Origin of the sequence: Micromonospora sp. DT46 (genome assembly GCF_049841735.1) — a bacterium.
Taxonomy (GTDB): domain Bacteria; phylum Actinomycetota; class Actinomycetes; order Mycobacteriales; family Micromonosporaceae; genus Micromonospora; species Micromonospora reichwaldensis.
Genome location: NZ_JBNCKW010000001.1, coordinates 579,843 through 635,183, shown reverse-complemented (window position 1 = coordinate 635,183; position 55,341 = coordinate 579,843). Strand labels below are relative to the sequence as shown.

Here is a 55,341-nt window from a genome sequence, read left to right as displayed (position 1 = left end):
GGCCGCAGCGGGTCGATGTCGTTGACCACGATGCCGCCGAGCAGGTCGGCCGGCGGTTCGCGGAGCAGCCGCTGGAAGTGCACCATGCCGAGGTAACGGCCGGTCGGCGTGGTCATCGGCGCCCGGGACACGAAGACCTGCGCGGCGATCGCGGGGGAGAGCTGCGGTTCCCGGATCCGGGCCAGGGCCTCGGCGACGGTGGCGTCCGGCGGCAGGATGACCGGCTCGGAGGTCATCACGCTGCCCGCCGTTCCCGGCGTGTACTTGAGCAGCTGACGCACCGGGTCGGCCTCGCCCGGCTGCATCAGGTCGAGCAGCACGTCCTGCTCGGGCGGCGGCAGCTCACTGAGCAGGTCGGCGGCGTCGTCCGGGTCCATCTCCTCCAGCACGTCGGCGGCCCGCTCGCGGTCCAGCGCGGCCAGGATCTCCACCTGGTCGCGCTCCGGCAGCTCGCTCAGCACGTCGGCCAGGCGCTCGTCGTCCAGCGCGGCGGCGACCTCGTTGCGCCGGGTGTCGGGGAGATCCTGGAGGGCGTTGGCGAGGTCGGCGGGGCGCATGTCCTCCAGCACCGAGAGCAGGTTGGCCGTGCCCCGGCTGTCGGCGATGCCGCTGAGCCCGCGTACCCGTTCCCACTCGACCTGGTGCAGGTGGCCCCGGCGGGTCAACCGGCCGGTCTGCTCGCGTACGGCGACCCGGGCCAGCGACCACTCACCGCCCCGGCTGCACTCCATCGCCACGTCCACCACGGAGCCCGACTGCCCGCCGGGCTCGACCTGCACCCGGCGGTCCAGCAGCTCCTGGAGCACGAGCAGCTCGTTCGGGCGCTTCTCGAAGCGGCGCAGGTTGAGCGTGCCGCTGCCGAGCACGACCGCGTCGGCGTCGATGGAGGTGATCCGGTTCAGCGATAGGAAGATGCGCCGCCGCATCGGCATCTCGGCGACGAGACCGACCACCTCGGGCGGGCGTTGCGTCGGCCGCAGCCTGCCCACCGCGTCGCGGACCCGGCCCACCTGGTCGCCGTTGGGATCGAAGACGGCCACCCCGGCGAGCCGGGCGAGGTAGACCCGGGTCGGCGTGCTCACGGGCACCAGCCTAAGCGCCTAGTGTTTATCAACATGTCGACCTTGGCCTACGAGATCGTGGACGTCTTCACCGACCGCCCGTTCGCCGGCAACCCGCTGGCGGTGGTGTTCGGCGCCGAAGGGCTGGCCACCGAGCAGATGCAGGCGCTCGCGCTGGAGTTCAACCTCTCCGAGACGGTGTTCGTGCTCCCGCCCACCCAGGTCGGCGCCACCTACCGGGCCCGCATCTTCACGCCGGCCGAGGAGTTGCCCTTCGCCGGTCACCCCAGCGTCGGCGCGGCGGTGACCGCCAGCCGCCGTGGCATGTTCGGTGTGGGGCAGGTCACCCAGGAATGTGGGGCGGGCGTGCTGCCGATCGAGGTGGCCGCGACCGGGGCCACGCTCACCGGCGGCGTACCCACCCTCGGCCCCGAGCTGGACCCGGAACCGCTGCTGGAGATGGCGGGCCTGGACGCGGACGACCACGTCGGCCCGGCGCCCCGGGTGGCCGGCTGCGGGCTGGAGTTCCCCTACCTCCCGGTCCGCCCGGACGCGGTGGCCCGCGCCCGGGTCAACGCGGCGGCGGCGCAGCGGTACGGAGTGGAGCACGTCAGCGTCTTCTCCTGGGACGCCGCCGCTCAAACCGCGCACGCCCGGGTCTTCGTCCCCGGGTTGGGTGTGCCGGAGGACCCGGCCACCGGTTCGGCGGCCCTGGGCCTGGGGGTGTGGCTGGTCGCCAGCGGCCTGCTGCCCGCCGACGGGCGCGCGGAGTACACCGTCCACCAGGGCATCGAGATCAACCGCCCGTCCGTGCTGGCCTGCACGGTGACCGCCGAGGACGGTCAGGCGGTGGGCGCCACCGTGGCCGGGCACGTCGTACCGGTGGCCCGGGGCGAGATCATGGTCCCGCCGTTCGTCGGCTGACCTGCGCGATCCGTGCCGCCGGATCGGATCGTCCGGCGTCGTGCCCGTGCCGTGCGCCCCGACCGCGTCCACGTCGGCGAGCGGCCGGACCCCGGGCGGCACTGACGGGACGGGGACGGATGCGGGAGGATGCGAGGGTGACCGACGCGGAGCGGACCAGCACGCCGCTGGTCGACGAGGCGATGAAGAAGGCCGCCGTGGCCTGGGTGAGTGTGCCCGGCGGGCCGGCGCTCGCGCTGTGGTGCCTGCCCCTGGAGGGGGCGCTCTTCGTGGTCAGCGGCCCCGGGGAGCAGTCCGCCCCGGGGCTGGCCGACGCGACCGAGGCACAGGTCACCCTGCGCGGTGACCACGGCGGGCGGATCGTCACCTGGCCGGCGCGGGTGAGCCGCCTGGCGCCCGGCACCGAGCACTGGGAAACGACCGCGCCGTTGGTGGCCGCGAAGCGGCTCAACGCGCCCGGGCCCGCGGCGGAGCTGGTGGAGCGCTGGGCGACCGACGGCTGTGCGGTGAACCGGCTGGAGCCGGCCGGCGAGCCGCTCGCCGGCGCCGGGCTGCCCGCGGACTCGCTGGCCGAGGTACCCCGCGAGACCCCGGCCGTCCGGGCGACCCGCAAGCCGTTCCGCCTGCACCGGGTCCGCCGCCGCTGAGACGCCCGGCCGCCGGCTCAGGAGACGCAGCCGGCCGGCACGGGGGCGATCGCGGGAACGAGGCCAGTCGCGCGCCCCGGCACCCGCGCGACGAGTTCGACCACCTCGTCGAGCGAGCGCAGCACCGGCCCGATCCAGGCCTCGTCGGCGTTGAACACCATGTGGCCGGCCAGGTCCGGCGCGGCCAGCCGTACGGCTGTCATCCCGGCCCGCTCCGCCCCGGTCAGCTCCTGGCTGCCGCCGTCGCCCACGTAGAGGCAGTCCGCCGGCGCCAGGTCGAGCCGCCGGCACGCCGCCTGGTAGAGCGCCGGGTCCGGCTTGCAGCGCCCCACCTGCACGGAGAAGACCCGCACGTCGAGCAGCGGGGCGATCGGCAGCTGCGGCAGGAACGCCGGCAGCTCGTGCGTGCAGTCGCTGATCACTCCCGTACGCAGGCCGAGCCCCCGCAGCGCGGCGAGCGTGGGCACGGCCTCGTCGCGCAGCCGGGTGTCGGCGCGGATGGCCCGGTGGCGGGAGGCGACCGCCGCGCGGACGGCGTCGTCGGAGGGGTGCACGCCGGCCTGCTCGCAGACCCAGCGCAGGGTCGCCTCGGCGTTGCCGAGCCGCCCGCAGGCCCGCTCGTAGTAGGTGCGGTCGAGCACGTCGACGAGCGTGCGCGGGGCGCAGCCGAGCAGCTCGGCGGTCGACCGGTGGGCCTCGCCCCGCTGGACGGAACGGGTCAGCGTGCCGAAGAAGTCGAACAGGACCGCCTGGTAGGTGGGCATGGGGGAGCGCCTCCAGGCGGTAGGGGAATCGCCGGCGCGGACAGGCATGATCGTAACGGAGTGCTGACGTTACGTGTCGGCCCGTGGCGTGTGAGGATTGCTCCCCGTGTCCCCCGCAGCGCACCGCCCGTCGTTCCACCCGGCGACCACCGGGGCGCTCGTCCTGGCCGTCGTCGCCGTCTCGTCGTCCGCGCCGCTGGTGGCCGTCGCGGCGGCGCCGGCGCTGGCCGTCGCGTTCTGGCGCAACCTGCTCTCGGTCGCCGTGCTCGGCCCGTTCTCGGCGGCCCGGCGACGCGCCGAGTTCCGGTCGCTGACCGTCGGCGCCGGTCGGCGCGAGGGCGTCTACTGCGTGCTGTCGGGGGTCGCGCTCGCCGCGCACTTCGCCACCTGGATGCCCAGCACCAAGCTCACCTCGGTCGCGGCGGCGACCGCGCTCTGCGCCACCCAGCCGGTCTGGCAGGGGCTGATCGCCCGCGCCCAGGGCCGCCGGCTGCCGGGCGCCGTCTGGGCCGGCGTCGGGGTGGCGGTCGCGGGCGCGGTCGTGGCGACCGGGGCGGACTTCGCCGTCTCCGGCCGGGCCGTGGCCGGCGACCTGCTCGCGGTGGCCGGCGGCCTGTTCGCGGCGGTCTACACCGCGCTCGGCGAGCGGGCCCGTACGACGATCAGCACGACCACCTACACCACCGTCTGTTACGGGTTCTGCGCCCTGGTCCTGCTCGTGGTCTGCCTGGTCGGCCGGGTGCCGCTGACCGGCTTCGACACCGGCACCTGGCTCGTCGTGCTGGCCCTGGTGGCCGGGGCCCAGCTGCTCGGGCACTCGATGTTCAACTACGCCCTGAAGAAGGTCTCGGCGACCACGGTCAGCGTGCTGGCCCTGCTGGAGGCCCCGGGCGCCGCCCTGATCGGCTGGGCCTGGCTGGGGCAGTTGCCCGGGGTGACCGCCCTGGCCGGGCTGGGGCTGCTGCTGGCCGGCGTCGCCGTGGTGGTGCTCGGCGGCGCCCGCTCGGCCCGCCGCCTCCGCCCGGTCGCCACCGCAGTCCCCGCCGACGCCGGCCCACCGCCCGACTGACCGCCGAACGGGCCCCTGCCGCCGGACGGCCACCGGCCCGCGAACGGCCACCCGGCCCGCCGCCGTCCACCCGGCGGCCGAACGGTGCCACCTGGCCCGCCGCCGTCCACCTCCTGCCGCCGGACGGCCACCCGGCCGGCGAACGGCCACTCCTTCGGCGCGGGAACGGCCGTTCCGCCTGCCGGATCCGGCGGCGTCCGTGAGAGTGCGAGGGAGGACACGCGGCGGCGGGAAGGCGGATGGCGGAGCGGGACGGCGACGAGGGCGGCACGACCGTCACGCCGTCGGCCGAGTTCCCGCCGCTCGACCCGGACGAGCTGCGGGCCCTACGCCGGATCGGTGACCGGTGGCGGAACGCCCGGCGGGGCCGACCCCCCGGCGCGGACACGCTGCCGGTGGACCCGACACTGCGCCGGCACCCCGACCGGCCGGCCCCCACACGGTTCGGCCGCCTCGCCCCGATCGCGATGTTCCGGATCGGGGAGCCGGACGAGTTGGTCGCCACCGCACCGGCCAACCTGCCCGGCAGCCGGCTCGGCCGGGCGACCACCCGGCTGCGGCGGACGCTGTTCGGGCCGCCACTGACCAGCGCCGCCGTGGTCTACGAGCGGATGCGCAAGCTGGTGGCCCTGCCGGTGCTCTCCTCCGACCTGCTCAGCTCGGTGGCGTACGGGCCGGAGGCGATGCTCGCCGTGCTGCTGCTCGCCGGCAGCGGGGCGCTCGGGCTGTCCCTGCCGCTGGCCGCCGGGCTGGCGCTGCTCATGATCGCGGTCGGCGTCTCCTACCGGCAGACCGTCGCCGCCTACCCGCACGGGGCCGGGTCGTACATCGTGGCGGGCGACAACCTGGGCGCGGGGGCGGGGCTGGCCGCGGCGGCGGGACTGATGACGGACTACGTGCTCACCGTGGCGGTGTCCGTCTCCGCCGGCATCAGGGCGATCACCTCGGCGATGCCGGGACTGGCCGGCTGGACGGTGCCCCTCGGGCTGGCCGTGATCGGTCTGCTGCTGGCGGGCAACCTGCGCGGCGTACGGGCCGCCGGCAACCTCTTCGTGCTGCCCACGTACGCCTTCGTGGTCGCGCTGCTGGCGCTGCTCGCGGTCGGCTGGTTCCGCGCGGCCGGGCGGGGTTTCGTCCCGGTCGCCCCGCCGCCGGTGCCGGCCGTGGAGGGGTTGGGGCTGCTGCTGGTACTCCGCGCGTTCTCCTCCGGCGCGGTCTCGATGACCGGCATCGAGGCGGTCTCCAACGCGGTTCCGGCGTTCCGGCCTCCCGAGTGGCGCAACTCGCGCACCACGCTCACCTGGATGGTCGCGATGCTGGTGCTGTTCTTCGGCGGCCTCGTCGGGTTGATCCACCTGTCCGGGCTGGCGCCCACCGCCGAGCAGTCGCTCCTCTCCCAACTGGCCCGGGTCACCTTTCCCAGCGGTCCCTGGTACGCCCTGATCCAGGCCGCCACCGCGCTGATCCTGCTGCTGGCCGCGAACACCGCCTTCAACGACTTCCCCCGCCTGCTCTTCTTCATGGCCCGGGACGGGCACGCGCCGCGCCGGTTCCTGCACATGGGCGACCGGCTCGCCTTCAGCAACGGGCTGGTGGCGCTCACCGTTGCGGCGGCGGTGATCCTGGTGGCCTTCCGCGGGCACACCGAGGCGCTGATCCCGCTCTACGCGGTCGGGGTGTTCCTCGCCTTCACCCTGTCCCAGGCCGGGATGGTGCGGCACTGGCGACGCCGACGCGGTCCCGGCTGGCGCCGCCGGGCGACGATCAACGCGGTGGGCGGCACCTTCTCCGGCCTGGTGCTGGTGACCGCCGCCGTCACCAAGTTCACCGAGGGCGCCTGGGTGGTGGTCGTCGCCGTGCCGCTGCTGGTCCTGCTGTTCCGGGCCATCCACCGGCACTACCGGAGGCTGCACCGGTCCCTGGCGCTGCACCCGCCGCCGGGTGGCCCGGCGCCCGGGCCGCCGGTGGTGCCGGCCCCGCCGCCCGCCACCGGGCCCGCCGCGCCGGAGGACGAGGAACTGCCCGAGCAGGTACGCCACCTCGTGGTCGTGCCGGTCGCCCGGCTGAACCGGGCCTCGCTGCGGGCCCTGGCGTACGCGGCCTCGCTCGGGCAGCCGACGCTGGCCGTGCACATCGCCCCCGAGGAACCGGAGGCGGACCGGTTCCGGGAACAGTGGCGGGTGTGGGGCGACCACCTGCCGCTGGAGACGATCGTGTCCCCGTACCGGGCGGTGGTCGGGCCGCTCGCGCACTACCTGGAGGCCCTGCACGCCTCCGGGGCCGACCTGGTGCTGACAGTCGTCGTGCCGGAGGTGGTGGTGCGCAGCCGCTGGCACCGGCTGCTGCACAGCCGCACCGAGCAACGGCTGCGTTCGGCGTTGCGCCGGCTGCCGGGGGTGGTGGTCACCAGCCTCCCGGTGCACCCGGGCGGGTAGCTCCCTCCGCGGCGTCTGCCCGGGTGGCCGTGCGCTGGCAGCGACTCACCGAGGATGGTCCGCGGACCGAGCGGCTTCCCCCGCCCGGACGGCGCAGGCGTCCGGGCGAGGTGGACGCGGGCGGCCCGGTGGGCGGCGACCCGGGGCGGCCCCCGGTCGCGATGAGGGGCAGCTCTATGGTGACAGGATGTCCATCGAGTTGGTGTCGCGCTTCGCGGTTGACGACGGCGAGCTCAGCGCGCTGCACGCGCGCGCCTTCGGCGGCGACGACCAGGTGACACCGTGGCGCGAGCGCCTGGAACGACACGCTCTGAGTTGGGTGGGCGCGTTCGACGCCGGGCGCCTGGTGGGCTTCGTGCAGGTGTGCTGGGACGGGGGCGCCCACGCGTTCCTCCTGGACACCGCCGTGGATCCGCCCTGGCAGCACCAGGGGATCGGCCGGCGGCTGGTCGAGGCCGCGGCGGCGGACGCCACGGCCGCTGGCTGTCACTGGCTGCACGTCGACTTCGAGCCTCATCTCGAGAAGTTTTACCTGCAGCAATGCGGCTTCACGTCCACCCCGGCCGGTCTGCTGCGCCTCGGTGACGAGCCGGGTGCCGGCTCCTGAGCGTGGCGCGGCCCGCGTGAGCCGGCTGGCTGTCGGCGGTCGGGCGCCTCAGCCGCCCGACCGGTCTGGCCACGGCCGCCTGGCCGACTCCCTGCGGCGCTGACGCGCCCACGTGGCCGTCAGGCCGCGCAGGCCAGCACGACGGCGAGAGTGACGCCGGCTGGTGCAGGGTAGAAGGCTCCGCCGGGCCTCGGGCGCAGTCTCGGACGTGGCCGACTGTCTCTGCTTCAGCGGCCCAGTCCCAGCCCGCCCGGTCGACGCCGCCGCGAGTCCGGTCCGGGTGCCGAGGGCTGCCGCCATGCCGTACGGATACGGCCGTAACCAGGGGCATCACTGCCTGTACGCAAGTTTTCACAGTGGGCTATGGCGGAAACTTTTGATCACTGATAAAGTCGCTGAAGTTATCGCCGGACCATTTGACGCCTTCTTGGCTGCGCTGAGGGCGCGATTCGACATTGCCGGGTATCTTTGCAACACGGGGGCAGTTAGTGGGCAAAGGAAAGATAGCTGTCATCGTTGGCACGCGACCAGAGGTCATCAAACTAGCTCCGCTGGTAACGATTCTCGGTGACGAAGCGCGGGTTATCCGAACTGGTCAACATTTCAGTAGGTCGATGTTCGACCGAATAAGCGTGGGCTTTGGAATATCGCAGTACGACGGTTTACTCCAGAGTCGCGGGCAGGGGCGAGCGAGCCAGCTCGGGGCCACCACGCGAGGTCTCGACGGCCTGTTCGCCGAAGATCGACCCCACGTCGTCGTGGTCCAGGGCGACACCACGTCGGCCGTCGGGGGCGCCCTGGCCGCCAACGCCAACGACATCCCGGTCGTCCACGTCGAGGCCGGCCTGCGCAGCTTCGACCGGCGGATGCCCGAGGAGCACAACCGCAGGATCATCGACTGTGTGGCCGACCTGTGCTGCGCGCCGACCATGGTGAACCGGGAAAACCTGCTTGCTGAGGGCATTCCGGAGGAGCGCATCGTCGTCACCGGCAGCACCGTGGTGGACGCGGCGCTGAGCGCCCTGCCGTCGGCGCCTGACCGGGAAGCCATCCTGGCCCGCAACGGGGTGCGCCGGCACGGATACGTGCTGGCCACCCTGCACCGGCCGGAGAATGTCGACGTCCCGACCACCCTTGAGGGCCTCCTCCGGGACCTCGGCGCCATCGGCTACCCGGTTCTGCTGCCTCTTCATCCTCGTACCCGGCTCCGGATCACCGACTTCAATCTTGAGCACCTGCTCGCCCCGATCCTCGTCACGCCCCCGCTGAGCTACCCGGAACTGCTCGGGCTGGCCCAGGACGCAGCCCTGCTGGTTACCGACTCCGGTGGGCTGCAGGAGGAGGCGAGCATCCTCGGACGCCCCGTCGTGGTCGTGCGCCGCAGCACGGAGCGCCCCGAGATCGAGGGGACGTTCGGCACTCTCGTCCGGCCCGGTCCGGACCTCATGCCCACGGTGCGGCATTGGCTCGCGACCGCAGCGGAGCGCCGGGCTTGGCTGTCCCGGATGCCGTCGCCCTACGGGGACGGCACTGCTGCGCAATGCATTGTCGACCATCTACGTAACCTCCTCTCCGTGGGCGTCCGGCCAGAACCAGGCCCCCCGGCATCGCCATCGAGCCGGGATGTGCTGGACCCCATCAGTTAAGTCCCGCCGTCATCCAAGCAGTAGAGCGACCACAGACGAGACGAGGACAGCAATGATCGAGGTTGAGAACCTCCGCCGGGATTTCTGTAAAAAACGCAACCGAAGTGACGGGCGGAATTCGTCGACGGCACTTGACGGAGTCAGCTTCTCGGTAGCGAAAGGAATGACGTACGGAATTCTCGGGCCGAACGGCGCCGGCAAGACGACGTTGGTGAAGATACTCAGCACGATCCTGCTGCCGACGTCGGGACACGCCCGCGTCGCCGGGTTCGACGTGGTGCGGGAGACCGCACAGGTGCGCCGGCGCATCGGCATCGTCTTCGGCGGCGACCGGGGCCTCTACGACCGGATATCCGCACGTCAGAACCTCGTCTTCTGGGGCACGCTGTACCACGTCGAGCCGGCCGTCATCCACCGGCGGGCGGCCGAACTGCTCGACCGTGTGGGGTTGGCCGACCGGGCCGACGAGCCCGTGGAGCGGTTCTCCCGGGGCATGCGCCAGCGCCTGCACCTCGCCCGCGGGCTCATCGGCAATCCCGACGTGCTGTTCCTGGACGAACCCACGGTCGGTATGGACCCGATAGCGACGAAGGAGTTCCGGGAACTCGTCGGCGAGCTGCGGGCCGAGGGGCGCACGATCCTGATGACCACACATGACATGCGCGAGGCCCAGGCACTCTGTGACCAGGTGACCCTGGTCGACCGCGGCAGGATCCTGGTCACGCGGGACACCGCCAGCATCGGCGAGCTGCTGGCTGGCCACGAGCACATCGACGTCACTCTCGCTGCCGGGCAGCGGGGCCTTACCGCCGCGCTGGCCGACCTACCCGGCGTCGTCGCCGTCGACCCGCTCGATGAGCGGGACTCGTACCGGATCCGCACCGCTGGCGAAGGCGACGTCGCCCCTGTGCTGCGCTGGCTCCTCGACCGGGGGATAACCGCGGTCCGTACAGGTCGCCCGAGCCTGGAGGAGGTCTACGTCCACATGGTCGGTGGCAGAGGGCTGACGGTATGAGCCACCGAGTGGTCCTCGCCTCTGCGAAGGTGCAGTGGCACACCAGCATTCGGGCCCCGGAGCACCTGCTCATCGTGTTCCTGGCCCCGCTGTTCACGCTGATCTTCCTGTCCGTCGTACGGCACTCCGACCGGGATGATCTGGTGACCAGCACGGTGCTGGGCACCGGGTTGCTGGGGATCTGGTTCGTTGCCGTCAACGTCGCGGGCGGGGTGATCCAGAACGAACGCTGGATGGGTACGTTCGACCTGGTGCTCGTCGCACCTCGAGCATTCGCGCTGGTCGTCTGCGGCAGGATCCTGCCGGTGCTCGCGATCGGCGGGTTCACCCTCGTCGAATCCTGGCTCGTAGCGCGGTTCGCCTTCGATGCGCAGGTGACCTTCCCACACCCGCTGGTCACCGCCGCCACCGTCCTGGTGACGCTGGCCGCGAGCGCGGGCACGGCGACGATGCTGTCGTCGGTATTCGTGCTCACCCGTAACACGTCGATTGTGCAGAGCACGCTGAGCTACCCGTTCTACGTACTCGGTGGCGTCGTGTTCCCGCTGAGCATGCTGCCCGCCTGGGTGCAGCCGCTGAGCCGGATCTTCTACCTGTCGTGGGCCTCCGACCTGCTGCGGGACAGCCTGCTGGAGCGGGAGGTGCCGAATGTGGTGGCGCGTCTGGGTGTCATCGCGGGGCTGGGCGTGCTCGCCCTCGCGATCGGCACGGTGCTGATCCGCCGGGCCGCCGACCGTGCCCGGCGGACGGGTCAGGTGAGCCTGGCATGAACCCCAGCCGCATCATCTTCCGATCCGCGGCCATCGGCTTCGCTGAGCTGCCGACCACGTACACGGTGCGGTCCTGGCTCGGCGGCTGGGTCGTCCGACTGACCTTCCAGGTGGTGTTCTTCACCCTGCTCGGACAGCTCGCCGGGTCCACGGCGACAGCCCAGTACGTCCTGCTGGGCAACGTCGTCGCCCTCGTCGCCGTCGACGCGATGTACGTGGCCACCACGGCGGCCACCGAGCTGTACCAGAACACCTTTCCCATGGTCGTGGCCTCCCCGACCAACATGGGCCTGGTCTACCTTGGACGCGGCCTGCACTGGGCCTGCTCCGGCGTGGCCAGCGCCTGCCTGGTGTTCGTCGGCACCTCGCTCGTCTTCCCGGTGCCGTGGCACTGGTGGATGGTGCTACCCACGGTGCCGCTGCTGGCCCTGGTGGGCCTGAGCACCTACCTGTACGCCTGTGTGGCGGCGGCACTGGCGCTGCGCCACGCCAAGTTCCGCACCGTCTTCGCCAACCTGGGCTTCCTGCTGCTCGCCACGTTCTGCGGCGTGAACGTGCCCATCTCGTTCTGGCCAGCGCCGGTCAGCCTGATAGCGGAGCTGCTTCCGCTCACCCACGGGCTCTCGGCCGTCCGGGCAGCCGTGGCCGGCGACCCGCTATCCATCGTGCTCACCGAGGCCCTGGCCGAGGCCGGCGTGGCCGTTGGTTGGGCCGTGCTGGTGCTGCTGCTGTTCGAACGTCTCGCGGCCCGGGGACGCCGTGACGGGAGCCTGAACTTCACCTCCTGACCGCCGTGAGCGTGCCGGCACATGACAGTCGGCCCGACCCCTCTGGAGTAGCCGTGAACACCACCCACCATGTCGTCCACACCACGTCCAGCGATCCGGAGAGGGTCGACGTCGCCGTCGTCGGTGACGGCCTGATCGGTCTGTCCGTCGTCCTGCATCTGCAGCGGGCGGGACTGCGGGTGGCGCTGGTGGGGGCGGAGCGGGCTGGCTGCGCGTCAATCGCCGCCGCCGGCATGCTGACCCCTTCCTGCGAATACGACCCGTGGATGCCCCGCGAGTTCCTCCACCTGCTCCAGGCCGGCCTCGCCTACTACCCGCAGTTCCTCGCGGGCGGCTGGACCACCGCGTCGGAGGTCGGCTTCCGACCTACCGACTTCACCCTCCTCGACCTCGAGGAACGGACCGACAGCATCGACGAACGCATGAAGTGGATGACCGAGCTCGGCTTCGACTGCCAGTGGTACCCGGCGGGCGAGATCTGCCGCAGCGAACCGCACCTGTCCCCGACCGCGTTCCGCGGCGGCATCCGCATCCGCGACGAGGCCCTGGTCAATCCCATCGCCCTGCGGCAACGGCTGGCCGAAGCGGTCGCCGTCGCCGGCGTGGTGTCGCGCGGCGGCGGCCTGACCGGTGTCGCCGACCGCGGCCCGGCGCTACTGCTGGAATCCGGCGACGGACGCGGGGTGATCGCGGACTCGATGGTGATCGCCGCCGGGGCATGGTCGGCGGAGGTCGGCCGGTTGGTCGACGTCGACCTGCCGCTGTGCCCGGTCAAGGGCCAGATGATCCGCATGTCGGGTCCTGCGGGTCTCGTCAACAGCGTGGTGTTCATGCCGGCCGGGGGCTGCGGATCGGTCGTGGAGCGGGCGCCTGGCAGCTACGTCGCCGGGACGAGCGAGGAGTACCTGTCTCCCACGGCGGACAACACGGCGGGCGTGGTGGGCGCGGTGCTCAGCCGGCTCACCGACGTGCTGCCGGCCGCCAGCCACTGGCGGGTGGAGGAGATCTGGTCCGGGTTCCGCCCGATGACCGGTGACGAGTTGCCGGTCATCGGCGTCGCCGCGGACAGCCGGGTGCATGTGGCCACCGGCCACCACCGCAACGGCGTCCTGCTGGCACCGGTGACCGGACGGCTGATCGCGGCGGAGATCACCGGCGCCGGCGCGGACATCGACCTGACTCCCTTCCGCCCCACGCGGCCGATGCGTCCGCACAGCCGGTTCGCCAACAAGTACTGAGGACGAGGAGTGCTGACATGAGCCTGCGGAGTGCGAGGGACGTTGTCATCAGGGCCGGCGCGGTGCTGCCCGGCGAGGACGAGGTGCTCGTCCGGTGGACGCTTGCGAACCTCCGAGCCTGCGAGGACTGGCTTGTCCGGCGAGACCTCCTCGCCGCGGGGGCGGACGTCCTCGGCGGTCTACGGGCTCGTTACGACAGCCGCGCCACTGCAGCCGGCACGGAGGAGTTGATCGCGCGCCATGCCGCGACGCCGAGGCCGACGCTCGAGGATCCCATCCTCGCAGCGGTCGTCGACCGGTTCTCCCGAGACCTGGGCCACTACCGCGATTCGCTGCGGGCAGGTGACACGCACCGGCTCACCGTGGTCCCGGTCGAGGGAACCCTGACCCCGCTGTACGCGGTCGCCTCCGGCGACCTGTTCGTGCCCAGGTGGCAACTGGCCGTAGCGGCTGACGAGTGCCTCTTCACCAGATCCGAGCTGTTCGTCGGCACCGTGCACGCCACGTCGTCCTGGCTTTTCTTCCAGAGCCTGGTCCTCATCGGCGCACCGCCGGTGCGCACCGTCGCGCAGCACCTGCAGATCCGTGAGTCCAACTGAGCCGTCCACCGGCGGGCAGAGAGAGGTGAGCGAATCCGTGAGCGACAACGCCTTACCAGGGGCCCTGGCCATCACGCCGACCGACAGATGGCAGCTACCGTTCGGCCGCCCCTGCTACGACGAACGTGAGGTGACGGCGGTCGCCAACGCGATCCGGGACGGGCACCTGGCCAGCGGACGGATCGTCCGCGAGTTCGAGGACGCCTTTGCCGCCGAGTTCGGCTTCGGCCACGCCGTCGCGGTCAGCTCCGGCAGTACGGCCAACCTCTTGGCCGTGGCGGCGCTACTGGAATCGGGGCGCCTGCGCCGCGGGGACCGGGTGGTCGTATCGGGCGTGACCTTCATCAGCGCGGTCTCCCCCGTGGTCCAACTCGGCATGGTGCCGGTCTTCGTGGACGTGACGGCCGGCGGCGTAAACCTCGACCTGGACCTGGCGGACGCCGCCATCGCCGCCACCGGCGCGCGGGCCGTCCTGTTCCCGCACACCCTAGGTCAGGCGGCCGATCTGGTACGGCTGCGTCGTCTCGGCGAGCGCCACGACATCGCCATCATCGAGGACTGCTGCGAGTCGCTCGGCGCCCGTGATGGGGACGCCGCCGTCGGCGCGGCCGGGATCGCGGCCACCTTCAGCTTCTACGCCGGCCACCACCTCACGATGGGCGAGGGGGGCGTCGTCGCCACCAACGACGCGGCGACCGCAGACCTGCTGCGCAGCCTGCGATCCTTCGGCCGGGACCCAGCTTACGAGGGCGGGCGCTTCGGCTACCCGGTGGGCGAGCGCCGGATCGCGGCCGAGGAACGCTACGTACACCTGCGATTGGGTTACAACGGCAAGTTGACGGACCCGCAGGCGGCGTTCGGCCTGATGCAGCTCGGCAGGCACGCGGACCTGGCGGCGCAGCGGCGCGTCATGGCGGAGATGGTCACCGGGACCGTCGAGAGTCACCCGGGTTGGCAGGTGCTCGGGACGCCCGTCGCGCGCGGGGCGTCCCCGTTCGCGGTCGCCTGCCTGGCGCCACCCGGCCGGCGGCTGGCCGACGTCGCGCGGGCGCTGATCGGCCATGGCATCGACGTACGGGGTTTCCTCGGCGCATCCCTGCCGGACCAGCCGTGCTTCGACGCGGTGGACCACATCGTGCACGAGCCCTACCGGTGGGCACCCGAATACGCCGCCCGCGCCCTGCTCGTCGGTACTCCCCCCGGGGTCGACGTCGACGGTGCCGCCACCGCCCTGCGCCGCGCCCTCGCGGAGGTGTCATGAGGATTCTTTTGGTCGCCGAAAAGTACCCGCCGATCGTCGGCGGGGGCGAGACCCACGTCCACCAGCTCGCCGAGGGGCTGGTGAAGCTGGGCCACGAGGTCACCGTCGTCACCGAGGCGGTGCAGCCGAGCGCGGAATGGTCCGCGTACCGGTCCTCCAAGGTCCGGGTGCGGGAGGTCAGCGGCCTCATGGCGGCCTGCCAGCGGTTGGAGTGCCGCGACGCGGTGGCCCAGCTGCACGCTGAGCTCACCGCCTCGGAGGCCGACGTCGTGCACGTCTTTAACTACGTTCCCGCCCTGCTGACCAGTTGGTTGCGCCCGATGGTCAAGGCCAAGCTCGCGGTGTCGCTGTTCGAGACGTTCGTGCCCGGCGTACGGGTGTTCGACATGTGGGACAACTATCCGCTGGAGCGGATGCTGCAGCGCGGCCTGGTGGACAGCCTCCGTCCGGATCTGCACATCTGCGGCTCCCAGGCGTACCTGCGCTGGGCGCGGGAAGCCGGCTTCACCGAGCCGGCGGAGGTGGTGGAGTTCGGCACGGACCTCCGTGCCTTCGCCCCTGACCCGCGGCGTCGGGCGCGTTGGCGCGCCGAGCGCGGCCTGACCGACGAGTTCGCCTTCCTCGTCCCGGCCCGTCCCGTCCCGCGTAAGCGGATCGAGGACGCTATCGCCGCGCTGGCGGAGTTGGCGGCGGAGTATCCGGCCATGCGTCTGGTGTTGACCTGCCCCACCGCCCGGACCAACTCCGCCTACCTACAGCGGTTGCGCGCCCTGGCCGAGCGGCTGGGCGTCGCCGACAGGGTGCGCTGGGAAACCGGGCTGAGCTGGCAGGACATGCCGGCCCTGTACGCGGGCTGCGACGCGATGGTGCTGCCGTCCTCGCATGAGGGCTGGGGCATCGCGCTGACCGAGGCCATGACCTGTCGCCTCCCGGTGATCACCACCGACGTTGAGGGCCACGACGAGGTGGTCACAGATGAGCGGACCGGGCTGCTCTACGAGGCGGGCAACATCGCCCATCTCGCCGCCGCCATGCGACGAGTCATGACCACCGACGTGGGGGAGATGGTGGAGCAGGCCGCCCGGGAAGCTACCCGCCGTTTCTCCATCGACGCCGTGGTCCGCGGCCATGAGCGCGCCTACCTGGCGATGTTGTCCGACGGAAGCGCCGGCGGCGCGGATCGCGTGAAGGGTGGTGCGGCATGAGCATCGGGTCGCAGGAGGGGGTGGACGTCCGTGGCGACGCGATGTCGCCGGAGGCCGCCACAGGGGCCATAACCACCTGGTTCCGGAACGGCCGTACGCAGCACGCCAGCGGCGCGTTCTGCGGGTGGCGGGAGGGGCCGGAGGGCCCGCTCTCACCGCCGTACCCGGAGATCACCGGGTACGCGTTGACCTTCCTCACCGGCGTGGGAGCCGGTGACGGCGCAGCCGCCGAACGCGCCGTCGACTGGCTCGTGGCCCGCGAACGGGCCGGGGACCACGCCTCGCGGCCGGAACGCGCGGACGGCATCGTGTACGCCTTCGACGTCGCGATGATCACGCACGGGCTGCTGCGCGTGGGCGCCCTGACCGGCCGCGTCGCCGTCACCGAGGCGGGGCTGCGGCAGGCGGACCGCCTGGTCGCCGCGGTGGACCATGAGGGCCGGCTGGCGTGCCTGCTCGGCGACCCGGTGACGCACCTCGCGCCGGCGTGGTCCACCCGGGGACAGGTGCACCTGCTCAAGTGCGCGCAGGCGCTGCTGAGCGCCCACGAGGCCGGCCATCCCCGCGCCCGGCAGGTGGCGGAGCGGCTCGTCCGCGCCGCGGTGGACGCCCCCACCGATGGCGAACCGGGGCCACCCGTGCCGACCTGCCCCGGCAGCGACACGGTCAGCCTGCACGCGCTCTGCTACGGCGCGGAGGGCCTCTGGGTGTGGGGCACCGCGACCGGCGACGAGGCGGCGCTGCGGGTCTCCCGTCGGTTCACCGAATGGGTGTGGCGGCAACAGCTCCCGGACGGAGCCTTCCCCGGGTTCGTCCGCGCCGACGGCCGCCCGGGGGGCGGCCGGGCCCAGAACGACGTGCTCGCTCAGGCCGTCCGGCTGGCGTCGCTGCACCGGTTCACCGGCGTGTCGGTAAACGCCGCAACGGATCACCTGCTAGGGCGGCTCTGGCGACACGGCGAGGAGGCCGCGGCGATCTACTGGCCGGACACCGACTCGGCGCACCTGAACTCCTGGGTGTCCATGTTCGCCGCACAGGCCCTGTGGTTGCGAGGGCGGTCGGAGCGGCGGCTGGACTGGTGGGAGCTGGTGTGACGACTCCACAGCCGCAGACCGCACCCCTGCCATCGGCGGGCGGCACGCGCCTGCTCGCCGCCCGTCAGGGCATCCCACCCGTGCCCTGGAGCCACGCCGCCGGATCCTGGATCCACGCCGCCGACGGCCGACGCTTTCTCGACGGCGCGAGCGGGCTGGTGTGCGTCAACATCGGCCACGCCCACCCCGTCGTGACCAGCGCCATCGCCGACCAGCTCGCCCGGGGGACGTTCGCGTCTCCGGGCACGCTGACACCGCGGTTACAGACCCGGCTCGCCGAGACCATCGCGGTTGCCGTCGGCCGGCCCGGGGACCTCGTTGGCCTCACCACTTCCGGGACGTCGGCGGTGGAGCTCGCGATCGCGATCGCCCGCAGCGCGCAGCGGGCGCGGGGCGAGGAAGGTCGGCACGGGGTCCTGACGGCGTCGCTGGGATACCACGGCAACAGCGCCTTCGCGCTCGCGCTTTCGGGGCATGGGCGCCGCCGTCCCCACCCGGACGACGGGTTCGGCGTCGCCCCCGCGTTCGACCCGCCGTACCCGGGGCTGCACGCCGGCTGCCGGTTCGAGGTGTGCCGTGCCGAGTGCGCCGACGCCGTGGAGGAGGCGATCCTGACCCGCGGCGCCAACCGGGTGGCGGCAGTTCTCCTTGAACCGGTCAACGGCACCACCGGCGGCGGGTACGTGCCTCCCGCCGGATACCTGGCTGCGGTACGGGCCATCTGCGACCGGCACGGCGTACTGCTGATCTACGACGAGGTGCTGACCGGACTCGGCCGCACGGGCCTGCCCCTGGCCGCGGACCACGAGCCCGCCAGTCGCCCCGACATCGTCGTACTCGCCAAAGGGCTCGCTGCGGGCTTCGTGCCGCTGGCGGCGGTGTTGATCGCGCCGGAGCTGGGCGAGACGGTGCTGTCCGGCGGCGGCCCGCTGCCCATCATGGGCACGATGTCGGCGACGCCGTTGCAAGCGCGGGCCGGGCTCGCCGTGCTGTCCGTGCTGGGGGACATCGGCGCGCTGGACCCGACGACGCCGCGAGGGACGGCGGTCGACGCCGCCGTGCGGGACGCTGCCGAGGGCTCGCCGCTGGTCCTCGACGTACGTGGCAAGGGCTACTTCCACGGGGTGGAGTTGACCGAGGGCACCCAACCGGCGGTGCTGGCGCGGGCGCGCGCCGCCGGACTGCTGCTGTACCCGTTCAACGGCTTCCGCCGCGACGGCACCGGCGAGGGGGTGATCGTCGCGCCACCCCTGACGATCTCGCACGACGAGAACGACTTCCTGCGCGCCAGCTTGCGGACTGCGCTGTCGGCGGCGGCCTGAATGTCGCGCCACCCGTCCCGCGACCACACGAAGGGCACCACATGACCTGGACCGACCGGAAAGTCCTGGTGACCGGCGCCGACGGATTCGTCGGCTCGCACCTGACCGACGAGCTTGTGTACCGCGGCGCGCGGGTGACGGCGGTTGTCCGCCGCACCTCGCGCAGCCAGGTGACGAACACCTTCCGCAACCTGTCCCCGGCCACTGTCCGGCAGCTCGACCGGGTCCTGCACGTGGACCTCGCGGGGCCGTCCGCGGTGGCGGAGCTGACCGCCTGCGAAGCGGAGGTCTGGTTCCATCTGGCCGCAGACGCCTACGTCCCCGCCTCCTTTAACCAGCCCGCCGCCGTGGTGGCGGCCAATGTGATGTCCACCCTGAACGTGCTCGACGCGGCCCGGACCACTCGCCTGGCGCACCTGGTGGTCACCAGCTCCAGCGAGGTCTACGGCTCGCACGACGAGGCCATCACCGAGGAGCACCCGTTGCGCCCGGCCACCCCGTACGCCGCGTCGAAGGTGGGGTGCGACCGCCTGGCCTGGTCGTACCACAACTCCTTCGACACACCGCTGACCATCGTCCGGCCGTTCAACTGCTACGGACCCCGCCATGTCTACGACGTGGTCCCGCTGTTCCTGGCCAGAGCGCTGCGGGGGGACCCGCTGACGGTGCACGGCTCCGGGCACCAGACCCGGGACCTCACGTACGTCTCCGACACGGTCGACGCGTTTCTGCGTCTCGCCGAGCTCCCACCGGCCGGCGAGGTGTTCAACATCGGTACCGGAATCGACCACCGGATCATCGACCTGGCGCGCACCATCGTCGAGTTGACCAACTCCGACAGTGAGGTCCGGCTCGGCCCGCCCCGAGTGGGGGAGGTGCGCAAGCTGTTGGGCGACGCCAGCAAGCTGCGGGCTGCCACCGGCTGGACCCCTCGGCACGACCTTGCGGCGGGTCTCGAGGAGAACGTCAAGTGGGCCAGGGAGAACCTCGCGTGGCTGTGATCAAGGCGGTCCTGCTGGATGCGGGCGGGGTCCTGTTCAACAACGTCACCGAGGAGAGCGCCTTCTTCCCGTTGCTGGCGCGTCGCCACGGGGCGAGCGAGGCGCGGATGCGCGAGTACGTCGACCGCCACGACGCCGAGTACGAGACGGATACCCGGCACGTCCACGACGTCCTTGCCGACGCGCTCGTTGCCGCCGGCGCGCTGCCGGACGTCCCGATCGATCGCGCCTGGATCGACCGGCTCTACCTGAGCAGCGCGATCCGTTACGAGGACGCCTTCGCTGAGGTGGAGCGGCTACGCCGGGTGGCGCCCGCCGTCACGGTCGCCTTGGCCAACAACGAGGCCGCACATTGGGATCACCTCAAGGATGGGCGCCACGGTCATCTGCGGCTGTTCGACGTGGTCGCCTCGTCGTGGCGGGTGGGTGCGGTGAAGCCGACGGCGGAGTACTTCGACCGGGTGCTCACCGCCTGCGGGTGCGTCGCCTCGGAGGCACTCTTCCTCGACGACAACCCGACGGTGGTGCAGGCGGCCCAGCGGCTCGGCATTCGGGCCACCTGGCTGTCGGGGCCCTGCGCGCTGGGACCCGCCCTGCGTGATGTGCCCGCCCTCGCCACGACCGGCGCCGACCGTCACGACCGTGAGGAGGTCTGAGGATGCGCCGGAACGGTCGGCATCTCCTGCTGCGCGAGCCGGTGGGCCTCGGCCAGCTCGTCCAGGTGGGCCAGGTCGGTGACGTCGCAGACCTGCGCGTACAGCCGCTGGGCCCCTGCGGCGCGGTAACGGTTCATTGCCTCGGCAACCATCTCGACCGGCCCCGCGGCACCCATCCGGTTGATCTCGTCGACGGGCTCGCCGGACGCCTCGACCCGGGCCGCGAGCGCCGCTCCCTCGCCAGGGCACAGCACCAGCGCGGCCGAGAGGGCCAGGCTCGCCTCGGGCCGGAGACGGCTCCGGCACTCGCTCCTGACCCGCTCGTACGCGGTGGCGGCCTGCGCCACCGGCGCGAACGGGACGTTGAACTCGTCGGCGTGGCGGGCGGCGAGGGCGGGCGTGCGGCGACGGCCCACACCACCGAGCAGCAGTGGGGGACCGGGTTGCTGGACCGGCTTCGGCAGGGCCGGCCAGTCGGCGAGCCGGTAGTGCTCGCTGGCGAAGTCGAAGGTCTTGCCCGCAGGATGCCGCCACACGCCGGTGATGATCTCCAACGCCTCGGCGAGCCGGTCGAACCGGCGACTCGGCGGGTCCAGTTGCACTCCCAGTGCGCGGTGTTCCTCCTCGTACCAGCCCGCGCCGACACCGACCTCCAGCCGACCTCCGGACATCGCATCCACCTGGGCGGCCATCAGCGCGAGCACGGCCGGATGGCGCAGGCTCACCGGGCTCATCATCGAGCCGAGGCGCAGCCGCGGCACGTCCCGCGCCAGGCCGGCCAGCAGCAGCCATGCGTCCAACGGCCCGGGGCCGGGATCTCCGGCGCCGATTCGCAGGTAGTGGTCGCTGGTGAACACGCCCTCGAACCCGAGGCTCTCGGCGTGCTGAGCGAACACACGGACCTGCTCGTAGGTCGCGCCCTGCTGCGGTTCCACGAGTATTCGCAGAGACAAGATGCATCCCTCCCCAATGTCGGCGGTCAATGGACCGATGCCGCCAACCCTAATGGAAGACCTCTCCGCAAGGAGGTCGGAAAGTGTCTCTGACGAATCTGATCGAGGAGCGCGCGGCGCGGCGTCCGGAGGCGGTCGCCGTCGTTTCCGAGCGCGGTACGCTGTCCTACGGCGACCTCAACGCTCAGGCGAACCGGCTGGCGTACGCCCTGATCGGACGCGGCGTCAGGCCTGGCTCGCGCGTCGGGATCTGCGTGGACAGAGGGCCGGAGGCAATCGTCGCGCTGTTGGGCGTGTTGAAGGCTGGCGGCGCGTGCGTTCCGCTGGATCCCGAGTATCCGATGGAGCGGTTGCTGTTCATGGTCCGGGACGTGGCGGCATCCCTACTGGTCACCCAGCCCCACCTGGACGGCCTGCTCGCCGAATGCCCGGTACCGCGGATCTTCGTGGACGCGCCGACGCCGAGCGATATCGGTGCCGATCACCCGAATCCGCGAGTGCGGGTGGGCCACGGCGACCTCGCATACGTGATGTACACGTCGGGCTCGACGGGCCTCCCGAAGGGAGTGGAAATCGGGTGGACGGCCCTGTACGACAACGCCGTCAAGACCGCCCGCCTCCTGGAGTTGACCGAGGTCGACGCGCTTTTCCAATTCTCGTCGCTGTCGTTCGCGTCGTCGATCGGGCAGATCTTCGCGCCGCTGGTCACGGGTGCCCGCTTGGTGCTGCGGTCCCGGCAGTACAGCGCCGCCCAGTTGGTGCGGTACGTCGAGGACACCGGTGTGAGCGTCCTCTGGCTCACCCCGTCGACCATCCGGTACCTGACGCAGCGCGCCGACGCATCGATTGGTCGACTCCGGGGACCGTTGCGGTTGCTGCGCAGCGGCGGCGAGTCGCTGGACAGGCCGCTCGTGGAACAGTGGTTCGCGCAGAGCGACGTGCCGCTGCTCAACGTCTACGGGCCCACCGAAGCCGTGCAGGACATCACCGCCTGTCTGATGACCGAACCTCCGGACGTGGTCTCGATCGGTCGGCCCCTGTTCGACGCGGAGGTGTTCCTCCTCGACGACTCCGGTGCTCCGGTCAGCCCAGGCGAGCCTGGTGAGCTGTTGTTCACCACCCCGGGCATGGCCCTCGGGTATGTCAACCAGCCGGAGCTGACCCATGAACGGTTCGTCGAGCGCGTCCTCGACGGGCGTCGGCTACGGCTCTACCGCACGGGCGACAATGCCCGCCAACTGCCCGACGGTCGGCTGGAGTTCGTCGGGCGCCATGACCGCCAGATCAAGATCCGTGGCTACCGGGTCGAGCCCGCCGAGGTGGAGCAACGGCTGACCGCGCACCATGCCGTTCTGGGCGCGGTCGTGGCCCTGCACACCCTAGCGGCGGGCGCCGAGCGGTTGGTCGCCTACTACGTCTCCGACGATGACAAATGCACCGCCCGGGCACTGCGGCAGTGGTGCGCCAACGCCCTGCCGATGCACATGGTGCCGAGCAGGTATGTACGGGTCGCGCAGATTCCCCTCACCGCGAACGGGAAGGCCGACCGTCGGGCACTGGAACAGCTCGGATGACCGGGATCGCAACGCGTCGACCGCCCCGGGCAGATCGCCACCAATCGACGCTTTCGGATTGAGGAGAGAAATGCTCGACGTAGCCGTCATAGGATCGGGACTGAGCGGCTCCGCCATTGCCGCGGAACTCGAGGGGAGCGGGCTCGACTACCGCGTCCTCGAGGCCGGTCCCGACTTGGGCCACGTGCACATCGGGGCGACCCGCGAGACCTGGGCACTGGAGGCACCGGACGGCGACCCTTGCTTCGAACCGTTCCTGCCGGCCCACCCGGGGTGGTACGGACGTGGCTCCGGCTACCGGGCCAGGGTCGGCGGCAGGGGACTGTACTGGCGAGGGATCTCCCTGCGGCTGGAGGACAGCGCCCTGGTTGACTGGCCCGCCCCGGTCCGGGCCGCGCTGATCGGGGACGAGACCAGAGAGGGCGACTACGCTCGCGCCGAGCGGGACATCCAGACCTGGATGGGTGGCCTCGCGATGTCCGCGCCGCGCACGGCCACCGAGGTGACGCTGTCGGAGCAACTCACCGTCGCGGGGTTCCCGGCGCACCCCACCCCGCGGGCGATCCGCGTACGCCAGGACGGCGGCTGGGAGGCGTACTCACCACTGCATCTGGTCCCCTCGGCGAGGATCCTGGCGGGGCATCGGGCGACCACCGTCTTCCCGCTCTCCTCCGTCGGATACCGGATCAACGTCAGGACGCCGCACGGCCCCGAAGTGGTCGAAGCGGAACAGGTGGTCCTCTGTGCCGGGGCGTTCCGCAACGCCGAGCTGGTCGACGACATGCTCCGGCGGGTGCCAGGGGCGGCGCCCTCGTCGCGGTACCCGCTGTTGGACCACGTCGCGACCGGCCTGGTGAGCGTCGACCGGCGCAGGCGGCCGGAGCACGTCGACACGTCCGTGTACGCCGGGCATCACCCGCACCTCGCCTCCAACCTGTTCGTGGAACAGCAGGCCGTCGACGACGACGTGCTGTGGGACCTGTGGGCCATGGGCGAGCAGGCGGCGGAAGCGGCAAGCACGCTGTCCGTCGGCGAGGGCGCCAGGGTCGTACTGGACGCCGACGCGCAGTCGACCCTGGACGAGCTCACGCACGGGCACCGGAAACTCCTGGACGCGGCGGCGGAGGCGTTGGGGCTCACCGCCATCGCCTCGGAGGAGATCGTCGACTTCGATGCGGCGGTCCGCCGGGCGCGGGACAACCCCGGCGTCGGTTTTCGGTACCGCGCCACCCTCGGTGAACTGGACCACGAGTGCGGCTGCCTGCCGCTCGACGGTCCGATCGTGGACACCATCGGACAACTGAAGGCGTTCCCTGGCGCCTTCGTCGGCGGCCCGTCCCTGTTCCCCCGAGCAGGTGCGGCGAACCCCAGCCTTACCACGCTCGCCCTGGCGAAGTACCTCGCCGCCCAGCTCATCCGCCGCGCTGGCGTTTCGTCGGCGTCGACTGCCAGGTAGGAGCCACGACCGCCCGCACTCCCACCACCCAGCACGTACGCCGAACAAGCCCGTTCACCCCGTCACAGGAGGTTCTCTTGGAGCGCCCAGCCAGTCAGGTGGTCCCGCTGCTGCCGGAGCAGCGTCGGTTCTTGACCCGCGCCCTGCCCGAGGCACACCACTGGAATCAGGTCAGCCTGTTCCGCATCCCCACCGAGCTGACCGCGCCCATCGTCGCCACGGCGATGCGTCTGGTGGTGAACAGGCACGAGGCGCTGCGGGTACGGCTCACCGACGCCAGCCCTTGTGACGTCGGCGCACTCGCTCCTCCGCTCGACACGTTTCCCGTCGAGGAGGTGGATCTGTCCACCGAGAACGACAGCGACGCGCTGACCGCGTACTGCACCCAGGTCCAGGCCAGCTTGCGGTTCGACGACCCACCCATGCTCAGGGTCTCCCGGATCACCTTGAACGGCGGCGAGGTGCGACTCCTCGTCGTGGCACACCACTTCGTCGCCGATGGTGTCGGGTTCGGCGTCCTGATCGGCGAGTTCGACGCCGCGTGCCGGGACCTGCTCGCGGGGCGGACCCCGACCGAGCCACGCCCGACCGCCGGGGCCCACGAGTTCGCGAGCTGGCTCACGAAGAAGTCCCGTGAACCGGACATCGTCGACCAGTACGAGACCTGGCTGCGCCTCGGACAGTCCGCGCCCGCGGTGCCGCTGCAGTACGACCGCGAGAACACCATGGCGACCACGGAGATCGCGACTGTGGTCATGAACCGGGACGAGACACACGCCCTGCTCCGCGCCGCGGGCACCGGGGGACGCAGCGGAGGAATCCTCGACGTCTTCCTGACCGCCCTGATCCCCACGCTCACCGCCGGCGGGGACACGCGGCTGCGCACCAACCTGATCGGTCACGGGCGGTACGGCCTCGCCGGACAGCCTCGGGTGGCGCGGACGGTCGGCTGGCTCTCCACCCGGTACCCGCTGCACCTGGCGCTGGACGGGCATGCCGACTTCGCGACCCAGCGCGAGGAGGTCCGCCGACAACTGGGCGAGGTGCCGATGAGCGGTACGGGCTTCGGGCTGTTGCGCTACGTCAGCGACGATCCGGCCCTCCGCGAAGAGCTGGCCCGGCTCGGCGAGCCGGACGTGACGGTGAACTACCGGGGGCGTACCCGCGCACCGGAGCCCGACACCCTGCTGCAACCCGCGGACGAGTCTCCAGGCCCGGACGAGACGAGCACCGGGCTGCGCGAGCACGTGCACGGGGTCGACCTCCTCGTCCGCGCGGACGAGATGAACGTGATCTGGTATTACAGCGCCAACCAGTTCGACGCGGACACCGTCACCCGCTACGCCACGGAGCTGTGCGACCGGGTGCGGAAGGGACTGGGGCTGTGACCCGGTGGTCGCGGCACGCGTCGCCCCGGCACGCCGGACAGCCATGAGCGGCTCTTCCGCCGTACCGTCGCTGTTGCGGGAGTTCGAGGCGCAGGTCCGGGCGGTTCCGTACCGGGCGGCCGTGCGGGCGCCCGACGGGCAGGAGGTCCGCTACGGCGAATTGGCGGACCTGGTCCGCGCGGGACGCCGGATGCTGCTGGCCGCCCGCGTTGGACCCGGCACGACGGTAAGGGTCAGCGGCCAGCCCACGGCATCCACCGTGGCCGTCATGCTCGCCGCGTGGTCGCTGCGGGCGGTGGTGTGGCTCGCGGAGCCACGGTCGGGCGGTCCGGCCCCGGCGGCGGCACCGCCCGGCAGCGCCGCTCCCTCCACGGCCGGCCAGCCGGTCCCGTTCGTGGACGTCCGGGCAGGCGTCGATGTGCCCGGGCTCGCGCTGCTCGCCGACGCGGGGCCTCTGGACGAGCAGGAGGCCGCCGCGGTGGCCGATGTGGCGCGCCAGCCGCCGCGTCCCGACGACCGGCCCGCGTACCTCGTGGCGTCGTCGGGTACGACCGGCAACCGGAAGTTCATCCTGGGCAGCTACCGAGGGCTGTCGCACTTCGTGCGGTGGCAGCGGGACCGCTTCGGCATCGGTCCCGGCGACTCGGTGGCCCAGTTGACCCACGTGACCTTCGACGTCGTGCTGCGGGAACTGGTGACGCCGCTCGTCAGCGGCGCGACGTTGCTGTTGTCGCCGCCCGGGCTGCGCCCCGGGCGGATGCTGGAACACCTGACGGTCGGCGCGGCGACCGTCGTCAACGTGGTGCCCAGCCTGGCCCGGCTGTGGCTCCAGTCCGAGCAGGCGCCGGCCGCCGGGGTGTCATCGCCCGACCTGCGCCTGACGTTCTTCGCGGGGGAGCCACTCGACGCGGCCCTCGCCGCTCGGTGGCGGGCGCGGACGGGCCGGCGACAGGCGGTGGTCAATCTGTACGGGCCGTCGGAGACCACGCTCGCCTCCTTCCACTGGGTGGTACCCCCGGACGTCACCAGCGGGCCATGCCCGGTCGGCGCGCCGATCCCGGGTGCCAGCTACACGCTCGTCGATCCCGAGCGCCGCGCCGGCCCCGGAGCGGGTGGCGTCGGCGAGGTGGTCATCCGCACCCCGCATGCGTCGTTCGGTTACCTCGGAGCGCGCTCACCGGAGCAGGACCACGCCTACCGGCACGAAGGCGGAATCGCCACCTTCCACACCGGGGACCTCGGCCGGGTCCAGGACGGCGTGCTCCGGCTGATCGGCCGCACCGGCACGACGATGAAGATCAACGGCCGGTGGGTGGACCGCGCCGCCCTGGAGTCCCTGCTGACCAGCCTTGCCGGGGTGCACGAGGCGATCGCACTGCCGCTACGCACACCACAGGGGTGGCGTGTCCGCGTGTTTCTCGTAGCGGCCACGCCAATCGACCCGCAGGACGTTCGCAGGCTCGTGCTGCGAGCTTTGGGCAGCGCGTCGGTTCCCGCCGCTGTCACGGTCGTCGCGGAGCTTCCGCGCCTCGCCACCGGCAAGATCGCTCTTGCTGAGCTGCTCAGGTGTGAGCCAACCCATAAAGATCAAGGAGAAACGATGACCGGTCAGCCCTCCGTCCCCGGACACGTACTGTCCGAGCAGGCCATCCTCGGCTCGGTTCGCCGGACGGCCGCCACAGTGCTTGGCCAGGAGGTGCCCGCGGATGAAGACCTCTTCGACGCCGGCCTCGATTCGCTCAGCGCCCTCGAGATCAGCGCCTCAGTGGAGGAGGAGTTCCAGGTCGACTGCTATCCGGAGGACATCTTCGAACACCCGGTCCCTACCGCCCTGGCCCGGTTCCTGCTCGCCCGTGCAGGCGGCGCCTGAGGGAGTACGGCTTGTCCTGCGTTCCGCCACCTTCGTGCCGGCGGCCGGCGGACGAGCCCCGTCAGTCGCGTCGGGCGAGCACGGCGACCCGGGGCAGCGCCTCCGGGTCGGGTACGGGGGTGAGCAGGTCGTCGATGGCGGCGACGTGGCTCGTCGTCCAGCCGGCGTCAGCCAGGGCGGAGAGCACGTCGGCCACGGGGTGGGCGGTGTTGGTGATCGTCGTGGTGAAGGGGGCCGTGCGGCCGTCGTCGGTGCGTAGCTCCCCGGTGACGTGCAGCGGGCGGCGGTCGCCGTCGAGCGGGCCCCGGGCCACCTCGACCGAGACGGTGCCGTCCTGCCGGGCGACCGGGGGGACGTCGGCGAGGAGCCCCTTCGTCGTGGACATGTCGAAGCCGAACCAGCCGCCCGGCGCGACCGCCCGGTGCACGCAGCGCAGGTAGGACCGGACCCGGTCGATGTCGCCGACGTGGTTGAGGACGTCGTACGTGGAGACCGCGAACGCGCAGGGGCGCGGCACCTCGAAGTCCGCGGCGTCCGCGGCGATGAGCACCGCGTCGGTGCCGGCCAGCCGTTCCCGGGCGCGGGCGATCATCGCCTCGGAGACGTCGACCCCGACGACCCGGTAGCCGGCGGCGGCGAATCGGGCGGCCACGATGCCGGTGCCGCAGCCGACGTCCAGCAGGCTCAGCTCCGACCCGGGTGCGACGCGCGCGTGCAGCCGCAGCCACGCCTCGCCCATCCGCTCGGGGTACGGCGCCCAAAAGCGGTCATACGCCGTGACGAAGGCGTCAACGTACTCGGCCATCGGGTTGCCTTTCGTAGTGCCGGACGGTGGAACTGGCCAACGGGACGAGCGCGGCCACGAAGATCACCGTGGCCAGGGCGAGCAGGGCCGTTCGCACGCCGATCGCGGGTACGACGAGACCGGCGGCGATCATGACGGGCGGGCCCAGTCCCACCGCCCCCAGCCACTCGTACGCGCTCACGCGGGACATCGCCTCCGTCGGCACCTCGGACTGGACGGTCGTCTCCCACAGCACCCCGAAGACGTCGAAGGCGACCCCGGCCAGCACGGCGGCGAGGATCACGAACGGCAGGGCGGCACCGGCTCCGAGCAGCAGCGCCGGCAGCCCCAGCAGCGACACGGCGAGGACGGCCGTGCGCAGGGGCCGGGTCGTCCTGATCCGCATCGCCACCAGCACGCCGGCAAACATGCCGACGGCGTACCCGGCCAGGACGCCGGACCAGGCGCCCGCGCCGCCCAGGTGCGCCCTGGCGAGCAGCGGCCCCGCGAGCCCGAAGGTGACCCCGACGGCGGCGTTGATCACCGCTGCGGCGAGCACGATCTGCCACAGCCATCGTCGCCGGACGAACTCGCGCCAGCCGTCGCGCAGTTCGGCCGGCAGGTTCCGCCCGGCGGGCCGGGTCGTCGCGGCGAGGCGCAGCCGCGCGAGGAGTAAGGCGGCGACGGCGAACGTCGCGGCGTCGAGGGCCAGCGCCCAGCCCGGCCCGAGCCAGGTGATCAGCGCGCCGCCCGCCGTGAAGCCCGCCACCGTGGCGGTGTTCGTGCCGAGCCGCAGCAGGGCGTTGCCCCGCTGGCGCGCCTGTGGCGCGACGAGTTCGGCGGTCAGCCCGTTGAGCGAGGGCAGCAGCAGCGCGGAGGCGGTGCCGGCGACGGCTGCGCAGACGGCGAGGGTGGCGACGCCGGCCCGCCCGCTCAGCACGAGGACGGTCATCGCGCCGTACGCCGTACCGCACATCAGTTCCGCCGCCACGAGTACGCGGTGGCGCGGCAGCCGGTCGCCGATGACGCCGCCGAGCAGCATCAGCGCGATCCGGGGCACCGAGATCGCGGCGAGCACGAGCGACAGCGCCGTGGGCGATCCGCCGGGAAGGTCGAGCACGGCGAAGGTCAGCGCGAGCGGGCCCATCGCGTTGCCGAAGACGGAGATCGTCCTGGCCGTGGCGAACAGGACGAACCGGCGCTCGCGCAGCGGGTCCGCCGGGCGGTCCACGGACGCGACGGTGTCGGTCATGCCCGGTCCGGGCGGACGATCGCCTGCCACCGCGCCACCGGCTCGCCGGCGTCGAGCACGTGCAGCAGCGGCCGGCGGGCCACCACGGGGCACACGTGTCCGGGCAGCACCCGCAGCTCGTCGCCCACCGACACCGACCCCGCGTCGACCGGCCCGCCGTCGGGTGCGGTCAGCACGACACCGCTCATCCAGGTCTGGTCGGCGCCCGCTAGCAGTTCGTCGGCGTCGGTGCGCAGCACCTGTCCGTCGGTGCCGGTGACGGTCGTGGTGACGGATATCGCGACCGCCCCGGGGTCGCACTCGCCCAGCCGGGCGAACCCGCCGTCGAGCAGCGCGTACGCCCCGGCGCAGACCTCGGTCACGCCGGCGACGTCCAGCACGCCGGCGAGGGTCGGGGTGCCCCCGACGCTGACGGCCGGGCAGGGCGACCCGGCCGCGCGGATCCGCTCGGCGACCGACACCAGCAGGCGCGCCTGGTGGCGGCCCAGCTCGACCCGGTCGCGCGCGGCGGCGGGGTCGGTGATCCCCACGTATCCGGTGACGCCCGCCATCCGCAGCCCGCCGGTCCGCGCGATCGTGGCGGCCAGCCCCACGGCGGCGTCGGGGTCGACGCCGACGCGGTGCAGACCGGTGTCGACCTCGACGCGTACGCCGAGTTCGACGCCGTGGGCCTCGGCCGCCGCGCCGAGCCCGGCCACCGCGTCGGGGTGGTCCACGTGCACCGTCACCGCGCAGTGCCGCGCGAGCTGGGCGAACCTGGTCCACCGCCACGCGTCACGCCAGGGCCACGCCACCGTCACGTCCGTCACGCCCACCGCCACGTAGGCCTCGGCCTCGGCCGCCGAGTGCACCGCGACGCCCACCGCGCCCGCGGCCACCTGCCGGGCGGCGATCTCGGGACTCCGGTGCCCCTTGACGTGCGCGCGCAGGGCGACGTCGGCCTCGGCCACCCGCCGGCCGTACCGCGCGACGTTCGCGTCCAGCCGGGCCAGGTCGACGGTCACCCGTGGCGTCATTCGCCGCGCCCGTGCCAGGCGTCCGGCGGGAAGGAGAACGCCGCGTCGCCGCCGGCGAGCATCGCCGCCTGGCGGTCCCGCTCGGCGGGGTGCGGCACGCCGACGCCGGAGACACCGAGGAAGGCCTCGTCCGGCCAGGACAGCCCGAGGGCGTCCTCGACGGGCGCGTCGCGGGTGGCGGCGGTGAAGAACGTCCCGAGCCCGAGCGCCGTCGCGGTGAGGTACACGGTCTGGCTCAGGTGACCGACGTCGAGCAGGAGCGCACGGTACGCGCGGGCGGCCGGGTACTTCCACACGGTCCGGTCGAGCACCGCCGCGTACATCAGCAGGAAGCCGGCCTGGGCGCCGTGCGGCTGCCCGCCGCACCACTCGCGCAGCCGGTCCTCGCCGGGGGCGGGCGCGAGGCGCACCAGCTCGTGGCGGCGCACCGCGTAGTGGTAGATCCCGGGTTCCAGCCCCGCCACGTCGCGGACCACCGGGTAGACCTCGACCGGGTGGCGGGCCCCGCCGGAGGGGACGGTCTTGAGCAGCGCCGTCCCGACCCCGGAGACGTCCACCTCGCGACGGACCCCGGCCGTCCAGCGCAGCAGGGCCGCGAACGCGGGCAGCGGCACCGGGCGGTCCGGGTCGAACCATCGGGTCGAGCGCCGGGCCGCGAGGACCGTGGTGAAGTCGACGGCGGGCGGGTCGGCGGGGGGCAGGGCGATGCGTGGCCCGTCGTGCTCCCTGACCGGATCCGGCTGGCCGGACTTGGCGCGCAGCACCGCCGCGTCCTGCGCCGCCGAGCGGAAGACGTCGCTGCCGAGCGTACGGCTGGCCAGGTGGTAGTAGGTGGCTGCCGGTCCCAGGTCGCGCCACGCGCCGAGGCGTTCCTCCTGGGCGTGCTCGGGCGAACCCTCGGCGACGAGCACGTGGGCGTCGAGGAGCTGCTGCGCGAGCCGGCCTTCGGGCTCGGCCCAGTCGGCGTAGTCGCGCAGCAGCCTCTCCGCCTCCACAGTCAACGCGAACTGCCGGTGCCTCAGCGGGTCGTCGCAGACCAGTTGGCCGTCACGCCACAGGAAGACGACCAGCCGCGACACACGGACACGCATGACTACTCAGGCTTCGACCGGTCAGACCTCGACCGGAGGCTCCAGGCAGGTCAGTTCCTGGTCGTAGTCGTCGGACGCCACCGGCTCGAAGGCCTCGATCTGCTCGGTCATGCGGGAGCTCCCCTCACTAATCGGCGTTGATCACTGTGATGCACCGTATCAGACCGTCCACAGTGAACACACCCACCGACATGGATCGAGCCGACCCGCTCCCGCGCCGACTCAGGCCTCGTGGACCTCCAGCACCCGGGTGGTCGGGGCGGCGTCGCCCAGCTCACCGCGCAGCGCCACCCGCTCCGGGTCGGCCAGGAAACCGTCGTAGCCGGCGCGGGTGTCGAACCGGATCAGGTGCACCTCCGTACGCCCGTCGCCGGTGCGCTGCCGACGCTCCAGCCGCCCGCCGTGCCGCCCGAGCAGGCCGAGCACCGCGTCCTCGTACCGCTGGCCGGTCTCGACCGCGTCGGGGGCCAGCGCCACCAGGCGCACGGCGGCGGCCGGGTCGGTGACCAGCGACTTGAAGAAGTGGTGGTCGACGTGGCCGCCGGGGATGCCCTCCCGGCGGCCCGTGTCGAGGTAGCCGTGCCGGCGGTAGAACTCCGGCGCCTGGAACGAGAACGAGGAGACCGACATCTCCGTGCAGCCGCGCCGGCGGGCCTCGTCCTCGGCGGCCCGCAGCAGCCGGCCGCCCCACCCCTCGGCGCGGCGGTCCTCGCGCACCCACACCATGTTGATCCCGGCGCAGCCGCCCCAGGTCCACCCGGTCAGGCCGGCCACCAGCTCGCCGTCGGCGTCGTCGACCCGGACGCAGAGGCCGGCCTCGTCGTCCGCGCCGGTCGCCCGGTTGTTGAAGATGGTCAGCTCCGCGTCGAGCCGTGCCTGGAGTTCCTTGTCCTCGCGGAGCACCCGAAGGACGCTGCCGGCGTCGTTCCCCGTGGTCGTCATGCGGCGGAGTATCGCAGCGCCCCGCCCCCGGTGACACCGCAAATCCGGCGGCGCCGCCTGCCGGGCGGGGCCCCGTTATCCGGCGACGCCGACCGCCTCGGCGCTGGCCGTCCAGAGTCGGGCGGCGAGCTGCGGATCGGTCGCCCTGGGCAGCGGCCGGCGCAGCCGCCGGTCGACGTGGTAGCCGCCCGTCACCAGCCGCTCCGGGTCCTGGTTGGCCAGCCAGACCAGCGTCTCCGCGCCCTTCTCCGGGCTGCGCAGCGGCAGGATCCGCATGCCCAGGGCGACCAGCCGGTTGTCGTTGCCGAACCGGCTGCGCACCACCCCCGGATGGAAGGAGTACGCGGGGATCTCCGGCCAGCGCCGGGCCGCCTCGGCCGTGAAGAGGATGTTCGCCTGCTTGCTGGTGCCGTACGCCTGCATGGGCCGGTAGCGGCGCAGCGCGGCGTTGAGGTCGGCCGGGTCGAGCACGCCGCTGCGGTGCGCGCCCGAGGCGGTCACCACCATCCGGCCGATCCGGTCCCGCAGCAGGTTGCTGAGCAGGAACGGGGCCAGGTGGTTGGCCTGGATCGACAGCTCGAAGCCGTCGACCGTGGTGAGCGGCTGGAGCGCGATCGCCCCGGCGTTGTTGGCGAGCACGTCGATCCGGTCGTACGCCTCGCGCAGCTTGCCGGCCAGCCGGCGGACGTCGTCCAGCACCGCGAAGTCGGCCCGGAACAGCTCCGGTCGCTCGCCGGACGCCTCCCGCACCTGTTCCGCCGCGGCCTGGAGTCGGGCCGGGTCGCGGCCGACCAGTACCACCTGGTCACCGCGGCGCGCCAGGTCGACGGCGGCCGCCAGCCCGATGCCCGAACTGGCCCCGGTCACCACCACGATCCGACGCCCAGTGAGATCTTCCACAGGTCCATTCACCCCGGTCACGGCACGAGGTTACCGTGGCGTCACAAAGACCTTTGGGATCGTTAAGCCCTCGCATTTCGTCAGGTGACGTCGGCGTGCCCGCGCACGCTGGAAGGAGCGCATCCATGGCCGCAGTCGGTCGCCCCCGTCGGTCCTGCCTCGCGGTACCCGGCTCCAGCGTCAAGATGCTCGGCAAGGCCCAGGGGCTCCCGGCCGACCAGGTCTTCCTGGACCTGGAGGACGCGGTCGCCCCGCTGGCCAAGCCCGACGCCCGGAAGAACATCGTCGCGGCGCTCAACGAGGGCGACTGGTCGGGCAAGACCCGCGTCGTCCGGGTCAACGACCTGACCACGCCGTGGACCTACCGGGACGTCATCGACGTGGTGGAGGGCGCCGGCGCCAACCTCGACTGCGTCATGCTGCCCAAGGTGCAGAACGCGGCCCAGGTGCAGTGGCTCGACATGACCCTGACCCAGCTGGAGAAGACGCTCGGCCTGGAGGTCGGCCGGATCGGCATCGAGGCGCAGATCGAGAACGCCGCCGGCCTGGTCAACATCGACGCCATCGCGGCCGCCTCGCCCCGGGTCGAGACCATCATCTTCGGTCCGGCCGACTTCATGGCCTCGATCAACATGAAGTCCCTGGTGGTCGGCGCGCTCATCCCGGACTACCCGGGCGACCCCTACCACTACATCCTCATGCGCATCCTGATGGCGGCCCGGATGCACGACAAGCAGGCCATCGACGGCCCGTTCCTGCAGATCCGCGACGTGGACGCGTTCCGCGAGGTGGCCAAGCGCTCGGCGGCGCTCGGCTTCGACGGCAAGTGGGTGCTGCACCCGGGCCAGATCGACGCCGCGAACGAGGTCTACTCGCCGGCCCAGGCCGACTACGACCACGCCGAGCTGATCCTCGACGCGTACGAGCACTACACGTCGGAGGCGGGCGGCCGGCTGGGCGCGGTGATGCTCGGCGACGAGATGATCGACGAGGCGTCCCGCAAGATGGCCCTCGTGGTGGCGGCGAAGGGCCGGGCCGCGGGCATGACCCGCACCTCGTCCTTCACCCCGCCGGCCGAGTAGTCCCCGCGCCTCCCGACATCCGTGCCGCCCCGGTCCGCGCCGGGGCGGCACCGTCGCGTCAGTAGTTGGTGCCGCCGGTGTCGGCCTGGGAGATCGCGAAGATGATGATCGCCACGTAGAAGAGGACCACCAGCAGGTAGAGGCCGGTGACGATCCAGCCGACGATGATGCCGGCCTTCGCCATGCCCTCGCCGCCCTCGCCGGTCTCCCGGATCTGCTTCTGCGCGACGTGGCCGAGGATCGCGCCGATCGGCGCGGTGATGCAGGAGCCGATGCCGACCAGGGCGAGCACCAGTGCGGCGATGGCGAGGCCGTTGGTCCTCAACGAGGGGGCGTAGCCGTAGTTCGGGTAGGCCGGCGGGTAGGCGGCGGGCCCGGGCTGGCCGGCGGCGTGCTTCATCCCGGCGTACGGGTCGCCGCCCGCGTACGGGTCCGGGGCGTACGGGTCGGCCGGCGCGTACGGGTCGGGGCCGGTGGGCTGGGTGGGGACGGGTTGACCGCTCACCGGGAGGGCGGGGTCGGCGGGTGGGCTCGACTGCTGGCCCGACCACGCCGGGTCGTTCCAGCCGCCGGAGGGCGGGGGATATGTCATTCGTCTGCTCCGTAGGGTGCGGGGTGCGCCCGTCAGGGTAGTCAGGCCTGCCCAGACCCCGAGGTGTCACCACCGGGTGTGCCGCGTTGCCCGGGCCGGAGGAAGCGGGCAGGATCCTGGCATGGTGATTGACGCGCGAGCCGCGGACCGCTCCGGCAGCCGACCGAGACGGGACGCGAGCCGCCCCGGCGTGGCCCGGCGCACCCGCGCCGCCGCCCAGCCGGGCACCGCCGGCATCGACGAGCCCGCGCCGCTGCCGGACCCGGTGACCATGCGCCTCGACGGGAAGGTCGCCCTGGTCACCGGGGCGGGCAGCCCGGACGGCATCGGGTACGCGACGGCCCGCCGGCTGGCCGACCTCGGCGCCCGGGTGGCCATCGTCTCCACCACCCGACGCATCCACGACCGGGCCGGCGAGCTGGGCGTGACCGGCTTCGTCGCCGACCTCACCGACGAGTCGGAGGTGGGCGCGCTCGCCGACGCGGTCGCCGAGCAGCTCGGGGACGTCGAGGTGCTGGTCAACAACGCGGGCCTGGCCAGCCGGGCCAGCCCCGAGGTGCTGCGCCCGGTCGCCCAGCTCAGCTACGACGAGTGGCGCGGTGAGATCGACCGCAACCTCACCACCGCGTTCCTGTGCAGCCGGGCCTTCATCGGCGGCATGGCCGAGCGGGGCTGGGGCCGGATCGTCAACCTGTCGGCCACCGCCGGGCCGGTCAACGCCCTGCCCACCGAGGCGGCCTACGCGGCGGCCAAGGCGGGCGTGGTCGGGCTGACCCGGGCGCTGGCGATGGAGATGATCGCCGACGGGGTGACCGTGAACGCCGTCGCGCCGGGCACCATCCACACCGCGGCCTCCACGGTGGCGGAGATCCGGCAGGGCCTCGGCACCCCGGTCGGCCGCCCCGGCACGCCGGACGAGGTGGCCGCGGCGATCGTCTTCCTCTGCTCGCCGGCCGCCTCGTACATCACCGGGCAGATGCTGGTGGTGGACGGCGGCAACAGCGTCCGTGAGGCCGAGTTCCGCTGATCCGCGGGGCTCAGTAGTTGGGGCCGTTGTTGCCGGCGAGGGCGATCAGCGCGATCCAGCCGCAGCAGGCCAGCACGCCGAGCCCGGTGATGACGTAGCTGAGGATGAGGCCCCACGTGGCGAGCTGGTCGCCCTCCTCGCCCGTCGTGCGGATCTGCCGCTTGGCCAGGTGCCCGAGGACGATGCCGATCGGGGAGAAGACGAACGCGAAGACCAGCGAGAGGATGGCGAGCACGTTCGTCCCGCCGGCCCGGGGACCGGACGGCGGGCCGTACTGCCCGTAGGGCGTCTGCGGGGTGTACGGGGGCTGATGCCTCCACTGCTGCCCGTGCGGCGGTTCGCCGGGCTGCTCGTAGCTGGGCTGCCCGTACGCGGGCTGCTGGTGGGCCGGCTCGTAGGACGGTGGTTCGTAGGACGGCTGCTCGTAGGACGGCGGCCCGTACGACGGTGGCTCCGGTGGGGGCTCGTAGCTCGACGGATCGTGCCCCGGCGGGGGCTCCCAGGGTGACGGCGACCGGTCCGGATCGGGCGGCCCCGACGACGGTGGCTGGCTCACGGTCTCCTCCTGCCGGTGGCGGATCGCGTCCCCTCTTGCCGGACGCTACCCGCAGCGGTGAACCTTTTCACAGCGGTTGTGTGGACTGGTCACCTTGGCCTCGACCGCCGTGCGGCCAATACTGACGAAGCGTTCAGTTACCCATGAGTAAGGCGCCGACCCCCGGAGGCTGAGATGGCCCGACTCGCCCAGACGCCCGGCCTGACCGATGTGCAGCGGTCGATCCTGGAGACCGTCCGGGAGTTCGCCGACAAGGAGATCATCCCGCACGCGCAGCGGCTGGAGCACGCCGACGAGTACCCGAGCGACATCCTCGACGGGATGCGCGAGATGGGCCTCTTCGGTCTCACCATCGACGAGGAGTACGGCGGGCTCGGCGAGTCCCTGCTCACCTACGCGCTGGTGGTCGAGGAGCTGTCGCGGGGCTGGATGTCGATCTCCGGCATCGTCAACACCCACTTCATCGTCGCGTACCTGATCTCCCAGCACGGCTCCGCCGAGCAGAAGGCCCGGCTGCTGCCGAAGATGGCGACCGGCGAGGTGCGCGGCGCCTTCTCGATGTCCGAGCCCGAGTGTGGCTCCGACGTCTCCGCGATCAAGTCGAAGGCCGTCCGCGACGGCGACCGGTACGTCATCAACGGCCAGAAGATGTGGCTGACCAACGGGGCGTACTCGTCGGTGGTGGCGACCCTGGTCAAGACCGACACGGGCGCCGACTCCGTCTACGGCAACATGAGCACCTTCCTGCTGGAGAAGGAGCCCGGCTTCGGCGAGACAGCGCCAGGCCTGACCATCCCCGGCAAGATCGACAAGATGGGCTACAAAGGCGTCGAGACCACCGAGATGGTGCTCGACGGGGTCACCGTCGACGAGTCCGCCGTCCTCGGCGGCGCGGAGAAGGTCGGCCGCGGCTTCTACCAGATGATGGACGGCATCGAGGTCGGCCGGGTCAACGTGGCCGCCCGCGCCTGCGGCATCTCCATCCGCGCCTTCGAACTCGCCGTCGCGTACGCCCAGCAGCGCCACACCTTCGGCCAGCCGCTCGCGAAGCACCAGGCCGTCGCCTTCAAGCTCGCTGAGATGGGCACCAAGATCGAGGCGGCCCACGCGCTCATGGTCAACGCCGCCCGGCTCAAGGACGCCGGCCAGCGCAACGACGTCGAGGCCGGCATGGCCAAGCTGCTCGCCTCGGAGTACTGCGCCGAGGTCGTCCAGGAGGCGTTCCGCATCCACGGCGGCTACGGCTACTCCAAGGAGTACGAGATCGAGCGGCTGATGCGGGAGGCCCCGTTCCTGCTCATCGGCGAGGGCACCTCGGAGATCCAGAAGACGATCATCTCCCGCGGCCTCCTCAAGCAGTACAAGCTCTGACGCGAGGAAGGGCACCCTCCTGACGCCTCAGGTAGAGGAAGGTGCCCTTCCTGACACGTCGGCGCCGGCGGCGGGCTCCGGTGCGGTGACCGGCCCCGCCGCCAGCACCTGCGGTCGTTCCCGGTACGCCTCGATCGCGGCCGCCAGGCGCTGCTCCGGCACCGCCACGTCACGGCCCCCGACCACCGGCGCCGGCTCCAGCGACCGCCACACCCTCGGCCGCAGCCGCACTCCGGCGAGCCGGCCGTCCTCCCGGTGCAGGCTCACCCGGTCGATGTTGGACCAGTCGTACCGCCGGCGGCCGTGCCGGATCCCGCTCGCCGTCAGCGCCAGCCGCCCGGTGAACCGCATGCCGAAATAGGCGACGAGGCCGCCCGCCGCCGCCACCGCGACCAGGAGCACCAGCCGGACGACCCGGGCCCACTGCGGGTCGGCGGGCAGCGCCATCGTCACCACCAGCATCACCGCCGTCGCCCAGGCCAGGGCGGTGACGAGGTCGACCCAGCCGGCCAGGGACCGCCGAGCGACCAGACCGGGCTCCGTCCCGTCCACGCCGGCCACCCGTTCCCGCCAGATAAGCCGGGCGTCCTGCCGCGGACACCACCGCCGCAGCAGCGCGGTCACACCGACGAAGAGCCAGAAGACACAGACATCGGGATCGAACCGGGGAACCCGGAACAGCGCGGCGGCCATCGGCACCGCCACCATTGCGGCCACCGTCGCGGCCAGCAGCCGGCGGGACCAGAGCCCGTCGTCGCGCTTCGGCAGCCGGCCGGACAGGCGGACAGACATGACCGCAGGGTACGAGCCGTCGACAACGTACGGGCCCGACCAACCGCCCAGCCGACTCGTGCAACCGCCACGGCGGGCGGGACCGACCGCCGTGCCGGGACTTCCCGAACCCGGTCAGCCCAGCCGGGTCAGGCCGACGGCGGCGCGCTCGACGATCAGGCAACGATCCTCGACGTAGTCGACGCCCGCCTCCGTGGCGATCCGCCGCGCCTCGGCCGAGACGATGCCGAGCTGCAACCAGACCGCCGGAGCGCCGATCGCCACCGCCTCGCGCACCACGTCGACCGCGTCCTGCGCCGGCCGGAACACGTCGACCAGGTCGACCGGGTGCGGGATGTCGGCCAGGGACCGGTAGACCCGCTCGCCGAAGAGTTCATCGGCCGTCGGGTTCACCGGGATGATCCGCCAGCCGTACCGCTGCATCTGCAACGGCACGCTGTGCGCGGCCTTGCGCGGGTCGCGGGACGCGCCCACGACGGCGATCACGGCGGAGTCGGCGAGGATCTGCTGAGCGGAGCGCACCCGCCGACTCTAACCCCGCCGCTCAGCCGCCGCCCGCGAGCACGTGACGCAGCCGGGCGTGCTCCTCGGGCGTGCCGATGGCCGCGCGGTGCTCGGGATACGCGGCGTAGTGCTGGATCGCCCCGGCCAGCAGCTCCGGCGCGACATCCAGCTCGCCGGTCTCGACGACGACGTGGCGGCGCGAGGCAAGCCCTCGTTGCCGGACCAGGTCACGGCTGCGCACCGGCAGCCGCTGGAAGCCGGACTGCCGGGACGGCCCGCCCGCAGCCGCCGGGTCCAGGGCCTCCCACGGTACGGAGGTGTGCCGCAGCGGGTCACCGGCGGTGATTCCGGCCGGGGTCAGCGCGACTGTCGGCACCCGGCGCCAGAGGGCGACCGACAGCAGAACGGCGAACGGGCCGGTGATGCTCGGGTAGAGCCACCACATCCCGTCCTGACCCGAGCTGAGCTGGTAGGTCGTCGTGTAGGCGAGGAAGGCGAGGAGGACCCAGCGGTAGCTCACCCGGCCCTTGGGCGGGCCGAAGAAGGCCTGCTCCCGCTCGTCCACCCGCAACTCGGCGGCACCGGGCCGCCCGAAGACGCGCATCAGACTCAACAGCAGCGCGACCAGCGGCAACAGCGTGAGCAGGGCGGCCGGACCGTCCGTGCGTCGCGCCCAGCCGGCCGCAACGCCCCAGAGCACTCCGGCGGCCAGCGCGACCGCCACCGCCACCCGCTGCCGGCGGAGCGCCCGGACAATCGTCTCCCGCACGCCGGCAGCGTATCGGCAGCCGTCTACAGGAGGGTGAGCTGCTCGGCGGGCGGCGGCGCGGGCGCCGGTCCGGTGCGGCGGTGGTCCTCGCCGCGCTCGCCCCGGGGCAGCCCGTGCCGGCGCGCCGCGATGCGCACCCGCGCCGTCAGTTCCCGCTGGTAGGACTGCGGGGCGTACGCGCCGGAGCGGTAGAGCTCGCGGTAGCGGGGGACCAGGTGCGGGAACTCGCGGCCCAGCCAGCGCGCGTACCACTCCCGGGCACCTGGGCGCAGGTGCAGCGCCAGCGGCGTCGCGCTGGTCGCCCCGGCGGCGGCGATGGCCGCCACGGTCGCGTCGATCGACTCGTCGTCGTCGCTGAGCCCGGGCAGGATCGGCGCCATCAGCACGCCGACGTCGAAGCCGGCGTCGGCCAGCGCCCGTACGGCGTCGAGCCGCCGCCTCGGGCTGGGGGTGCCCGGCTCCACCGCCCGCCAGAGCCGCTCGTCGACGAAGCCCACCGAGTACGACACGCCGACCCGGGTGACCTCGGCGGCCTGGCGCAGCAGCGGCAGGTCACGCAGGATCAGCGTGCCCTTGGTGAGGATCGAGAACGGGTTCGCGAAGTCGCGCAGCGCCGCGATGATCTGCGGCATGAGCTGGTAGCGCCCCTCGGCCCGCTGGTAGCAGTCGACGTTGGTGCCCATCGCGACGTGCGCTCCCCGCCAGCGCGGTGCGGCCAGCTCCCGTCGGACCAGCTCACCGGCGTTGACCTTGACGATGACCTTCCGGTCGAAGTCCTCCCCGGCATCGAGGTCGAGGTAGGTGTGCGTGTTCCGTGCAAAGCAGTTGTGACTCACGACGCCGTCGGCGATGAAGTCGCCGGTGCCGGTCGTGATGTCCCAGAGGGGCAGTTCCAGCCCGAGGGGCTCGATGCCGACCACCCGGAGCGCCGCCTGGCATTTCAGCGCCGCACCGTCGATCGACCGCTTCCGGGTGATGGCCGGGTCGGTCAGGTGGAAGAACCGTAGCCGTTCGCGTAGCCCGCCGGTCAGCCGAATGTTACGTACGCGGTTCGCGCGGCCTGGATCTTCGACCACGCTCGTAAAGCCGAAGTGGCTCAGCGCCGCCGACGTCTGGTCGAGGATCTCGTTGCTGCTGTTGCTGATCCGGAGAACGCCCTGGCTGCAACTGCCCTCTGCGTCGAAGATCCCTGCCAGGAAGCCCAGCCGCCAGTCGTCGGTGGGATCGTCGGGCCACCGCACCAGCGCGGTGATGGCCTCGATCGAGCGCTGCCGGGACGTCCGGATCGCGGAGATGGCGCGTCGCGTCGCACTTGCCGGGGTGTACGCGAAGCTGTCCGTCTCCACCCCGGCACTGACGAGGAAGCGCTTCGTGCGACCCAGCGCCTCCTCGTCGGCGAGCGCCAGGCGGAACCGGTGCACCACCCCGTAGGAATAGCGGTAGGTGCCGAGGTTCGCGTCACCACGGATCATCCCGCAGAGGTAGCCCTGCCGGTAGTCGGCCGAGTCCTTGGGGCCAGTGGCGAAGCGGCCGGTGCCGATCAGGCGGTTGTTCGTCGTCAGATAGGGGCGTTGCCCCGCGCCGTTCATCGCGCCGGTCACGTGTTTCCAGCCGCGCTCGGAGAGGAACCGGTGGTCACCGCTGGCGATCAGCGTCGTGCCGTCCTCCAGGGTGACCCGGTAGGCCGGCTTCACGGTCGACCATTTGGCCAGGACCGTGGTGACGACGTAGCGACGGTAGGCACCACGACGCTGCGTGCCGTAGATCCGGTCACCGATCTCCAGTTTGCTGATCGGCTTCGTGCGCCCGTCGGCCATGAGGATCGGCGTCTCGCCCGAGAGGCAGTAGACGCACGCATGGGAGCAGCCGCGGTAGGGGTTGATCGTCCACTCGAACGGGACCCGGGACGTGCCGGGCACCTTGTTGATGATCGACTTGGCCTGCACCTCGTAGAACGTCATGCCGGCGAAGCCCGGCGTGTCGAAGGTGCGGGCGACCGCTCCGGGCAGCGCCAGCGGCAGGGGTGGTGTCGCCGGCGCTGCCCGGTCGGGGACTCCCTCGTCCGGGGGAGCGGCGAGGTTGTCCCAGCGCATGGCCCTCATTCGAACACGCGTACGAGCGGAACGCAAGCGACCCGCGGTGTTCCCGCCCACCTCGCGGCACCGCACGCGCCCGGCGGGTGGAGGATGGAGGGCATGGAGAGGTCGACGTTCGTCTACGACGGGGACTGCGCGTTCTGCACCCGGTGCGCCGAGTTCATCGACCGGCGCATCCCGACCGGCGTGCGGGTGGTGCCGTGGCAGTTCGCCGACCTCGACGCGCTGGGCCTGAGCGAGGCCGAGTGCGAGGAGGCGGTGCAGTGGGTGGGCGCCGACGGGTCCCGCGCGGCCGGTCCGGACGCCATCGCCAGGCTGCTCCGCGACAGCGGTCCGCTCTGGCGGGTCGCGGGCGCCGGCCTCGCCTTCCCGCCGGTACGCGCCGCCGCCTGGCCCGCGTACCGCTGGGTGGCCCGGAACCGGCACCGGCTCCCCGGCGGCACGGCCGCCTGCGCGCTGCCGCAGGAGGCGCGGGAGCGCCTCTACGGACCGTCCGGTCGCCCGGCCGCCGACGCCTGACCCGCGAGTGCCGGCGCGGCGCCGGCGGGCGCTGCGGTGTCCCGTCCCCGGCGGGTGAGCAGCCGGCGCGCCCAGACCACCGGCCGGACCCGCTCCAGCGGCAGGAAGCTGGTCATCGCCGCCAGGTGCGGGGCGAACGAGATCGTGATGGTCGCGACGGTGACCAGGTGGAACGAGTAGAAGAAGCCCACCGTGGCCAGCCGCCAGCGTTCCTTGAGCAGGAACACCACCGGGCTGAACAGCTCGAACGCGACGATGCCGAACTGGGCGACGATCAGCAGGTACGGCACCGAGGCGACCAGGTCGGCCAGCTCGGTGCCGCGCCGGAGGATCGCCCGGGCCAGCACCGAGCCGGTCAGCCAGTCCAGCCCGCCGAAGCGCAGCTTGGCCCAGGCGGCCAGAAAGTACGTGCAGATGACCGCGATCTGGGTGACCCGTAGCGCCCAGCCGCCCGCCTCGGTGCGGGTGGTGTCGCCGTGCCGGGCCCGGCCGGCGGTGGGCAGCACGGCCAGCGCGACGAGCAGGCCGAACCGGTCGTGGTCGACCTTGCCGTAGCTCATCGCGACGATCATCCACTCGAAGTAGAGCGCGAAGACCGCCCAGCCGAGCAGGCGTGGTGCCCGGCCGGTCGCGGCGAGCAGGGCGAGCAGCAGCAGGGCCCAGAAGACGACGGTGACCAGCGTCTGGGTCGGCGTCGGCAGGGGCAGCACCCGGCCGACCAGCAGCGGCTGGTAGAGCTCGCCGGGCACCGCCACCCGGGTGCGTACCCAGGGCGTGAAGACGACCAGGTCGGCGGCGACGAAGAGGTAGATCAGCGTGCGGAAGGCGGCCACCCGGCCGCGGGGCACCGCCTCGGTCAACCAGCGGCTCATCGGTCCGCCTGCCAGGCGACCACGGTCTCGTCGGTCCAGCGGCCGGTGGGTCGCCCGTCGCGGATGCCGTGCCAACGGATGACGATGCGGACCTCGACCAGCTCCGCCGCCTCCGGGTGGCGCTCGGCGTACGCGTCGGCGACCTCGGCGAGCAGCGCGGGGTCGGCGGCGTAGCGGCTCTGCTGGCCCTCGATCTCGGCCCGGCGGATGCCGGTGGCCCGCTCGCCCAGGTCGACGACCGCTCCGCTGCTGTCCACGCCCTCGACGCGGGTGTCCGGGGCGGGGGAGTTCGGCGGGTTGGACGTGGAGTACATCCGGAACGGGCCGAACGGGAAGTGGTCGTCGGTGCCCCAGGCGGTGCCGGCCGCCAGGACGGCCAGGCCGAGGGCGGTGACGGCGAGCCGGACGGCGCGACCGCGGGTGGTCAAGGTTTCCATCGGGTCGTGACGATACGGGATGTACCGCCCGCCTCGGCTCCCTCCGACGGCCACTTCCCGCTGGCCGGCGGGCCAGGGCTGCCGCGTCTCGGGCGCATGGCGGAGACGTCTCCACGGGCGCATGGCGGAGGTGCGGGTGCCGGCCGCTCCCCGTCACCCGGCGGGTGGACGACGACGACGGCCGGGCCCGTCGGGGCCCGGCCGTCGTGGAGCGCTGCGGCTCAGTGGCTGTGTCCGGCCAGCTTCTCGCGGACGTCGTCCATGTCGAGGGCCTGGACCTGCTCGATCAGGTTCTCCAGGGCGGACTCGGGGAGGGCGCCGGGCTGGGCGAAGACGATGACGCCGTCGCGGATCGCCATGATGGTCGGGATCGAGCGGACGTCGAACTTGGCGGCCAGCTCCTGCTGCGCCTCGGTGTCGACCTTGCCGAACACGATCTCGGAGTGCTTGTCGGAGGAGCGCTCGTAGACCGGGGCGAACCGCTTGCACGGGCCGCACCAGTCGGCCCAGAAGTCGACCAGCACGATGCCGTCGCTGCCGGTCACCTCGTCGAAGTTTGCCGTGGTCAGCTCTACGGTTGCCATGAAAGTCTCCGATCGGCGCGGAATAGCTACGTCTGGTGGAACCAGGGCGTACCTCGTGGAATTCCCGGCCCGTCTCCGCCGAAACGTGCTCGTCACGGCGTTGCGCGGGTCACGTTCACATCGATGACGATGGTTCCTGCTCGCCGTTGCGGTACGCAAGTGCACGACGCATTTGCGTGACCGGTCGTGATGGGAGCGTTTCCAGGGAGATCGACACGATTGACCGGAACGAATGAGCAATCAGGCGGTTGACAAGCGGCAATCCGGCGTGCGGAGATCGCCGAGGTCCGGTCGACCGAGCACGCACAGTAGTGTTACGAAAAGGTAAATGTGACCTCCGTCTCTGTTCGGTTCGCCTTCCCGTACGGCAGAATCTTCCGCATCAGAGCGTGGGCGGCGGGTGCCGGGGAGGGCCCCGCCGCTCATTGCGTCTCCCCCCGGTTGTGGCGGTGTGACATTTCCGCACGCCCCGCGCCCCGCACCTCGCCTTAACACTCCATAAGGCATGCTGTGCCGAACTCCATCGCCGCCCGTCGAAGGGGACAAGGATGCAGTTCGGCCGCTACTACGAGGAGTTCGAGGTCGGCGCGGTCTACCGGCACTGGCCCGGCAAGACGGTCACCGAGTACGACGACCACCTCTTCTGCCTGCTCACCATGAACCACCACCCGCTGCACATGGACGCGCACTACGCCGAGACGGCGAGCCAGTTCAAGCGCAACGTGGTGGTCGGCAACTACATCTACTCCCTGCTGCTGGGCATGTCGGTGCCCGACGTCAGCGGCAAGGCCATCGCCAACCTCGAGGTGGAGTCCCTGCGGCACGTGGCGCCCACCTTCCACGGCGACACGATCTACGGCGAGACCACCGTGCTGGACAAGCGCGAGTCGTCCTCCAAGCCCGACCGGGGCGTGGTCTCCGTGGAGACCCGGGGCTACAACCAGGACGGCACGATGGTGTGCGTCTTCCGCCGCCGGGTGATGGTCCCGAAGAAGGAGTACGCGACGGCGGCGGTGCCCGAGGGCGTCGACCCGGAACGGCCCAGCTTCCCCGAGCCGCGCTGACCGACGGGCCCCTTCTCATCCGGGTTCCGGGTGGTAGGGGCCCTTTTTCCGATCCGGGGCATATGCTGGCGCCGGAGGTCCCCATGAGCCACTCCGTCGCCGGAGAGCCGTCCTCTGCCGGCCGCCGTGCCGCACCGCTGACCACCGCCGTCTACTCCGCCGCCGAGTGGGACCTGCTGACCAGCCTGCCCGGCCGCGTGATCGTGGCCGCCGCCGCGCCCGGCCCCGGACGGCCCCACCCGGGAGTCGCCGCCGGGCTCGCCGGCCTGGACGCGGTCGCCGCCGGCCGGGCCTTCGACAGCGATCTCGTACGCGCGGTGGTCGCCGCCATCTACGCCCGGCACGACGGGGCGGGCGATCCCGTCGAGCGCCTCACCGACGTGGTGGACCTCCTCGCCGCCTGCCGGGCCGCGACCCGGGTGCTGCGGCGGCGGGCCGATCCCGCCGACTCGGCCGCGTACCGGCAGTGGGTGCAGTCGGTGGCGGCCCGGGTGTGCAGGGCGGCGACGGCCGGAGCCCCCGGGCTGCCGCCGGCCCCCGCCGACCGCCGCTTCCTCGACCGGCTCGGCGGCGCATTGGGGCTGCGCTGAACCGCCCCGGTCGACCTGGCGTTCCGTCCGCGTCGGCCCGGTCCGGTGCCGCGCCGGGGTCGCGACCCGGGGCGGGGTCCGTGGGCCGTACCCTGCGTGACCGTGACCGGAGACCAGCTCGACGTCGGCGTGGGACCGTGGCCCGGGGACCCGCCGGACGACCCGCGGTACGACCCCGAGCTGCTCGCCGAGGGCGACCGGCGCAACGTCGTCGACCGGTACCGCTACTGGCGGCGCGAGGCCGTGGTGGCCGACCTGGACCGACGGCGGCACGACTTCCACGTCGCGATCGAGAACTGGCAGCACGACTTCAACATCGGCACGGTCGTCCGCAACGCCAACGCCTTCCTCGCCGCCGAGGTGCACGTCGTCGGCCGCCGGCGGTGGAACCGGCGCGGCGCCATGGTGACCGACCGCTACCAGCACGTCCGGCACCACGAGACCATCGAGGAGTTCGTCGCCTGGGCGGCCGGACGGGAGCTGCCGGTCGTCGGCATCGACAACCTGCCCGGCTCTCGGCCGCTGGAGACCACCACCCTGCCCCGGCGCTGCGTCCTGCTGTTCGGGCAGGAGGGCCCCGGCCTGTCGGATCCGGCGCGTGCCGCCTGCGACCAGCTCTTCTCGATCGCCCAGTACGGCTCCACCCGGTCGATCAACGCCGGCGTGGCCAGCGGCATCGCCATGCACGCCTGGATCCGTACGCACGCCGGACCGCCGCCGGGCTGACCGCCGCCACTCGCCGGGCTGACCGCCGCCGCTCGCCGGCCTCGGGCTCGCCGGGGGACCTCAGCCGACCCGCCCCGGGAGGTGGTCGGCGGCACCGAAACCGGCGCTCCGCTTGACGGGGCGGCGTGTGGGGGTGACGGTGGGATGGTGAGTGTCGCGGTGAGTTGCCCCAAATGTGGTGGACCGGTGCGGGCGCCGGACCTGATGCACACCGAGTCGCGCTGCCTGGACTGCGGGCCGGTCTCCCCGCTGCACGTGCCCGAGCACATCGGGACCGAGATCGTGGCCAGCGTGGTGGAACGGATCGTCGCCGCCGCCGACCCGCCGACCCGGCCGAGGACGCCGCTGTGGTGCCCGTGGCCGCTGCCGACGGGCTGGACCATGACCGGCGTGGCGTACGCCGGCGACGACCGCACCGGGGTGCGCGCCACGGCGGTCGCCTGCGCCGGGCCGGAGCCGCTCGGCGGGGGTCCCGCGGACCTGGTCTTCGTCGCCGAGGAGCCGGGCGTCGGCCTGGGCACCCGGTTCGCGGGTCTGGCCGGCCCGGATCCGGGCCCGGAACTCGCGCAGGCGTTGACCGATCCCGGGCCGGGCCATCCGGAGCATGTCGGGCAGGCCAGGATCAAGGTGGCCGGTCATCCGACTCCACTGTGGCTCGTGAACTCCCCGACGGATCGAAGCGCGTACGCCGGCGAGGCTCGGGGATTGTGGCTCCATGCGATAGCCTGGCCGGCGAGTGCGGGTCACCTCCTCGCGGAAGAAGTCGTGTTGCACGACTTGACCGAGTGGACACCGCCCGAGCTCGTGTACGGCGCACCGTCTCCGTATCTGCACGGGAAGGCTTGACGGGCCCTAGGGCTTGACAGGCATCCCGGAATGTCGGAGAACGGACGCAGATATTCACTGTACGACACCACACTGATACTCTGGGTGCCGCTGCGGTAATGGGACCCGGCGCCGCGCGAGAGGATGGCCCGCCATGGTCAAGAAGGTCCTCACCTGGGCCGGAATCGCATTCTTGATCTTCTTCGTCGCATACCGGCCAAATTCTGCGGCGGACGTGTTCAAGTCACTGGGCGGCGGGATCATGGACATCGCCCAGGGGTTCGGCGACTTCTTCACCAGCCTCGTCGCCTAGCCGCCGATGGGAAACCCCTCCGGTCCACCCTTCGATCCCGACGATCCCGATCGGGAGCGCCGGGAGCGGGACACGGAGCCGATCCCCCGGATCGGCCCCGACGACGGGCCGGGCTACGGCACCGGTCCGGGTCTCTCCGACGGTCCCTCCCTCTCGGACGACGCCGGCTTCGGCGACGGCCCGGCGTACGCAGGGGAGGGGCGGTCCGGTCGGGCCTGGGTCCGTGACCCGGAGGCCGGCTACCAGCCACCGCAGATCTCCGAGGACGAGCTGGCCGGTCTGCGGGCCGACGCCGCCGGCATGGCGCCCCGCCGGGTGCTGCCGTTGGAGGACGAGCCCAGCTCGCTGGTGGCGCGCTACCTCTTCCCGACCGAGCGCTACCGGGGCGAGTGGAAGCGGCACTGGATCCACCTCTCCACCCCGCTGCTGGTCGGCATCGCCGCCACCTTCGTGCTGGGCTACCTCTCCGGCTTCCTCGCCGGGCAGGACGTGGGCGCGCTCACCACGATCGCGGTGCTGCTCTGGTTCGCCGTGATGGGATGGGTGGCCTGGAAGGTCGCCGACTGGTGGTACGACCGCTTCATCCTGACGAACAAGCGGGTGATGGTGGTCAACGGCATCATCACCCGGCGGGTCGCGATGATGCCCCTGGTCCGGGTCACCGACATGAAGTACGAGCAGAGCCCGACCGGCAGGGCGCTCAACTACGGCACCTTCGTGCTGGAGTCCGCCGGTCAGGAGCAGGCGCTGCGTGAGATCAAGAACCTGCCCAACCCCAACGAGCTCTACCTGCGTGTCGTCGAGGAGATGTACGAGCCGCAGGCGGTCGAGGCACGGCTGGGCAAGGAGGCCGACGAGGCCAAGGCCGACGACGGGGCGTGAAACTTTTCGTCCGAACATCGGAGGAACTGCGCACCATTCGCCGTCGACCCGACCACCCCGGGCATGGCAACCTGCCAGGACAACGGGGTGCGGAGGTGGCCGATGGTGAGCAGGGATCCCCTGGAGGAGGAGTTCCGCGACTTCGTCGCGGCCCGCTCCGGCGCCCTGCTGCGCACCGCCTACCTGCTCAGCGGCGACTGGGCCACCGCCGAGGACCTGTTGCAGACCGCGTTGACCAAGACGTACCTGGCCTGGAAGCGGCTCGGCGGGATCGAGGCGATCGAGCCGTACGCCCGCCGCGTCATGATCAATACCTCGACCAGCTGGTGGCGGCGGCGCTGGCACGGTGAACGCCCCACCGACGTGCTGCCGGAGCGGGCCGGGGTCGACGAGATCGAGCAGCAGCTCGACCGGGACCTGCTCTGGCGTCACCTGAGCGCGCTGCCCAGCCGGCAGCGGGCGGTGCTCGTGCTGCGCTTCTACGAGGACATGTCCGAGGCGCAGACCGCCGCGCTGCTCGGCATCTCGCCGGGCACGGTCAAGAGCCAGACGTCGCGCGCCCTGGGCACCCTGCGCCGCCGGATGGGCGCCGAGGCCGTCCTCGACCTGTCGGCCGGGGCCGACCCGACCCCGGCCCTGCCCCGGGCCGACGGCACCGACCGCCCCACCCCCGCCCGCGATCGCGCCGACCGTCCCGCTCCCGCGCAGGGCGGCACCGACCGTCCCGCTCCGGTCCGCGGCGGCGCGCCGGTCCGCCCGTCGACGGCCTACGGGGCGCCGACGATGGTGGTGGGCGAGGACGCGGCGGCCGTGGTCGCGGCGACGAACGCCCCGTCGCCGCTCGTCGCGCCGGCCACGGCGGGCCGGCCGGCCGGCACCACCACCGCCGCCCCGAGCAGGTCGGGAGGCGCCATCGCCCCGGGTCGGTCGGGAGGCGTCACCGCCGCTCCGGGCGGTGCCGCGACCGGACTTCCGGCGCAGCCGGCCACCGTTGCTCCGGCGCCGGACGCCGGACGTGCCACGTCGGCCGCCGAGCTGACCGACGAGTCGGCGGGCGATCCGGTGCCCGTCGCCTCGGGGGCGCGGGCCGGGGCCGGGGCGATGTCGCGTACCGCCCGTGACGAGCAGCGCGGCCGGCAGGCCGCCCTCCCGGCCGTACCGGCCGGCTCCGGAGAGCACCGGTGAGCCGTCCCGTCGGTCGTGGTGACAACCGGACCGAAGGCCCGACGCGTCCATTCGCCGTGACCGAGGACGAGCTGGCGCAGGCGGTACGGGAGACGTTCGCCCGCCGGGTGTCCGTCGCGCGTCCGCTCGTCGCCGATCCGGCGGGACTGGCGATCCGGCGGGCCGACCGGTCCCGGCGCCGGCGGACGTTGACCGGGATCGCCCTCGCCGCGGTGGCCACCGTGACGGTCAGCGCCGGAATGGCCCAGCTCGGGCAGCAGCCCGGGCGACCCACCCATCCGACCGTGGTGCTCGGTGACCCGTACGCCTCGCCGTTGCCGGACCCGACCCCGCAGCTGTCGGCCGCTCCCCGGGCCGACCTGGGGCGGGGCGAGGTGGACCTCATCCTCAACGACGTGCTGGTCACCGCCGGCGGGCAGCGGCTCGCCCTGCCCGACGTGGGCACGGCCGCCGAGCGTGCCCAGCGGCTCCCCGACCGGGCCGGGTGGGCGGTGGTGGGCGCGCCGACGGCGGCCGGCCGGTCGCTGTGGATCGTGCTGTCGGACGGCAAGGCACACCTGCTCCTGGCCGGGGCCCGGGACATCGTCCTCAGCCCCGACGCGCGGCAGGTCGCCTGGCGGGAGGGGACGGATCTGGTCGTCGCGGGCATCGTCGGCACCCAGGTCGTCGCCGCCGCCCGCACCCCGGCGTCGCCCGACGCGGTACCGGTCGCCTTCGCCGGGGACACGGTCCTGGTCCGCCTCGCCCCCGACCGGCCCGGCCACGCCCTGTGGCGCCCGGCGGCGGGTCCGCCGCGCGGCGCGGGCGACGCCGCCCTGCACGTCTACGGCACCCGCCCGGACGGGCTGGCGGTCGCGTTGGTGTCCGCCGGCACTCCCCGCCGGCCCTGTGTCGCCCTGCTCGACCCGGCCCGGAACCTCGCACCGGTACGGACCGGATGCGGGCCGACGCTGACCGGCGCCGGAGCCGGCGGGGTGTCCGCCGACGGGCGGTGGCTCCTGGTCAACGGGAAGGCGGGCCGGCAGGACCGCGCGTTGCTGGTCGACCTGGACCAGCTCGCCGCCGCACCGGCGACCCGCCCGGCCGGTCCGCCCGTGGCCGGGCCGGTGGCGTGGACGCCGCAGGGGACGGCCCACTACCCGGCTGCGGACGGCGCCCTGGTGCGCGTCGAGGTGAGCCGCGTGCTCGACGGCGAGGTGTCCGTGTCCGTGCCCGTGACCGGCCTGCCCGCCGGAGAACGCGTGGTGCCGGTGGGCGGCGACCGCCGTCCCTGACCGCGCCCGCGCGCCCGGGGCGGGCCGCCGGCCGGTAGCGTCGGGCCGATGAGCGCGGCACCGCGGATCGACCTGCACACCCACTCCACCGCCAGCGACGGCACGCTCAGCCCGGCCGAGCTGGTGCGGGCGGCGGCGGAGTCGGGGCTGGACGTCGTGGCGATCACCGACCACGACACCACGGCCGGCTGGGCGCCGGCCCTGGCGGCGCTGCCGGCCGGGCTCAGCCTGGTCCGGGGCGCGGAGCTCTCCTGCCGGTGGTACGGCGAGGAGCCCGCGCTGCCGCTGCACCTGCTGGCGTACCTCTTCGATCCGGACGCCCCGGAACTCGTCGCGGAGCTGGCCCGGGTGCGGGCCGCCCGCGAGGAGCGGGGCGAGCGGATCGTGGCGCTGCTGCGGGCCGACGGGATCGACGTGAGCTGGCCGGAGATCCTGACCGGCGCGGGCGGCGGAACCGTGGGCCGGCCGCACATCGCGCAGGCGCTGATCCGGGCCGGCCTGGTGGCCACCACGACGGAGGCGTTCGGGCCGGACTGGCTGGGCGAGCGCTACCGGCTGCCCAAGGAGGACATCGACGTCTTCCGCGCGGTCCGGCTCGTCCGCGCGGCGGGCGGTGTGCCGGTCTTCGCCCACCCCCGGGCCACCCGGCGGGGGCGGATCGCGCCCGACGAGCTGATCGCCGACCTGGCCGCGATCGGGTTGGCGGGGCTGGAGGCCGACCACGAGGACCACTCCCCGGCCGAGCGGGCGCACGTGCGGGCCCTGGCCGGCGAGCTGGGCCTGCTGGTGACCGGCTCGTCGGACTTCCACGGCACCCACAAGACCGTCCGGCTCGGGGCGTTCACCACCGATCCCGGGGCGTACGAGCGGATCGTCGCCGAGGCGGGCGGAGTGACCGAGGTCGCTTCCGGCTGATCCGCGTTTCCGCCTCGGGCGGCGCGGCTACGTTGATCACGTGGATGCCAAGCTGTTCGGCGAGGTCTTCGTGACCCTGCTGGTGATCGTCGACCCGCCGGGCATGATGCCCATCTTCCTGGCGCTGACCGGCCCCCTGACGGCGCGGGACCGCAACCGGGCTGCCTGGCAGGCCGTCGCCCTGGCGCTGGGCGTGATCGTGATCTTCGCGGTGGCGGGGCAGACGCTGCTCGACTACCTGCACGTGGACCTGCCGGCGTTGCAGGCGGCCGGCGGGCTGCTGCTCATCCTGGTGGCGTTGGAGCTGCTCACCGGCAAGGCCGACGACCCGAGCCAGCAGGCCACCTCGAACATCGCCCTGGTGCCGCTGGGTACGCCGCTGCTGGCCGGCCCCGGCGCCATCGTGGCCACCATGCTCTTCGTCCAGCAGGCCGACGGCGGGGCGGACGTCACGGCCATCGCCGCCGCGATCGTGGCCGTGATGGTCACCGTCTGGATCGTGCTGCGGTTCTCCGGCGGGATCGTCAAGATCCTGCGACCCGGTGGGATCGAGGTGCTGACCCGGATCGCCGGCCTGCTGCTGGCCGCGATCGCGGTGCAGCTCATCGCGGACGCGGTGGCCGCGTTCGTGACCCAGTACGCCAACATGACCTGACCGGCGGCCGGTTCTGTCGGGGGTGGATGGCAGGATCGCGGTGTGCGACGAGCCTCTTCAGCCGGACGGTCCTCCACCAGCGGCGGCCGGGCGCCCCGGCCGCGCGGCGAGCAGCCCGAGCAGCTCGGCTTCGAGGGCATGCCGGAGCGGCTCTTCGTCTGCACCCCGAGCAAGCTCGGCGCCTATGCCGACTGCCCCCGCCGCTACCGCTACTCCTACGTCGACCGTCCGGCCCCGCAGAAGGGCCCGCCGTGGGCGCACAACTCCCTCGGCGCGAGCGTGCACAACGCCCTGAAGAACTGGTATGCCCTGAGCCCCGAGCGGCGTCGGCCGGAGGCGCTCGCCGCGTTGCTCAAGGGCACCTGGGTGCGTGAGGGCTACCGTGACGACGAGCAGGAGCGGGCCGCCTACCGGCGGGCCCTGGGCTGGCTGGAGTCCTACGTCGAGACCCTGGAGCCCGGGGCCGACCCGCTCGGCGTGGAGCGCGTGGTGGCGGTCAAGACCGCCGTGCTCGCCTTCAACGGCCGGGCCGACCGGATCGACTCCCGCCCCGGGCCCGACGGCCCGGAGCTGGTGATCGTCGACTACAAGACGGGCCGCACGGGACTGGACGCCGACGACGCGCGCGGCTCGCAGGCGCTGGCGCTCTACGCGTACGCCGCCGAGCGGGTGTTCCGCCGGCCGTGCCGCCGGGTGGAGCTGCACCACCTGCCGACCGGCACGGTGGCCGCCCACGAGCACACCGTGGAGTCGCTGGCCCGGCAGCTCACCCGGGCGGAGGAGACCGCCCGCGACATCATGGCCGCCGAGCGGGCGGTCGCCGACGGGGAGGACCCCGACGAGGCGTTCCCGACCACGCCGGGCCCGCGCTGCGGCTGGTGCGACTACCGGCGCACCTGCCCGGTGGGGGCGCAGGCGCCGGGCAAGGAGCCGTGGGCGGCCGTCGAGCGCGCCGCCGACCCGGTGGTCGCGCCCGCGACCGAGCCGGCGTCCGGCCAGGACTGACCACCCCCGCAGGCACGGTCACCCTGGCGGCGACACGGTGCCGGCCCGGGTCGCACAGGGCGCCCACCGGGCAGCCGGTTCGGCCGTGGGTCAGGCCGGCGTGCCGGTGAGCCGGGCGGCGCGTTCCTTGGCGGCCTGCTGCAACGGCCCCTCCCGCCACCGGCGGGGCAACGTGGCGAGGGTCAGCCGCAGCGCCCGGACGCTCAGGTCGGCGGAGAGCGCGGTCGTGGGCAGGCCCAGCCCGCCGTACATCCGCCGGGCCCAGGCCGGCAGCAGCGCGAGCGCCGTGCCGGCGATGCCGAAGTACGCCCAGCGGGGCGGCCCGAGGTTGAGCCCGATCCGGGCGGGCAGGCTGAGCTTCCACGGGATCGGCGGCGCGGTGAGGAAGAGCGCCGTCTCGGCCGCCTCGCGGGTCATCCGCAGCTCCGGACGGATCCGCCGGTAGTAGTCGGCCACCTCGGCGGCGGTGCCCGGCACCGTCGCCGGGTCCAGGCCGACCAGGGCGGCGGAGCGCCGCTGCTCGGTGTAGTAGCCGTCGATCTCGTCGGCGGTCAGCGGCAGCCCGGCCCGGCGGGCCGTGTCGAGGAACGATTCGACCTCGGTGACGTGCACCCAGCGCAGCAGTTCGGGATCGTCGACCCGGAACTCCTCCCCGGTGAACAGGTCGGTGGCCCGCAGGCGGGCGTGCCGGCGGCGTACCCGGAGCCCGGCGGCCTCCGCCTCGGCGGTGGTGCCGTAGATGGTGGTGCCGACGTAGGTGGCGGTACGCACCAGGCGGCCCCAGGCGTCGGAGCGGTAGTTGCTGTTCTGGGCGACCCCGGCCATGGCCCGGGGATGCAACGACTGGAGGTAGAGCGAACGCAGGCCGGCGACGATCAGGATCGGCTCCTCGTGCACCTTCCACGTGACCGAACCCGGACCGAAGAGGCCGAGGTCATCGGAGTCCACCGACCAAGGGTGCCACGCGGTGCCGCCGCGCGCCGCGTGGAGAGCGGTCGGCCCTCAGTCGTCGGCGGAGCGGCGGGCCTGGCAGGTGGGGCAGAGGCCCCAGAACGTCACTTCCGCCTCGTCGACCTCGAACCCGTGGGCGATGTCCGGGTCCAGGCAGGGCGCGCTGCCGACCGCGCAGTCGACGTCGGCGATCTCCCCGCAGCCCCGGCAGACGACGTGGTGGTGGTTGTCCCCGGCCCGGGCCTCGTAGCGGGCGGGGCTGCCGGCCGGCTCGATGCGGCGGGACAGCCCGGCGCGCGACAGCGCGCCCAGCACGTCGTAGACCGCCTGGGTGGAGACCGAGTCGATGCGCTGGCGCACCTGGCGGGTGATCTCGTCGACCTCGAGGTGGCCGCCGGCGGCCAGCACGTCGAGCACGGCGAGGCGC

General features: G+C 72.8%; 56 protein-coding genes (2 of these 56 running past the window's edge). 36 read left to right on the top strand and 20 right to left on the bottom strand.

Annotation, left to right across the window (positions count from 1 at the left end):
* Positions 1-1,082: the 5' portion of a magnesium transporter MgtE N-terminal domain-containing protein gene (locus ACLQ20_RS02915; protein ID WP_151454718.1), read on the bottom strand. Its footprint begins 205 nt before the window's first position; the window shows 1,082 of its 1,287 coding nt (coding positions 1-1,082); its start codon is at positions 1,080-1,082; its stop codon lies off the left edge, out of view.
* Positions 1,083-1,115: 33 nt separating this feature from the next.
* Here ACLQ20_RS02915 and ACLQ20_RS02910 point away from each other — a divergent pair, with 33 nt between their 5' ends.
* On the top strand, positions 1,116-1,985 hold the full coding sequence (locus ACLQ20_RS02910) for a PhzF family phenazine biosynthesis protein (protein WP_425854033.1): 870 nt from the start codon (positions 1,116-1,118) through the stop codon (positions 1,983-1,985).
* Between the two features lie 119 nt (positions 1,986-2,104).
* The gene (locus tag ACLQ20_RS02905) at positions 2,105-2,632 is read left to right on the top strand and encodes a hypothetical protein (RefSeq protein ID WP_425854032.1); all 528 of its coding nucleotides are present in this window, start codon (positions 2,105-2,107) and stop codon (positions 2,630-2,632) included.
* A gap of 17 nt (positions 2,633-2,649) precedes the next feature.
* On the opposite strand, the gene ACLQ20_RS02900 is transcribed toward ACLQ20_RS02905, so the two are convergent.
* Positions 2,650-3,396, bottom strand: coding sequence for an HAD family hydrolase (locus ACLQ20_RS02900; RefSeq protein ID WP_151454715.1), 747 nt, complete (start codon positions 3,394-3,396; stop codon positions 2,650-2,652).
* A 106-nt stretch (positions 3,397-3,502) separates the two neighbouring features.
* On the opposite strand from ACLQ20_RS02900, the gene ACLQ20_RS02895 reads away from it, so the two are divergent.
* The 15 genes from ACLQ20_RS02895 to ACLQ20_RS02825 all read left to right on the top strand — a co-directional run bounded on the left by ACLQ20_RS02895 (position 3,503) and on the right by ACLQ20_RS02825 (position 20,102).
* The gene (locus ACLQ20_RS02895; RefSeq protein ID WP_425854031.1) at positions 3,503-4,465 is read left to right on the top strand and encodes a DMT family transporter; all 963 of its coding nucleotides are present in this window, start codon (positions 3,503-3,505) and stop codon (positions 4,463-4,465) included.
* Positions 4,466-4,704: 239 nt separating this feature from the next.
* Positions 4,705-6,900, top strand: coding sequence for an APC family permease (locus ACLQ20_RS02890; RefSeq protein WP_425854030.1), 2,196 nt, complete (start codon positions 4,705-4,707; stop codon positions 6,898-6,900).
* Positions 6,901-7,087: 187 nt separating this feature from the next.
* On the top strand, positions 7,088-7,507 hold the full coding sequence (locus ACLQ20_RS02885) for a GNAT family N-acetyltransferase (RefSeq protein WP_425854029.1): 420 nt from the start codon (positions 7,088-7,090) through the stop codon (positions 7,505-7,507).
* Between the two features lie 488 nt (positions 7,508-7,995).
* Positions 7,996-9,153: a non-hydrolyzing UDP-N-acetylglucosamine 2-epimerase gene (wecB, locus tag ACLQ20_RS02880; protein WP_425854028.1), complete on the top strand. Its 1,158-nt coding sequence runs from the start codon at positions 7,996-7,998 to the stop codon at positions 9,151-9,153.
* Positions 9,154-9,205: 52 nt separating this feature from the next.
* Positions 9,206-10,168, top strand: coding sequence for an ABC transporter ATP-binding protein (locus ACLQ20_RS02875; protein ID WP_425854027.1), 963 nt, complete (start codon positions 9,206-9,208; stop codon positions 10,166-10,168).
* Positions 10,165-10,938: an ABC transporter permease gene (locus tag ACLQ20_RS02870; protein WP_425854026.1), complete on the top strand. Its 774-nt coding sequence runs from the start codon at positions 10,165-10,167 to the stop codon at positions 10,936-10,938. The genes ACLQ20_RS02875 and ACLQ20_RS02870 overlap by 4 nt, the downstream gene beginning before the upstream one ends.
* Complete coding sequence (locus tag ACLQ20_RS02865; protein WP_425854025.1) at positions 10,935-11,726, top strand: ABC transporter permease; 792 nt, start codon at positions 10,935-10,937, stop codon at positions 11,724-11,726. Before ACLQ20_RS02870 ends, ACLQ20_RS02865 begins: the two co-directional genes overlap by 4 nt.
* A gap of 53 nt (positions 11,727-11,779) precedes the next feature.
* Complete coding sequence (locus tag ACLQ20_RS02860) at positions 11,780-12,964, top strand: NAD(P)/FAD-dependent oxidoreductase (protein ID WP_425854024.1); 1,185 nt, start codon at positions 11,780-11,782, stop codon at positions 12,962-12,964.
* 17 nt (positions 12,965-12,981) lie between these two features.
* Positions 12,982-13,563 carry a hypothetical protein gene (locus ACLQ20_RS02855; RefSeq protein WP_425854023.1) on the top strand — a complete coding sequence of 194 codons (582 nt, stop codon included), beginning with the start codon at positions 12,982-12,984 and terminating at the stop codon, positions 13,561-13,563.
* Positions 13,564-13,588: 25 nt separating this feature from the next.
* Positions 13,589-14,824, top strand: coding sequence for a DegT/DnrJ/EryC1/StrS family aminotransferase (locus ACLQ20_RS02850; protein ID WP_425854022.1), 1,236 nt, complete (start codon positions 13,589-13,591; stop codon positions 14,822-14,824).
* On the top strand, positions 14,821-16,029 hold the full coding sequence (locus ACLQ20_RS02845; protein ID WP_425854021.1) for a glycosyltransferase family 4 protein: 1,209 nt from the start codon (positions 14,821-14,823) through the stop codon (positions 16,027-16,029). The genes ACLQ20_RS02850 and ACLQ20_RS02845 overlap by 4 nt, the downstream gene beginning before the upstream one ends.
* On the top strand, positions 16,026-17,123 hold the full coding sequence (locus tag ACLQ20_RS02840) for a hypothetical protein (protein WP_425854020.1): 1,098 nt from the start codon (positions 16,026-16,028) through the stop codon (positions 17,121-17,123). The genes ACLQ20_RS02845 and ACLQ20_RS02840 overlap by 4 nt, the downstream gene beginning before the upstream one ends.
* Complete coding sequence (locus ACLQ20_RS02835) at positions 17,120-18,445, top strand: aminotransferase class III-fold pyridoxal phosphate-dependent enzyme (RefSeq protein ID WP_425854019.1); 1,326 nt, start codon at positions 17,120-17,122, stop codon at positions 18,443-18,445. Before ACLQ20_RS02840 ends, ACLQ20_RS02835 begins: the two co-directional genes overlap by 4 nt.
* A gap of 41 nt (positions 18,446-18,486) precedes the next feature.
* Positions 18,487-19,446: a dTDP-glucose 4,6-dehydratase gene (locus ACLQ20_RS02830; protein ID WP_425854018.1), complete on the top strand. Its 960-nt coding sequence runs from the start codon at positions 18,487-18,489 to the stop codon at positions 19,444-19,446.
* Positions 19,437-20,102, top strand: a complete 666-nt coding sequence (locus tag ACLQ20_RS02825; protein WP_425854017.1) for an HAD family hydrolase — start codon at positions 19,437-19,439, stop codon at positions 20,100-20,102. Before ACLQ20_RS02830 ends, ACLQ20_RS02825 begins: the two co-directional genes overlap by 10 nt.
* Here the strand turns inward: ACLQ20_RS02825 and ACLQ20_RS02820 are convergent.
* Positions 20,081-21,055 (bottom strand): TIGR03560 family F420-dependent LLM class oxidoreductase, encoded by a 975-nt coding sequence (locus tag ACLQ20_RS02820; RefSeq protein ID WP_425854016.1) that lies wholly within the window; start codon positions 21,053-21,055, stop codon positions 20,081-20,083. The genes ACLQ20_RS02825 and ACLQ20_RS02820 overlap by 22 nt on opposite strands.
* Positions 21,056-21,138: 83 nt before the next feature.
* On the opposite strand from ACLQ20_RS02820, the gene ACLQ20_RS02815 reads away from it, so the two are divergent.
* From ACLQ20_RS02815 to ACLQ20_RS02800, 4 genes are all read left to right on the top strand, one after another.
* Positions 21,139-22,629 (top strand): amino acid adenylation domain-containing protein, encoded by a 1,491-nt coding sequence (locus ACLQ20_RS02815; protein ID WP_425854015.1) that lies wholly within the window; start codon positions 21,139-21,141, stop codon positions 22,627-22,629.
* Between the two features lie 70 nt (positions 22,630-22,699).
* Positions 22,700-24,085, top strand: coding sequence for an NAD(P)-binding protein (locus ACLQ20_RS02810; RefSeq protein WP_425854014.1), 1,386 nt, complete (start codon positions 22,700-22,702; stop codon positions 24,083-24,085).
* Between the two features lie 77 nt (positions 24,086-24,162).
* A complete protein-coding gene (locus tag ACLQ20_RS02805) occupies positions 24,163-25,473 on the top strand; it encodes a condensation domain-containing protein (RefSeq protein ID WP_425854013.1) in 1,311 nt (436 codons plus the stop codon).
* Between the two features lie 43 nt (positions 25,474-25,516).
* Positions 25,517-27,343, top strand: a complete 1,827-nt coding sequence (locus ACLQ20_RS02800) for an AMP-binding protein (RefSeq protein ID WP_425854012.1) — start codon at positions 25,517-25,519, stop codon at positions 27,341-27,343.
* Between the two features lie 61 nt (positions 27,344-27,404).
* On the opposite strand, the gene ACLQ20_RS02795 is transcribed toward ACLQ20_RS02800, so the two are convergent.
* The 6 genes from ACLQ20_RS02795 to ACLQ20_RS02770 form a co-directional block, all read right to left on the bottom strand.
* On the bottom strand, positions 27,405-28,148 hold the full coding sequence (locus tag ACLQ20_RS02795) for a class I SAM-dependent DNA methyltransferase (RefSeq protein WP_425854011.1): 744 nt from the start codon (positions 28,146-28,148) through the stop codon (positions 27,405-27,407).
* Positions 28,132-29,379 (bottom strand): MFS transporter, encoded by a 1,248-nt coding sequence (locus ACLQ20_RS02790; RefSeq protein ID WP_151454712.1) that lies wholly within the window; start codon positions 29,377-29,379, stop codon positions 28,132-28,134. Before ACLQ20_RS02790 ends, ACLQ20_RS02795 begins: the two co-directional genes overlap by 17 nt.
* Positions 29,376-30,383, bottom strand: a complete 1,008-nt coding sequence (locus ACLQ20_RS02785) for an alanine racemase (RefSeq protein WP_425854010.1) — start codon at positions 30,381-30,383, stop codon at positions 29,376-29,378. The genes ACLQ20_RS02790 and ACLQ20_RS02785 overlap by 4 nt, the downstream gene beginning before the upstream one ends.
* An 8-nt stretch (positions 30,384-30,391) precedes the next feature.
* Complete coding sequence (locus ACLQ20_RS02780) at positions 30,392-31,486, bottom strand: SagB family peptide dehydrogenase (RefSeq protein WP_425854009.1); 1,095 nt, start codon at positions 31,484-31,486, stop codon at positions 30,392-30,394.
* Between the two features lie 222 nt (positions 31,487-31,708).
* A complete protein-coding gene (locus ACLQ20_RS02775) occupies positions 31,709-32,428 on the bottom strand; it encodes a GNAT family N-acetyltransferase (protein WP_425854008.1) in 720 nt (239 codons plus the stop codon).
* Between the two features lie 75 nt (positions 32,429-32,503).
* Positions 32,504-33,328, bottom strand: a complete 825-nt coding sequence (locus tag ACLQ20_RS02770; protein WP_311410652.1) for an SDR family NAD(P)-dependent oxidoreductase — start codon at positions 33,326-33,328, stop codon at positions 32,504-32,506.
* Between the two features lie 125 nt (positions 33,329-33,453).
* Between ACLQ20_RS02770 and ACLQ20_RS02765 the strand changes: the two genes are divergently transcribed.
* A complete protein-coding gene (locus ACLQ20_RS02765; RefSeq protein WP_132231620.1) occupies positions 33,454-34,410 on the top strand; it encodes an HpcH/HpaI aldolase/citrate lyase family protein in 957 nt (318 codons plus the stop codon).
* A 58-nt stretch (positions 34,411-34,468) separates the two neighbouring features.
* Here the strand turns inward: ACLQ20_RS02765 and ACLQ20_RS02760 are convergent, their stop codons facing one another.
* Positions 34,469-35,002, bottom strand: coding sequence for a DUF4190 domain-containing protein (locus ACLQ20_RS02760; RefSeq protein WP_327030409.1), 534 nt, complete (start codon positions 35,000-35,002; stop codon positions 34,469-34,471).
* A 121-nt stretch (positions 35,003-35,123) separates the two neighbouring features.
* Here ACLQ20_RS02760 and ACLQ20_RS02755 point away from each other — a divergent pair, with 121 nt between their 5' ends.
* The gene (locus ACLQ20_RS02755) at positions 35,124-36,029 is read left to right on the top strand and encodes an SDR family NAD(P)-dependent oxidoreductase (protein WP_151454935.1); all 906 of its coding nucleotides are present in this window, start codon (positions 35,124-35,126) and stop codon (positions 36,027-36,029) included.
* 10 nt (positions 36,030-36,039) lie between these two features.
* Here the strand turns inward: ACLQ20_RS02755 and ACLQ20_RS02750 are convergent, their stop codons facing one another.
* Positions 36,040-36,585: a DUF4190 domain-containing protein gene (locus ACLQ20_RS02750; RefSeq protein WP_425854007.1), complete on the bottom strand. Its 546-nt coding sequence runs from the start codon at positions 36,583-36,585 to the stop codon at positions 36,040-36,042.
* Positions 36,586-36,759: 174 nt separating this feature from the next.
* Between ACLQ20_RS02750 and ACLQ20_RS02745 the strand changes: the two genes are divergently transcribed.
* Positions 36,760-37,956 (top strand): acyl-CoA dehydrogenase family protein, encoded by a 1,197-nt coding sequence (locus tag ACLQ20_RS02745; protein WP_132231612.1) that lies wholly within the window; start codon positions 36,760-36,762, stop codon positions 37,954-37,956.
* 27 nt (positions 37,957-37,983) lie between these two features.
* Here ACLQ20_RS02745 and ACLQ20_RS02740 read toward each other — a convergent pair whose 3' ends face one another.
* The 4 genes from ACLQ20_RS02740 to ACLQ20_RS02725 all read right to left on the bottom strand — a co-directional run bounded on the left by ACLQ20_RS02740 (position 37,984) and on the right by ACLQ20_RS02725 (position 42,114).
* Positions 37,984-38,748 carry a hypothetical protein gene (locus tag ACLQ20_RS02740; protein ID WP_425854006.1) on the bottom strand — a complete coding sequence of 255 codons (765 nt, stop codon included), beginning with the start codon at positions 38,746-38,748 and terminating at the stop codon, positions 37,984-37,986.
* A 114-nt stretch (positions 38,749-38,862) separates the two neighbouring features.
* Positions 38,863-39,270, bottom strand: coding sequence for a CoA-binding protein (locus ACLQ20_RS02735; RefSeq protein WP_425854005.1), 408 nt, complete (start codon positions 39,268-39,270; stop codon positions 38,863-38,865).
* Positions 39,271-39,292: 22 nt separating this feature from the next.
* Positions 39,293-40,021 (bottom strand): hypothetical protein, encoded by a 729-nt coding sequence (locus ACLQ20_RS02730; RefSeq protein WP_425854004.1) that lies wholly within the window; start codon positions 40,019-40,021, stop codon positions 39,293-39,295.
* Positions 40,022-40,044: 23 nt separating this feature from the next.
* A complete protein-coding gene (locus tag ACLQ20_RS02725; RefSeq protein WP_425854003.1) occupies positions 40,045-42,114 on the bottom strand; it encodes an intein-containing Rv2578c family radical SAM protein in 2,070 nt (689 codons plus the stop codon).
* A gap of 102 nt (positions 42,115-42,216) precedes the next feature.
* On the opposite strand from ACLQ20_RS02725, the gene ACLQ20_RS02720 reads away from it, so the two are divergent.
* Positions 42,217-42,636 (top strand): thiol-disulfide oxidoreductase DCC family protein, encoded by a 420-nt coding sequence (locus ACLQ20_RS02720; RefSeq protein ID WP_311410661.1) that lies wholly within the window; start codon positions 42,217-42,219, stop codon positions 42,634-42,636.
* Here ACLQ20_RS02720 and ACLQ20_RS02715 read toward each other — a convergent pair.
* The 3 genes from ACLQ20_RS02715 to trxA all read right to left on the bottom strand — a co-directional run bounded on the left by ACLQ20_RS02715 (position 42,600) and on the right by trxA (position 44,529).
* A complete protein-coding gene (locus tag ACLQ20_RS02715; protein WP_151454941.1) occupies positions 42,600-43,508 on the bottom strand; it encodes an HTTM domain-containing protein in 909 nt (302 codons plus the stop codon). The genes ACLQ20_RS02720 and ACLQ20_RS02715 overlap by 37 nt on opposite strands.
* Positions 43,505-43,945 (bottom strand): hypothetical protein, encoded by a 441-nt coding sequence (locus ACLQ20_RS02710; RefSeq protein WP_425854002.1) that lies wholly within the window; start codon positions 43,943-43,945, stop codon positions 43,505-43,507. Before ACLQ20_RS02710 ends, ACLQ20_RS02715 begins: the two co-directional genes overlap by 4 nt.
* Positions 43,946-44,166: 221 nt before the next feature.
* Positions 44,167-44,529: a thioredoxin gene (gene trxA / locus ACLQ20_RS02705; RefSeq protein ID WP_151454943.1), complete on the bottom strand. Its 363-nt coding sequence runs from the start codon at positions 44,527-44,529 to the stop codon at positions 44,167-44,169.
* A 548-nt stretch (positions 44,530-45,077) separates the two neighbouring features.
* On the opposite strand from trxA, the gene ACLQ20_RS02700 reads away from it, so the two are divergent.
* The 11 genes from ACLQ20_RS02700 to ACLQ20_RS02650 all read left to right on the top strand — a co-directional run bounded on the left by ACLQ20_RS02700 (position 45,078) and on the right by ACLQ20_RS02650 (position 53,963).
* Positions 45,078-45,593, top strand: a complete 516-nt coding sequence (locus ACLQ20_RS02700; RefSeq protein WP_132231598.1) for a MaoC family dehydratase — start codon at positions 45,078-45,080, stop codon at positions 45,591-45,593.
* Positions 45,594-45,655: 62 nt separating this feature from the next.
* Positions 45,656-46,183 (top strand): hypothetical protein, encoded by a 528-nt coding sequence (locus ACLQ20_RS02695; RefSeq protein ID WP_192581417.1) that lies wholly within the window; start codon positions 45,656-45,658, stop codon positions 46,181-46,183.
* A 102-nt stretch (positions 46,184-46,285) separates the two neighbouring features.
* Positions 46,286-46,909 carry a TrmH family RNA methyltransferase gene (locus ACLQ20_RS02690; protein ID WP_311410700.1) on the top strand — a complete coding sequence of 208 codons (624 nt, stop codon included), beginning with the start codon at positions 46,286-46,288 and terminating at the stop codon, positions 46,907-46,909.
* Between the two features lie 144 nt (positions 46,910-47,053).
* Positions 47,054-47,755, top strand: coding sequence for a DUF6758 family protein (locus tag ACLQ20_RS02685; protein WP_327030417.1), 702 nt, complete (start codon positions 47,054-47,056; stop codon positions 47,753-47,755).
* A 133-nt stretch (positions 47,756-47,888) separates the two neighbouring features.
* The gene (locus ACLQ20_RS02680; RefSeq protein WP_007455302.1) at positions 47,889-48,047 is read left to right on the top strand and encodes a hypothetical protein; all 159 of its coding nucleotides are present in this window, start codon (positions 47,889-47,891) and stop codon (positions 48,045-48,047) included.
* A gap of 6 nt (positions 48,048-48,053) precedes the next feature.
* Positions 48,054-48,929 (top strand): PH domain-containing protein, encoded by an 876-nt coding sequence (locus ACLQ20_RS02675; RefSeq protein WP_132231592.1) that lies wholly within the window; start codon positions 48,054-48,056, stop codon positions 48,927-48,929.
* 105 nt (positions 48,930-49,034) lie between these two features.
* Positions 49,035-50,114, top strand: coding sequence for a SigE family RNA polymerase sigma factor (locus tag ACLQ20_RS02670; RefSeq protein WP_425854001.1), 1,080 nt, complete (start codon positions 49,035-49,037; stop codon positions 50,112-50,114).
* 56 nt (positions 50,115-50,170) lie between these two features.
* Positions 50,171-51,388 (top strand): hypothetical protein, encoded by a 1,218-nt coding sequence (locus tag ACLQ20_RS02665; RefSeq protein ID WP_425854000.1) that lies wholly within the window; start codon positions 50,171-50,173, stop codon positions 51,386-51,388.
* A 48-nt stretch (positions 51,389-51,436) separates the two neighbouring features.
* Positions 51,437-52,303: a PHP domain-containing protein gene (locus tag ACLQ20_RS02660; RefSeq protein ID WP_425853999.1), complete on the top strand. Its 867-nt coding sequence runs from the start codon at positions 51,437-51,439 to the stop codon at positions 52,301-52,303.
* Positions 52,304-52,343: 40 nt separating this feature from the next.
* Positions 52,344-52,958, top strand: a complete 615-nt coding sequence (locus tag ACLQ20_RS02655; protein WP_151456757.1) for a MarC family protein — start codon at positions 52,344-52,346, stop codon at positions 52,956-52,958.
* Between the two features lie 138 nt (positions 52,959-53,096).
* Positions 53,097-53,963, top strand: a complete 867-nt coding sequence (locus ACLQ20_RS02650) for a RecB family exonuclease (RefSeq protein ID WP_425854245.1) — start codon at positions 53,097-53,099, stop codon at positions 53,961-53,963.
* Positions 53,964-54,053: 90 nt separating this feature from the next.
* Here the strand turns inward: ACLQ20_RS02650 and ACLQ20_RS02645 are convergent, their stop codons facing one another.
* Positions 54,054-54,911 (bottom strand): oxygenase MpaB family protein, encoded by an 858-nt coding sequence (locus ACLQ20_RS02645; protein WP_151456755.1) that lies wholly within the window; start codon positions 54,909-54,911, stop codon positions 54,054-54,056.
* Between the two features lie 54 nt (positions 54,912-54,965).
* On the bottom strand, positions 54,966-55,341 hold the 3' portion of the coding sequence (locus tag ACLQ20_RS02640) for a Fur family transcriptional regulator (protein ID WP_151456754.1). It continues 53 nt past the right edge of the window; only the last 376 of its 429 coding nucleotides appear in the window; the start codon falls outside the window, past its right edge — the gene reads right to left on this strand; it ends in the stop codon at positions 54,966-54,968.

What these genes read in the sequence shown, in the direction of transcription:
- ACLQ20_RS02775 (WP_425854008.1), bottom strand. Translation starts at nt 32,428, where the DNA reads ATGACGACCACGGGGAACGACGCCGGCAGCGTCCTTCGGGTGCTCCGC.
- ACLQ20_RS02755 (WP_151454935.1), top strand. Translation starts at nt 35,124, where the DNA reads ATGGTGATTGACGCGCGAGCCGCGGACCGCTCCGGCAGCCGACCGAGA.
- ACLQ20_RS02715 (WP_151454941.1), bottom strand. Translation starts at nt 43,508, where the DNA reads ATGAGCCGCTGGTTGACCGAGGCGGTGCCCCGCGGCCGGGTGGCCGCC.
- ACLQ20_RS02855 (WP_425854023.1), top strand. Translation starts at nt 12,982, where the DNA reads ATGAGCCTGCGGAGTGCGAGGGACGTTGTCATCAGGGCCGGCGCGGTG.
- ACLQ20_RS02790 (WP_151454712.1), bottom strand. Translation starts at nt 29,379, where the DNA reads ATGACCGACACCGTCGCGTCCGTGGACCGCCCGGCGGACCCGCTGCGC.
- ACLQ20_RS02800 (WP_425854012.1), top strand. Translation starts at nt 25,517, where the DNA reads ATGAGCGGCTCTTCCGCCGTACCGTCGCTGTTGCGGGAGTTCGAGGCG.
- ACLQ20_RS02910 (WP_425854033.1), top strand. Translation starts at nt 1,116, where the DNA reads ATGTCGACCTTGGCCTACGAGATCGTGGACGTCTTCACCGACCGCCCG.
- ACLQ20_RS02900 (WP_151454715.1), bottom strand. Translation starts at nt 3,396, where the DNA reads ATGCCCACCTACCAGGCGGTCCTGTTCGACTTCTTCGGCACGCTGACC.
- ACLQ20_RS02890 (WP_425854030.1), top strand. Translation starts at nt 4,705, where the DNA reads ATGGCGGAGCGGGACGGCGACGAGGGCGGCACGACCGTCACGCCGTCG.
- ACLQ20_RS02870 (WP_425854026.1), top strand. Translation starts at nt 10,165, where the DNA reads ATGAGCCACCGAGTGGTCCTCGCCTCTGCGAAGGTGCAGTGGCACACC.
- ACLQ20_RS02725 (WP_425854003.1), bottom strand. Translation starts at nt 42,114, where the DNA reads ATGCGCTGGGACAACCTCGCCGCTCCCCCGGACGAGGGAGTCCCCGAC.
- ACLQ20_RS02845 (WP_425854021.1), top strand. Translation starts at nt 14,821, where the DNA reads ATGAGGATTCTTTTGGTCGCCGAAAAGTACCCGCCGATCGTCGGCGGG.
- ACLQ20_RS02695 (WP_192581417.1), top strand. Translation starts at nt 45,656, where the DNA reads ATGCTGGCGCCGGAGGTCCCCATGAGCCACTCCGTCGCCGGAGAGCCG.
- ACLQ20_RS02685 (WP_327030417.1), top strand. Translation starts at nt 47,054, where the DNA reads ATGGTGAGTGTCGCGGTGAGTTGCCCCAAATGTGGTGGACCGGTGCGG.
- ACLQ20_RS02840 (WP_425854020.1), top strand. Translation starts at nt 16,026, where the DNA reads ATGAGCATCGGGTCGCAGGAGGGGGTGGACGTCCGTGGCGACGCGATG.
- ACLQ20_RS02720 (WP_311410661.1), top strand. Translation starts at nt 42,217, where the DNA reads ATGGAGAGGTCGACGTTCGTCTACGACGGGGACTGCGCGTTCTGCACC.
- ACLQ20_RS02700 (WP_132231598.1), top strand. Translation starts at nt 45,078, where the DNA reads ATGCAGTTCGGCCGCTACTACGAGGAGTTCGAGGTCGGCGCGGTCTAC.
- ACLQ20_RS02795 (WP_425854011.1), bottom strand. Translation starts at nt 28,148, where the DNA reads ATGGCCGAGTACGTTGACGCCTTCGTCACGGCGTATGACCGCTTTTGG.
- ACLQ20_RS02745 (WP_132231612.1), top strand. Translation starts at nt 36,760, where the DNA reads ATGGCCCGACTCGCCCAGACGCCCGGCCTGACCGATGTGCAGCGGTCG.
- ACLQ20_RS02765 (WP_132231620.1), top strand. Translation starts at nt 33,454, where the DNA reads ATGGCCGCAGTCGGTCGCCCCCGTCGGTCCTGCCTCGCGGTACCCGGC.
- ACLQ20_RS02810 (WP_425854014.1), top strand. Translation starts at nt 22,700, where the DNA reads ATGCTCGACGTAGCCGTCATAGGATCGGGACTGAGCGGCTCCGCCATT.
- ACLQ20_RS02760 (WP_327030409.1), bottom strand. Translation starts at nt 35,002, where the DNA reads ATGACATATCCCCCGCCCTCCGGCGGCTGGAACGACCCGGCGTGGTCG.
- ACLQ20_RS02710 (WP_425854002.1), bottom strand. Translation starts at nt 43,945, where the DNA reads ATGGAAACCTTGACCACCCGCGGTCGCGCCGTCCGGCTCGCCGTCACC.
- ACLQ20_RS02680 (WP_007455302.1), top strand. Translation starts at nt 47,889, where the DNA reads ATGGTCAAGAAGGTCCTCACCTGGGCCGGAATCGCATTCTTGATCTTC.
- ACLQ20_RS02660 (WP_425853999.1), top strand. Translation starts at nt 51,437, where the DNA reads ATGAGCGCGGCACCGCGGATCGACCTGCACACCCACTCCACCGCCAGC.
- ACLQ20_RS02780 (WP_425854009.1), bottom strand. Translation starts at nt 31,486, where the DNA reads ATGCGTGTCCGTGTGTCGCGGCTGGTCGTCTTCCTGTGGCGTGACGGC.
- ACLQ20_RS02905 (WP_425854032.1), top strand. Translation starts at nt 2,105, where the DNA reads ATGCGGGAGGATGCGAGGGTGACCGACGCGGAGCGGACCAGCACGCCG.
- ACLQ20_RS02650 (WP_425854245.1), top strand. Translation starts at nt 53,097, where the DNA reads ATGCCGGAGCGGCTCTTCGTCTGCACCCCGAGCAAGCTCGGCGCCTAT.
- ACLQ20_RS02885 (WP_425854029.1), top strand. Translation starts at nt 7,088, where the DNA reads ATGTCCATCGAGTTGGTGTCGCGCTTCGCGGTTGACGACGGCGAGCTC.
- ACLQ20_RS02675 (WP_132231592.1), top strand. Translation starts at nt 48,054, where the DNA reads ATGGGAAACCCCTCCGGTCCACCCTTCGATCCCGACGATCCCGATCGG.
- ACLQ20_RS02830 (WP_425854018.1), top strand. Translation starts at nt 18,487, where the DNA reads ATGACCTGGACCGACCGGAAAGTCCTGGTGACCGGCGCCGACGGATTC.
- ACLQ20_RS02875 (WP_425854027.1), top strand. Translation starts at nt 9,206, where the DNA reads ATGATCGAGGTTGAGAACCTCCGCCGGGATTTCTGTAAAAAACGCAAC.
- ACLQ20_RS02740 (WP_425854006.1), bottom strand. Translation starts at nt 38,748, where the DNA reads ATGTCTGTCCGCCTGTCCGGCCGGCTGCCGAAGCGCGACGACGGGCTC.
- ACLQ20_RS02865 (WP_425854025.1), top strand. Translation starts at nt 10,935, where the DNA reads ATGAACCCCAGCCGCATCATCTTCCGATCCGCGGCCATCGGCTTCGCT.
- trxA (WP_151454943.1), bottom strand. Translation starts at nt 44,529, where the DNA reads ATGGCAACCGTAGAGCTGACCACGGCAAACTTCGACGAGGTGACCGGC.